The 57,671-nt window shown below is 44.3% G+C and carries 48 protein-coding genes and 2 pseudogenes (1 of these 50 running past the window's edge); 20 read left to right on the top strand and 30 right to left on the bottom strand.

Annotated features, from left to right (window positions below; genetic code table 11):
• The 8 genes and pseudogenes from A142_RS16685 to coxB all read right to left on the bottom strand — a co-directional run.
• A protein-coding gene (locus tag A142_RS16685; protein WP_019823449.1) for an AAA family ATPase crosses the window boundary here: on the bottom strand, positions 1–2,940 show its 5' portion. It extends 777 nt beyond the left edge of the window; the window shows 2,940 of its 3,717 coding nt (coding positions 1–2,940); its start codon is at positions 2,938–2,940; its stop codon lies beyond the left edge, outside the window.
• A 5-nt stretch (positions 2,941–2,945) separates the two neighbouring features.
• The gene (gene sbcD, locus A142_RS16680) at positions 2,946–4,199 is read right to left on the bottom strand and encodes an exonuclease subunit SbcD (protein ID WP_019823448.1); all 1,254 of its coding nucleotides are present in this window, start codon (positions 4,197–4,199) and stop codon (positions 2,946–2,948) included.
• A 213-nt stretch (positions 4,200–4,412) separates the two neighbouring features.
• Positions 4,413–4,586, bottom strand: a pseudogene (locus A142_RS25455) (porin family protein); the annotation flags it as partial.
• A 13-nt stretch (positions 4,587–4,599) separates the two neighbouring features.
• A complete protein-coding gene (locus A142_RS16675) occupies positions 4,600–5,196 on the bottom strand; it encodes a LysE/ArgO family amino acid transporter (protein ID WP_019823447.1) in 597 nt (198 codons plus the stop codon).
• A gap of 14 nt (positions 5,197–5,210) precedes the next feature.
• Positions 5,211–5,735 (bottom strand): GNAT family N-acetyltransferase, encoded by a 525-nt coding sequence (locus A142_RS16670; protein WP_019823446.1) that lies wholly within the window; start codon positions 5,733–5,735, stop codon positions 5,211–5,213.
• 323 nt (positions 5,736–6,058) lie between these two features.
• Entirely contained in the window at positions 6,059–6,688 is a 630-nt protein-coding gene (locus A142_RS16665) for a cytochrome c oxidase assembly protein (protein WP_019823445.1), read from the bottom strand.
• An 11-nt stretch (positions 6,689–6,699) separates the two neighbouring features.
• A pseudogene (gene ctaD / locus A142_RS16660) lies at positions 6,700–8,360 on the bottom strand (cytochrome c oxidase subunit I).
• The gene (gene coxB, locus A142_RS16655) at positions 8,357–9,559 is read right to left on the bottom strand and encodes a cytochrome c oxidase subunit II (protein WP_019823444.1); all 1,203 of its coding nucleotides are present in this window, start codon (positions 9,557–9,559) and stop codon (positions 8,357–8,359) included. Before coxB ends, ctaD begins: the two are co-directional and overlap by 4 nt.
• Before the next feature lie 453 nt (positions 9,560–10,012).
• Between coxB and A142_RS16650 the strand changes: the two genes are divergently transcribed.
• Positions 10,013–11,719 carry a phospho-sugar mutase gene (locus A142_RS16650; RefSeq protein ID WP_029405527.1) on the top strand — a complete coding sequence of 569 codons (1,707 nt, stop codon included), beginning with the start codon at positions 10,013–10,015 and terminating at the stop codon, positions 11,717–11,719.
• Between the two features lie 105 nt (positions 11,720–11,824).
• Here A142_RS16650 and A142_RS16645 read toward each other — a convergent pair whose 3' ends face one another.
• From A142_RS16645 to yegD, 4 genes are all read right to left on the bottom strand, one after another.
• Positions 11,825–12,457: a LysE family translocator gene (locus A142_RS16645; protein ID WP_019823442.1), complete on the bottom strand. Its 633-nt coding sequence runs from the start codon at positions 12,455–12,457 to the stop codon at positions 11,825–11,827.
• A 150-nt stretch (positions 12,458–12,607) separates the two neighbouring features.
• Complete coding sequence (locus A142_RS16640; RefSeq protein WP_019823440.1) at positions 12,608–13,240, bottom strand: fumarylacetoacetate hydrolase family protein; 633 nt, start codon at positions 13,238–13,240, stop codon at positions 12,608–12,610.
• Between the two features lie 360 nt (positions 13,241–13,600).
• Entirely contained in the window at positions 13,601–14,638 is a 1,038-nt protein-coding gene (locus A142_RS16635; protein ID WP_019823438.1) for a porin, read from the bottom strand.
• Positions 14,639–15,129: 491 nt separating this feature from the next.
• The gene (yegD, locus tag A142_RS16630) at positions 15,130–16,482 is read right to left on the bottom strand and encodes a molecular chaperone (RefSeq protein WP_029405526.1); all 1,353 of its coding nucleotides are present in this window, start codon (positions 16,480–16,482) and stop codon (positions 15,130–15,132) included.
• A 159-nt stretch (positions 16,483–16,641) separates the two neighbouring features.
• Between yegD and A142_RS24475 the strand changes: the two genes are divergently transcribed.
• Positions 16,642–16,950 carry a DUF1289 domain-containing protein gene (locus A142_RS24475; protein WP_019823434.1) on the top strand — a complete coding sequence of 103 codons (309 nt, stop codon included), beginning with the start codon at positions 16,642–16,644 and terminating at the stop codon, positions 16,948–16,950.
• 133 nt (positions 16,951–17,083) lie between these two features.
• Here the strand turns inward: A142_RS24475 and A142_RS16625 are convergent, their stop codons facing one another.
• Entirely contained in the window at positions 17,084–17,434 is a 351-nt protein-coding gene (locus A142_RS16625; protein WP_019823432.1) for a HopJ type III effector protein, read from the bottom strand.
• Positions 17,435–17,627: 193 nt separating this feature from the next.
• Here A142_RS16625 and A142_RS16620 point away from each other — a divergent pair, with 193 nt between their 5' ends.
• Complete coding sequence (locus tag A142_RS16620; protein WP_019823430.1) at positions 17,628–18,287, top strand: PilZ domain-containing protein; 660 nt, start codon at positions 17,628–17,630, stop codon at positions 18,285–18,287.
• Positions 18,288–18,406: 119 nt separating this feature from the next.
• On the opposite strand, the gene luxQ is transcribed toward A142_RS16620, so the two are convergent.
• The 5 genes from luxQ to A142_RS16595 form a co-directional block, all read right to left on the bottom strand.
• Entirely contained in the window at positions 18,407–20,980 is a 2,574-nt protein-coding gene (gene luxQ / locus A142_RS16615) for a quorum-sensing autoinducer 2 sensor kinase/phosphatase LuxQ (RefSeq protein ID WP_019823427.1), read from the bottom strand.
• Complete coding sequence (locus A142_RS16610) at positions 20,980–22,074, bottom strand: substrate-binding domain-containing protein (RefSeq protein ID WP_019823426.1); 1,095 nt, start codon at positions 22,072–22,074, stop codon at positions 20,980–20,982. The genes luxQ and A142_RS16610 overlap by 1 nt, the downstream gene beginning before the upstream one ends.
• Before the next feature lie 308 nt (positions 22,075–22,382).
• Entirely contained in the window at positions 22,383–22,697 is a 315-nt protein-coding gene (locus A142_RS16605) for a GIY-YIG nuclease family protein (protein WP_019823424.1), read from the bottom strand.
• Positions 22,698–23,354, bottom strand: a complete 657-nt coding sequence (locus A142_RS16600; RefSeq protein WP_019823422.1) for a YceH family protein — start codon at positions 23,352–23,354, stop codon at positions 22,698–22,700.
• A gap of 56 nt (positions 23,355–23,410) precedes the next feature.
• The gene (locus A142_RS16595; RefSeq protein WP_017068647.1) at positions 23,411–23,611 is read right to left on the bottom strand and encodes a hypothetical protein; all 201 of its coding nucleotides are present in this window, start codon (positions 23,609–23,611) and stop codon (positions 23,411–23,413) included.
• A 195-nt stretch (positions 23,612–23,806) separates the two neighbouring features.
• Here A142_RS16595 and A142_RS16590 point away from each other — a divergent pair, with 195 nt between their 5' ends.
• From A142_RS16590 to A142_RS16580, 3 genes are all read left to right on the top strand, one after another.
• Positions 23,807–24,121: a DUF496 family protein gene (locus tag A142_RS16590; protein ID WP_004730049.1), complete on the top strand. Its 315-nt coding sequence runs from the start codon at positions 23,807–23,809 to the stop codon at positions 24,119–24,121.
• Between the two features lie 198 nt (positions 24,122–24,319).
• Complete coding sequence (locus A142_RS16585) at positions 24,320–24,946, top strand: D-Ala-D-Ala carboxypeptidase family metallohydrolase (protein WP_019823420.1); 627 nt, start codon at positions 24,320–24,322, stop codon at positions 24,944–24,946.
• Positions 24,947–25,110: 164 nt separating this feature from the next.
• Positions 25,111–25,347: a hypothetical protein gene (locus tag A142_RS16580; protein WP_019823418.1), complete on the top strand. Its 237-nt coding sequence runs from the start codon at positions 25,111–25,113 to the stop codon at positions 25,345–25,347.
• Positions 25,348–25,379: 32 nt separating this feature from the next.
• On the opposite strand, the gene A142_RS16575 is transcribed toward A142_RS16580, so the two are convergent.
• Complete coding sequence (locus A142_RS16575) at positions 25,380–27,944, bottom strand: ATP-binding protein (protein WP_019823416.1); 2,565 nt, start codon at positions 27,942–27,944, stop codon at positions 25,380–25,382.
• A gap of 893 nt (positions 27,945–28,837) precedes the next feature.
• Between A142_RS16575 and A142_RS16570 the strand changes: the two genes are divergently transcribed.
• Complete coding sequence (locus A142_RS16570; RefSeq protein ID WP_019823413.1) at positions 28,838–30,274, top strand: glyceraldehyde-3-phosphate dehydrogenase; 1,437 nt, start codon at positions 28,838–28,840, stop codon at positions 30,272–30,274.
• A gap of 239 nt (positions 30,275–30,513) precedes the next feature.
• On the opposite strand, the gene A142_RS16565 is transcribed toward A142_RS16570, so the two are convergent.
• Positions 30,514–31,587 (bottom strand): hybrid-cluster NAD(P)-dependent oxidoreductase, encoded by a 1,074-nt coding sequence (locus A142_RS16565; RefSeq protein ID WP_019823411.1) that lies wholly within the window; start codon positions 31,585–31,587, stop codon positions 30,514–30,516.
• A gap of 102 nt (positions 31,588–31,689) precedes the next feature.
• Positions 31,690–33,351: a hydroxylamine reductase gene (gene hcp, locus A142_RS16560; protein WP_019823409.1), complete on the bottom strand. Its 1,662-nt coding sequence runs from the start codon at positions 33,349–33,351 to the stop codon at positions 31,690–31,692.
• A gap of 272 nt (positions 33,352–33,623) precedes the next feature.
• Here hcp and A142_RS16555 point away from each other — a divergent pair, with 272 nt between their 5' ends.
• Entirely contained in the window at positions 33,624–33,854 is a 231-nt protein-coding gene (locus tag A142_RS16555) for a hypothetical protein (RefSeq protein WP_017061777.1), read from the top strand.
• Between the two features lie 53 nt (positions 33,855–33,907).
• Entirely contained in the window at positions 33,908–35,071 is a 1,164-nt protein-coding gene (locus A142_RS16550) for an alpha/beta hydrolase (protein ID WP_019823407.1), read from the top strand.
• Positions 35,072–35,180: 109 nt separating this feature from the next.
• On the opposite strand, the gene A142_RS16545 is transcribed toward A142_RS16550, so the two are convergent.
• The 3 genes from A142_RS16545 to A142_RS16535 form a co-directional block, all read right to left on the bottom strand.
• Positions 35,181–35,795 carry a LysE family translocator gene (locus tag A142_RS16545; RefSeq protein WP_017061779.1) on the bottom strand — a complete coding sequence of 205 codons (615 nt, stop codon included), beginning with the start codon at positions 35,793–35,795 and terminating at the stop codon, positions 35,181–35,183.
• Between the two features lie 126 nt (positions 35,796–35,921).
• Positions 35,922–36,842 (bottom strand): LysR family transcriptional regulator, encoded by a 921-nt coding sequence (locus tag A142_RS16540; RefSeq protein WP_017070979.1) that lies wholly within the window; start codon positions 36,840–36,842, stop codon positions 35,922–35,924.
• Positions 36,836–37,297, bottom strand: coding sequence for an Lrp/AsnC family transcriptional regulator (locus tag A142_RS16535; protein ID WP_019823402.1), 462 nt, complete (start codon positions 37,295–37,297; stop codon positions 36,836–36,838). Before A142_RS16535 ends, A142_RS16540 begins: the two co-directional genes overlap by 7 nt.
• A 254-nt stretch (positions 37,298–37,551) precedes the next feature.
• On the opposite strand from A142_RS16535, the gene yjeH reads away from it, so the two are divergent.
• Positions 37,552–38,817 (top strand): L-methionine/branched-chain amino acid transporter, encoded by a 1,266-nt coding sequence (gene yjeH / locus A142_RS16530; RefSeq protein WP_019823400.1) that lies wholly within the window; start codon positions 37,552–37,554, stop codon positions 38,815–38,817.
• Between the two features lie 16 nt (positions 38,818–38,833).
• Here the strand turns inward: yjeH and A142_RS16525 are convergent, their stop codons facing one another.
• Positions 38,834–40,294: a PLP-dependent aminotransferase family protein gene (locus tag A142_RS16525; protein WP_019823399.1), complete on the bottom strand. Its 1,461-nt coding sequence runs from the start codon at positions 40,292–40,294 to the stop codon at positions 38,834–38,836.
• 90 nt (positions 40,295–40,384) lie between these two features.
• Here A142_RS16525 and A142_RS16520 point away from each other — a divergent pair, with 90 nt between their 5' ends.
• A complete protein-coding gene (locus A142_RS16520) occupies positions 40,385–41,044 on the top strand; it encodes a pyridoxamine 5'-phosphate oxidase family protein (protein WP_019823398.1) in 660 nt (219 codons plus the stop codon).
• Positions 41,045–41,124: 80 nt separating this feature from the next.
• Positions 41,125–42,069 carry an urea transporter gene (locus tag A142_RS16515; protein WP_029405525.1) on the top strand — a complete coding sequence of 315 codons (945 nt, stop codon included), beginning with the start codon at positions 41,125–41,127 and terminating at the stop codon, positions 42,067–42,069.
• Between the two features lie 6 nt (positions 42,070–42,075).
• On the opposite strand, the gene A142_RS16510 is transcribed toward A142_RS16515, so the two are convergent.
• Positions 42,076–43,083, bottom strand: coding sequence for an AraC family transcriptional regulator (locus tag A142_RS16510; RefSeq protein WP_019823394.1), 1,008 nt, complete (start codon positions 43,081–43,083; stop codon positions 42,076–42,078).
• Between the two features lie 133 nt (positions 43,084–43,216).
• On the opposite strand from A142_RS16510, the gene A142_RS16505 reads away from it, so the two are divergent.
• The 6 genes from A142_RS16505 to A142_RS16480 all read left to right on the top strand — a co-directional run bounded on the left by A142_RS16505 (position 43,217) and on the right by A142_RS16480 (position 49,931).
• Positions 43,217–43,567, top strand: a complete 351-nt coding sequence (locus tag A142_RS16505) for a hypothetical protein (RefSeq protein WP_019823392.1) — start codon at positions 43,217–43,219, stop codon at positions 43,565–43,567.
• The gene (locus A142_RS16500; protein WP_019823390.1) at positions 43,561–44,784 is read left to right on the top strand and encodes an HlyD family secretion protein; all 1,224 of its coding nucleotides are present in this window, start codon (positions 43,561–43,563) and stop codon (positions 44,782–44,784) included. Before A142_RS16505 ends, A142_RS16500 begins: the two co-directional genes overlap by 7 nt.
• 679 nt (positions 44,785–45,463) lie before the next feature.
• Positions 45,464–46,702, top strand: a complete 1,239-nt coding sequence (gene codB / locus A142_RS16495; RefSeq protein ID WP_032545479.1) for a cytosine permease — start codon at positions 45,464–45,466, stop codon at positions 46,700–46,702.
• Positions 46,703–46,711: 9 nt separating this feature from the next.
• The gene (locus A142_RS16490) at positions 46,712–47,989 is read left to right on the top strand and encodes a cytosine deaminase (protein ID WP_019823386.1); all 1,278 of its coding nucleotides are present in this window, start codon (positions 46,712–46,714) and stop codon (positions 47,987–47,989) included.
• A gap of 358 nt (positions 47,990–48,347) precedes the next feature.
• On the top strand, positions 48,348–48,560 hold the full coding sequence (gene cspE / locus A142_RS16485) for a transcription antiterminator/RNA stability regulator CspE (RefSeq protein ID WP_004740083.1): 213 nt from the start codon (positions 48,348–48,350) through the stop codon (positions 48,558–48,560).
• A gap of 354 nt (positions 48,561–48,914) precedes the next feature.
• Positions 48,915–49,931 carry a GGDEF domain-containing protein gene (locus A142_RS16480; RefSeq protein WP_029405524.1) on the top strand — a complete coding sequence of 339 codons (1,017 nt, stop codon included), beginning with the start codon at positions 48,915–48,917 and terminating at the stop codon, positions 49,929–49,931.
• 135 nt (positions 49,932–50,066) lie between these two features.
• On the opposite strand, the gene A142_RS16475 is transcribed toward A142_RS16480, so the two are convergent.
• Positions 50,067–50,666, bottom strand: a complete 600-nt coding sequence (locus A142_RS16475; RefSeq protein WP_019823382.1) for a malate synthase — start codon at positions 50,664–50,666, stop codon at positions 50,067–50,069.
• Positions 50,667–50,835: 169 nt separating this feature from the next.
• Here A142_RS16475 and A142_RS16470 point away from each other — a divergent pair, with 169 nt between their 5' ends.
• Positions 50,836–52,365 carry a DUF3612 domain-containing protein gene (locus A142_RS16470; protein ID WP_019823380.1) on the top strand — a complete coding sequence of 510 codons (1,530 nt, stop codon included), beginning with the start codon at positions 50,836–50,838 and terminating at the stop codon, positions 52,363–52,365.
• Between the two features lie 532 nt (positions 52,366–52,897).
• On the opposite strand, the gene A142_RS16465 is transcribed toward A142_RS16470, so the two are convergent.
• Together A142_RS16465 and A142_RS16460 are read right to left on the bottom strand one after the other, a co-directional pair.
• A complete protein-coding gene (locus tag A142_RS16465) occupies positions 52,898–54,526 on the bottom strand; it encodes a DEAD/DEAH box helicase (protein WP_019823379.1) in 1,629 nt (542 codons plus the stop codon).
• 163 nt (positions 54,527–54,689) lie between these two features.
• Entirely contained in the window at positions 54,690–56,045 is a 1,356-nt protein-coding gene (locus A142_RS16460; protein WP_019823377.1) for a diguanylate cyclase domain-containing protein, read from the bottom strand.
• A 283-nt stretch (positions 56,046–56,328) separates the two neighbouring features.
• Here A142_RS16460 and A142_RS16455 point away from each other — a divergent pair, with 283 nt between their 5' ends.
• On the top strand, positions 56,329–57,477 hold the full coding sequence (locus tag A142_RS16455) for a DUF3541 domain-containing protein (RefSeq protein WP_019823374.1): 1,149 nt from the start codon (positions 56,329–56,331) through the stop codon (positions 57,475–57,477).
• Here the strand turns inward: A142_RS16455 and A142_RS25315 are convergent.
• Positions 57,452–57,671: hypothetical protein (locus tag A142_RS25315; RefSeq protein WP_032545477.1), on the bottom strand; the 220-nt coding region annotated here is incomplete at its 5' end. The two genes, A142_RS16455 and A142_RS25315, sit on opposite strands and share 26 nt — an antisense overlap.

The following is a 57,671-nucleotide window of genomic DNA, read 5'->3' as shown; positions in this document are numbered from 1 at the left end:
ATCTAAAGACTTCTTCAGGCTTTTAAGTTGAGTTCTAACCTCTTCATCTAACAACGCTGCTTCAAAATCAACCTCACCTTCAAATGGGCTAGCTTTCAGCGCTTCTAACCAAGCATTCGACGCTTGTGTGTAGCTCGATTGCTTACTGCCCAACTCGTCCGAGAAACCAGTGTGTTTGGTTTGCTCGGTTCGGTGTTCCAGTTCGCAGCGGTTAAGCACTAACTGAGCGGCATCAAATGCATTAACCGCTTCAGTGACTTTTTGCTTCATCGCATTGCTGGTGGCTTGAATGTCTTTGTCACCAAACAATTCTGTTCTTTCAGCCGTTAGACGAGTCAGTTCTAGCACTAGAGACTCACTCTCTTGCGACAGTGTCGCAAGCTCTTTCTCAACACTGCTTAGCTTGTCGTCTAAGGTTTTCAGTTCAGCATTTTGAGTAATCAGTTGCTTCTCAATGTCGGCCTGTTGCTGTTTGGTTTGCTGCCATGTGCTTGATGCCTGTGATTTCGCAGTAAACCAATCATCGATATGTTCAAGTTCAGGCGCTTCGATAGAAGTTTGAACAATGCTCTCTTTCAAAGCGATCCATTGCTGCTCTTTCGCTTGAATGATCTGAGTCACTTGCTCGTTTGCGACTTGGTTTTGCTTATTCAGATCCGCTAAGCGTTGCTCGGCCAACTCGAGATTAGACTGCGCCTTGTCAGCCATAACACTTACAGACAGGCGTTGTTTCTCAGCTTCGGCATAATGCGCTTTAGCATCACTCAACGCTTTGAGTTGCTGTGCGCTCTGACTTAGTTGAAGTTCACACTGCTGAGCAAAGGTTGCAACCGTAGCTTCATTGCCTAAATCGTTAATCGTTAGCAGCGCCAGTTCAGGAGCCGTGCCAACGAAATCCGATAAGCTCTGCTGAAGCTTGCCGACAACGCCTTGCCAATTCATTTGAGCCTGCTGAATATCCGCTTGCGCTCGCTGAATGTCATCGTTCAGCGCGGCAATCATAGGGGCAAGAGAATCTAACTGCTGACGATGCTCTTGGCCTTCTTTTTTGATAGCCGTTAGCTCTAGGTTTTCCGTTTCTTTTTGAGCAACCAAATTTGCAATATCTTGCGACTGTTCAATCGAATGCTCTGTTGAACCACACAATGGGCATTCAGATCCAGATTCTAGAGCTGCACGGTATTTTGCTAATTCGCCTTCTTGATCAATCAATCGCGTTAATCGCTCAAGCGAAGTCTCTTTCTCTTTATATCGCTCCACCAACACTTCACGTTCTTTCGAAAGCTTGTCGACCAACTGGGTGTTGGTTTGATGTGCCTGTGTTTTCGCGTGCAGCTGTTGCTGCGCATTTAGGAAGCCACGATTGATCTCAAGTAATGAGTGGGTATTGCGATTCCAAAACTCCAATAGATCTTTTTGCGCATTCAGCACCTGTTCACTGGTATCGCCTTGCAATGCTTCCCACTGTTGCTTCGCACTACTCTCTAGCACAACCAATTCAGCTAAAGTTTTGTCTTGCGTTGCTTTCGCGTCTTGCGCAGATTTGATGGTCTTTTGCTGAGCATCAACCGCAGACAAAGTTTGCTTCGCTGAGTTTAACTGTTCTGCATGCTGACGCTCTAGAGTACGAACTTGCTCAACTTTGGCTTGCCATTGACCTAGGTATTTTTCCAGATGTTGGTCAGCTTGATGTGTATTTAAATACTCAGTGCTGAGTTGATTTTGTTGCTTTAGTGCATCTATTTTTTGGGCTAACACGATCTGTTGATTACGCTGCTGCGTGTGTTGCTCGTTTAGCGTATTCGCTGCATTAACGGCCGCAGTTTGCTTATCTTTGAGTACGGCAATTTGGTTATCGAGCGGGCGCACGAGATCGATGATCTTCTCTTGATCTTGTTGCTCGTTTTTCGCCTGTTGGACAATCGCACTGCTTTGAGTCAATTTAGTTTGCGCGTCTTGCTTCTCTGCATCACGAACGGCAAGTAACTTGGTGCTGTTATCTAAGTGAGCTTGAGTGGTGTTTACCTCTTGTTCGCAACGCTTTAAATCTTTGTGCATTGGGCGCAGTTTTTCAGCCGGCTCACTGTTTGCCAAGCGCTCTAGTGAAGGTTGATTACGGTCTAATTCATCTAGAGCTGTTTTAAGATCACGCTCACTGGTCGCGATAGTTTGCTCAGCTTTAGTCACGTCTTTCCACCAGCTTAGATGCGCTTGCCACTCTTTTAACTGCTCCGCTAAACGCTTCTGCTCAACTTCTAGCATTTCACGCTCTGCGGTCAGCGCGTGTATTTGCTCTTCAGACAGTAAGCTCACACCTTCCGCTTTCGCTTTAAGGTGATTAAGCGACTCTTGACTCGATTTGAAATGATCGTAGATACGCTCTGAAATCAGGCTATAGACTTCGGTTCCCGTCAGCTCTTCAAGTAGCTCGGCACGGTCGTTAGCATTGGCATTTAAGAACGCCGCAAACTCACCCTGAGACAACATGATGGATTTGGTGAAGCGTGAAAAATCGAGACCGGTTACCTGCTCCACCAACTTGGTCTTCTTGGTCAGCATAGTCTCTAAGACTTTGTCGGTGTCCGCATCGGCAAATTCACACGTTGGCGTTTGTAATGCGCCATCGTGTTTTCCACGCGCTCGCTTTTGATGGAAGTTAGAACGGTACGTTTTGCCCTGCACTTCAAATTCCAGTTCAGCAAAACACTCACCCGTGCCACGTGTCATTAATTCATTGTTGCCTTTGGCAATGCTCTTCAAACGCGGTGTACGGTGGAACAATGCCAAACAAATCGCATCAAGAATGGTGGTTTTGCCCGCACCGGTTGGGCCAGTAATCGCAAACAGACCATTTTCTGCAAACGGTGATTGGGTAAAATCGAGCTTCCAACGCCCTTTCAAAGAGTTCAGGTTTTCAAATTCTAGGCTTAAAATCTTCATACTCGTTACTCTTCTACTTTGTTTGGTGCTTGAGCGCTTTCAGACACTTCGATCATTACTTGCTTAAACTTTACCGTCATTCTCTCTAAACGCGCTTTTTCAGAATCGGTTTCAAACTCTTCTAAGGCAATACGCTTGCTAAATACGTCCATCGGGCTCAGTTCAGATAAGGTTTCTGCCGACTCTTGCTCTAATGCTTGATTGCGACGTTCTCTTGCTCGGCGTAATTGAAGTACTTCCACATTCAAACCTTCGGTTAATGCGCGCACACGCTCTTGTAGATCCGACAAGTAATCTTGCGCTTGCACTTCTATCGATAACCACACGTTTTGTTCGCTATCTAAACCCATGTATTGGTTCAGCTGAGATTCAACCTCGCTCAAGTCACCTTTGATTTCGGCTAGGGGTTGGAACGTTGGAACTGGCAATTGAGAAATCGTGCGCTCACCTTCAACAAACTCAACTAGACATACCTGCTTTTGAGATTTAAGTTCATCAAAGCTTAATGGGATTGGAGAGCCTGAATAACGAATGTATTCACGCTTTGCCACCACTTGTGGGCGGTGGATATGACCAAGTGCAATATAATCGGCATCTGGGAAGCCATCAGCGGCGAAACCATCAAGGTTGCCGACATAGATGTCGCGTACCGAGTCCGATTGTTGAACCCCCATCGCCGTTAAATGACCAGTAGCGATGATCGGCATGTGCTCGCTGTTTGCAAACGTCGCGCGTTTAGCAACCGCCGCATCATAAACACTTTGGTAGTGCTGTTTGATTGCATCACCAAGTTGCTTCTGACGCTCAACGCCTGTGACACCTGCCTGACTGGTCAACACATCGCGTGGGCGAATAAAAGGAATGGCGCAAACCAGCGCTTCTACATCGCCATTTTTACCTTTTAGTTCGACAACCTGAGTCGCATGATCTTGGTTGGTATTAGGAATCACGTCTGCGCCCATGTATTTGAGCAGCTGTTGTGTCTCTTTAAGCACAGACACCGAATCGTGATTTCCACCTAACAACACCAATTGACAGCCGATCTTGTTCGAATCGACCACGAACTTGTTATACATCTCACGAGCGTAACTCGGCGGTGTGCTGGTATCAAAAATATCGCCAGCAACAATGATCGCGTCGATGTCGTTCTCTGTAACTTGCTCAAGTAACCATTGTAAAAACCGTTCATGTTCATTCTTACGGCTTTTATTGTAGAAGTTTTGGCCAAGGTGCCAATCGGACGTGTGAAGAATCTTCATTGCTGCTCACTGGAAGTCTGTAATACCTTTAATCTACCAAAATAGTCGAGATAATTCCCTTTTATAAGCTTGTGAAAACCAACTAATTTCAGGCTTTGGAGCAACTCCGCCCATAGCGTGACCAATCGTTATTTTTGACATAAAAAAACCGCTCAACGTTAGAGCGGTTATAGGTGTCCATGACATTAGCTGTAAGTTATTTCACAGGGGTCATTAAAAATTGTACGAAGCACCCAGAGTTACAGTGCTAAACGCGACATCACGACTTGCCAGTCTATTACCATTAGGGCCGAAGAATTCGATATTTACAGCGTCTGCTTGTGAGATCAAACGTAATGTTAGGTTTTCTACCGGCGTGTATTCAACACCAATACCGAAATGAAAGCCTAATTACGCGCAGCTAGACGATCAAAGATATTGCAATAGATGCCATGATCACGCCAACGACAAATTCCAACACCTTCCACGCTCTCGGGTTTTTAAACATTGGAGCCAAGAAGCGAGCGCCATATCCAAGTGAAAAGAAGAAAACGAATGACGCCGATACCGCCCCAGCGCCAAACAACATTTGATTCGGTTGATATTGGGTTGAGATAGAACCTAGCAGTACCACAGTATCCAAATACACATGCGGATTAAGCCAAGTGAACGCCAAACACATCGCAATCGCTTTGGTAAACGAGTCTTTGGTTTCAGCAGTGGCTTCTAAGGCGTGGTTTTCAGTAAATGCTGAACGGAAGCTTAAGAATGAATAGACACCCAAAAAGATAGCGCCACCATAACGGGCGAACTGCTCAATTTGTGGGAACTGCTTAACGATTGCGCCAAAGCCCGTCACGCCAAAGCTAATCAGTAAGGCGTCAGAAATGGCACATACAGCACAAACTGCCAATACGTGTTGGTTCTTAAGCCCTTGCTTTAAAACAAACGCATTTTGAGAGCCAATCGCAAGAATCAACGAAAGGCCAAGGGAGAAACCTGCAAAGTAAGTCGACACCTAAAGCTAGCCTCTTAACGCAATTCAATACGTATAAACTGGCTGTGCGGGTCCAACACATAATCAGCAAAGGGTTCACAGTAGCCGAAGCCAAACTTTTCATACAGGTTACGCGCAGCCTTAAAGTAGTCTTCTGAGCCGGTCTCTAAACTGATTGTTTGATACTGGCGGGCGGTTGCTGTGTCCAATACGTGCTGTAAAAGTTGGCTCGCAACACCTGACTTTCGAGCAAACTGTGAGGTTCTCATCGATTTGAGTTCAGCGTGTTGGGTATTCAACTCTTTAATGGCGACACACCCAAGCAGTTGGCTGCCTTTCCAAGCACTGAAAAAGGTAATTCCTGGTGACTTGAGCCCATCTCGATCCAGTGCATGGACACTTTCGGCTGGCGAAGTTGCGTACATATCAGCAAGATGCTCTTCAAGCAATTCAATGACTTCCCCACCCGACAAGTCATCCAGCTTAATTTCTATTGAAGCACTGCTTTCCAATGTTGTTCCATTTTCCATTGAATCCTGTGCATTTGTTTCTGGCTTCATTGTCTCACTCTCCTTGTTTAGTTCGCTTATTTTGCTTGAGTGATTTGGCTTTAATTACTAGGGCGTGTTGACCTTTCGAGGTTAAATTTTGTTCGAGATAAAAGCGTTTTAATCGCGGCGAGGGGGAAGTCGCCTAGTCATTCTAAGCAAATCTCCCTCAACAAAGAGTAAAGCGCTTTTAGCCGAACCCTTCGGGCAGCGTTTGCTGGTCATTTCTACTACGTTATCGACTTCTCATGTAGGCTAGCTACACATCAAAGCCTCTGCCTTGTATAAATACCCAGCAACTCGCTGCAAAAATCAGCTCGAAAGATCAACACGCCCTAATTACTTGCGAGTACGTTAGACTCAGGTTTATTGGCCGCTGCACCCACCTCATTCGTGATATTGAATAACGTGTAAGAGAGCGTAAGCGTATGTATCGATTCTGGAATATCTGGCTCAATGTAAAATATCAAACCCATTTCGACGCTCTTGTGCCCGTCCAATGGTTGCTGATTAAAGCAAAAGCATTCCATCTTGTTAAAATAGGTCGCTCCCATTCCCGGAGAAACCGATGGTACGGCTTGGCCAACCAGTGAAGCTCCAGAAAGGTTTCTGGCAATGTAGTTAGTTTGAACCACCTCGCCAGGATGAACCTCTAACACTCGAACCTCAGGCGAAAACTGCCATGGCATATCTGGCTTGATGTGGGACATGAATTCGACTCGAACCGTACGAGAGTAGTCTGGCTGCATTCCCTGAGGTTGCACCGCTGAAACAGTATTAGTTTTACCATTGATGCCTAAGGCCTCACACATCACATCGTAGAGCGGCACCAAAGCGAAACCGAAGCCAAACATCGCAACCACACTCAACACCAAGTAGCCCGTCAGCTTTTTGGTCGATCGCTTATTAGACAGGCGCTTAGGTTTCTTTTTATCTTGATTGGGATCGCTTTGCTTATCACTCATGGTTCTGCCCTCTAATCCACTTTCGGCGGATGAGTAAAGGTGTGGTGAGGCGCAGGGCTTGGTACTGTCCATTCAAGACCTTCAGCTCTATCCCAAGGCTTACTTGGCGCAGGCTCTCCCCCTCTTACGCACTTAATCGCTAGCCATAAGAAAATTAGCTGAGACAACCCAAACGCAAAACCACCAATCGACACGACTTGGTTAACGTCAGCAAACTGAATCGCATAATCAGGAATACGACGCGGCATACCCGCTAACCCTAAAAAGTGCATCGGGAAGAACAGTACATTGACTGAAATCACCGACGTCCAGAAATGCCACAGGCTGAGCTTGTGGTCGTACATATGTCCGGTCCACTTAGGCAGCCAATAATAGGCAGCAGCCATAATCGAGAACACGGCACCGGTTACCAGAACATAATGGAAGTGAGCCACCACAAAATAAGTATCGTGGTATTGGAAATCAGCTGGCACGATAGCGAGCATCAATCCAGATAACCCGCCAATCGTAAACAAAACAATGAAGGCAATCGCAAACGCATTGGTGTTTCAAAGGTCAAAGCACCCCGCCACATGGTCGCCACCCAGTTGAAGACTTTCACACCGGTCGGCACCGCTATCAACATGGTGCAATACATGAAGAACAGTTCGGCAAATACTGGCATACCCGTGGTGAACATGTGGTGTGCCCACACTAAGAAAGACAAGATGGCGATACTACAGGTCGCGTACACCATAGAGTGGTAACCAAACAAACACTTGCCACTAAAGGCTGGGATGATTGCCGAGACAATACCAAAAGACGGTAAGATCATGATGTACACTTCGGGGTGTCCAAAGAACCAGAATATGTGCTGGAACATAACGGGATCACCACCACCAGCCGCATCAAAGAAGCTTGTCCCAAAATATTTATCGGTCAATACCATGGTCACCGCCCCGGCGAGAACCGGCATCACGGCTATCAGCAAGAAAGCAGTAATTAACCAAGTCCACACGAACATAGGCAATTTGAACCATGTCATACCCGGTGCTCTCATGTTCACGATGGTCACGATGACGTTGATCGCCCCCATGATCGAACTGATCCCCATAATATGAACAGAGAACACAAACAGTGCCGTACTATCTGGGCCGTAAGTCGTTGAGAGCGGCGCGTAGAATGTCCAACCAAAACTCGGGCCGCCTCCCTCAGTAAACAGAGAACCAATTAGGATTAAGAAAGCAAAAGGCAAAATCCAGAAGCTGAGGTTGTTCATTCGTGGCAGCGCCATATCGGGAGCCCCGATCATCATAGGGATCATCCAGTTGGCGAGCCCCGTGAATGCAGGCATTACGGCACCGAACACCATGATCAAGCCGTGTACTGTGGTCATCTGATTAAAGAAATCAGGCTCAACAAGCTGCAGACCCGGTTGGAACAACTCAGCACGGATCACCATTGCCATCGCACCACCGGTTAAGAACATGGCAAAACTGAACCACAGATATAGCGTACCGATGTCTTTGTGATTGGTTGAATACAGCCAACGCGCCCACCCTTTTGGAGCGGCGTGAGAATCGTGATCATCCAGAGGTAAGTCATTGCTGTCCAATGTGCCTTCCACAGAATGACTTAAGGCCTGATCTTCTGCAGGCGCCGATTTCACCGGCTTATTAATTGGTGAACTCATAGCTGCTCCTTAGCATCATTTTGTGCATCATCCGTTGAGCTTTCAGAACTGCCTTCTTGCTTGGCCTTATAAGCGTTCACATCTGAAGCCTGAACAATATCGCCGGTGTCATTACCCCAAGCGTTTCGTTGATAAGTCACTACCGCTGCGATCTCTTTCTCAGTTAACTGATTATCGAACGCTTGCATCGCCGTACCGCCACGACCATAAACAATGGTGTCGATGTGAACATCCACATCACCAAGGGCAATAGGACTTCCTTTGATGGCAGGGAATGCTCCGGGAATGCCCTCACCGTTTGCTTGGTGACAAACCGCACATCGAGTTTTGTAAACCTCTTCACCGATGGTATTCAACTCCGCCAAGGAAAGTGACGCATCTAATGCATCTTTCGCGGCTTGTTGTTCAGCTATCGCTAATTCTTTCTGCTCCGCTAGCCATGCGTCAAACTCATCTTCTTCCATGGCGTGCACCACGATTGGCATGAAGCCATGGGCACGACCACACAACTCTGCACACTGCCCTCGGTAGACACCAGGCTCATCTATCTTAGTCCAAGCCTCATTGATAAAACCCGGAATGGTATCTTTCTTAACGGCGAATGCTGGCACCCACCATGAATGAATCACATCATCGGAAGTCATCAAGAAACGAACTTTACGGTCAACAGGCAGTACAAGCGGCTTATCAACTTCTAGCAAGTAATGCGCGCCTTTCACTTCGAGGCCTTCAATCTCTTTGTCACTGGTCGCTAGAAGGCTGAAAAATTCGACGTCTTCACCAAAATAGCTGTAATGCCATTTCCATTGTGAACCAGTGATTTTAACGGTCAGATCTGATTGGGAGGTATCTTCCATCGCGATCAAGGTTTTGGTGGCGGGTATCGCCATAGCGATGAGGATGATGATAGGGATGATGGTCCAAACAATTTCGACTTTCGTGCTTTCATGAAAATGGGCAGCAACTGCGCCCTTCGATTTCCTGTGCCTCAAAATCGAATAAAACATCACACCAAAAACAACAAAGGCAATCGCACAACAGATGTAGAAGATCAGCATATGAAGTTCATACACCTTACCACTGATCTCAGTGACGCCTTGAGTCATGTTGTAATCACTGCTTGCGTGCACTAAAGGCGATACTAAAAGCACAACAAAACTCTTCAAAAGCCACGCTAGCCTAACCAGTAATCTTTTCAAAAGAGCTCTCCTTATCCTTCCTAATTGGATACTTGCGACCTAAATGTCGTTGCGAGCTGGACAACATTCATTGTTATTCCGGCTACACATGAAAAGGCTGAATCTCAATCTACAACTCACATGGAAATGGCCTGTAAGCGGACTGCTGACCTCACATCACCTAAGAACTAATACAGTTCAAAAGCGTTGGAGGTTTCCATGAAAGATTCAAAAACGGCGAATTTGTTAAATTTTGTTATATTTATGTAAAAGGCTAGTTAGTGATATCCAATTGTTCAAGGTAAGTTTACTTACTAAACAGTCAATTATTTGAAGTGGCTTAATCTACGTGCCCTCTTGCCGTTGGAATTTATTTTATATCGAGTTTTACGATTGCTTTCATGGAAATGATAATCAATATCACTTAAATTAAATCAACAGTAAGTCATACAGACATTAAAAGGTTTAGTGATTATGCAAGATGCAATGAATTGGTTAGCGAGAGACCCAGACCCAAGAACTCGTGAAGAACTTCAACACCTCATCGATGAGGGAATGCACGACGAACTTGAAGACCGCTTTACCCAACGATTAGAGTTCGGAACAGCAGGGCTTAGAGGAAAAGTTGGATGCGGCCCAAATCGAATGAACCGTTTAGTCATACAGGAAACAGCAACCGGGCTCGGCCACTACTTAATCGAACATGTCGCCAATGCGACCATCCGCGGTGTGGTCGTCGGTTATGACGGCCGTTTAGATTCCAAGCAGTTCGCGATTGATACCGCTTCCGTGCTCACGGCTTTAGGCATTAAGGTTTACCTAACCTCGAATGTCGCAGCGACCCCTATCGTTGCCTTTGGTATTGAACACTTCAACGCCGCCGCTGCCGTTGTGGTGACGGCCAGCCACAACCCACCGGAATACAATGGTTTCAAAGTGTACTGGGAGAATGGCGCTCAAATCATTCCTCCTCACGATGCAGGTATTGCCGCTGAAATCGATATCGCATCAACCAAGCCGCTCCCTTTAATGAGCCTAAGTGACGCTGAAACGCAAGGAAAGTTGGTGTGGTTAACTGAAGGCTATTATCAAACCTACCGCGCTGCGATCAATCAGAGCCCATACGTGAGTAAAGAGATCGAATCGGCGAACACCACTATCACCTATACCGCAATGCATGGTGTGGGCGCACAAATGGCTGAGGATCTACTTCATGATTCTGGTTTCCATAAGGTATTCAGCGTTGCCGAACAAAGAGAGCCCGATGGTCATTTCCCGACGGTCAACTTCCCGAATCCGGAAGAAAAAGGCGCAATGGATCTGGTGGTTAACTTAGCAAAAAGTGTCGATGCCGACATTGCTTGTGCCAATGACCCAGATGCAGACCGATTTGCGGTTGCAGTGAGAACAGATGATGGCTCATACAAAATGCTAACAGGTGACCAAGTCGGCGTGCTATTCGCTCATTATCTAATCTCAAAGCCGCATACCAAAAACCAATTAGTTGGTAACAGTATCGTATCTTCAACTTTGCTTGAAAAAGTGGCTCAATCTCATGGCGCGACTTATTTCCAAACGCTGACAGGTTTTAAATGGTTAGCGAATATTGGCATGCAATTAGAAGATGAGCAGAACGAGTTCTTGTTCGCCTATGAAGAAGCGTTAGGCTACACAATTGGTACTCAGGTACGAGACAAAGATGGGCTATCGGCTATTGTCGTGTTTGCTCAATTGGTTGAGGAGTTAAGATCTCAAGGCCGAACGGTTTGGGATCTTCTCGCTCAGATTTCATTTGAACATGGTGTTCATACCAACGCTCAACGAAGTATTGCCCTGGACCCAGATTCACCATCGATTGGTTCTAAGCTCCGCTCGGCACAGCCTAAAGCAATCAACGGTGTCGCTATCTCTGTGATTGAAGATCTGCAGTCTTCTTTACGCTTCGTCATTGGAGGCAATACGGAAGCCATTAACCTGCCTGCAAGTGACGTACTCATCTATCACCTCGAGGATGATTCACGCATTATCGTAAGACCTTCAGGCACAGAGCCAAAAGTGAAAGTCTATTATGAAACGGTGACAAAGTTTGAAGGGACAGAAACCTATGACGACACTCGCCTACGCGGTGAGCAGTACATGGAGAAGCTGATTGAACAGCATCAACAAGAGTTAAATTCATAGCAGTTAGCGCGTTCAACATGTAACGGTTAAATATAAAAATGGACGCTCGAAGCGTCCATTTTTGTCTCAGCGGCTAACCACGAGAAGATGTTTGATTTGATTCGTCTACGAAGTAAAGAAAGACGACAACATCCAGATAGCCAATACGATGAAGACTCCACCCATCACTTTCTGTTGATAGGTTCGAAACTTTGCGTTTTCTACGAGAGACTTACCAATCGTACCCACTAAAGCCACCAGCAAAAAGTTGAACGTTAAGCCAAGAACATTCAGTAATAAACCCAGAACCAGCATCTGCTGACCGGAAGTCGCTTCAATATTCGTCGACACAAACTGTGGTAAGAACATCACAAAGAAAACCAAGGCTTTAGGGTTAAGCAGGTTACTGATTAACGCTCTCTGATAGTACGCTTTTGCTGCAAAGTTATCGCTTAACTCAGGCGCGCTACCTTGTTCTGTTCGAAGGCAATCCCAGCCCATTTTCAATAAATAGGTTCCACCTAACAGATGAAGAGCTTTTAGAGCCACTGGGCTCATCGCAATCAATGCCGAAACACCCATCGCCGCCAATACTGTCAGAATGATTCCAGAAGTCGCATTACCTAAACTTGCAAACACACCAACCTTGCGGCCATAACTCATACTTGAGCTCGCGATGAGTAACATATCAGGGCCAGGCAAAAGGAGAAGTGCAACAACGGCTGTCAGGTAAACAGGTAAGATGGCTAAGTCGATCATGGGTTTCAGTATTGATAAAAACGGAGGCGGATTTTATATCAATTACCAACACCCTTCCAGATGCAATCAGTTGCTTGGCGTTTATTTATTCGAATTAAAAACCAACTTTAATCACTAAAACCAATTTATTAACTAAACATAGCGTATTAATTAACTCGCTACCCACTCAATCTCAATCAATGTCGTGTCACCACACTTTAGGCGACCAAGAAAGATATCACCTCGATGCACCTCGCCAACACCTTTGGGTGTGCCTGTCATGACAACATCACCATCAAGCAAGGTCGTGTAAGAAGATAACTCTTCGAGGATAGTTTGTGGGGAATATAGCATCTGCTGAACGTGGCCTTTTTGAACGCGAACACAGTTAATAAACAGCTCCAGATTTAAGTCTGTGAGATCTAGATTATCTGTTGGAACAAAGCGACTAAACACGGCTGAACCATCAAACGCTTTAGCGCGTTCCCAAGGTAGGCCTTTCGCTTTTAAGCTACTTTGCAATTCACGTTTGGTAAGATCTAATCCTAAACCTACCGCTGAGTATTGACCGTTTTCAACGATGAAACAGATTTCGGCTTCGTAGTGCAGCGCTTCTTGATGAAAAGAAGACAGAGATGACGTAACACTGGTACTCGGTTTATTGAAAACCACCATAGAGTCTGGGATTGCGTTATTGAGTTCTTCGATGTGATCGACATAGTTACGCCCAACACACAGCACCTTAGTTGGGGTTGCTGTTCGTCTCGAATTCATCAGCTGTTCCTGATCGACAACACTGCTCATAGTTTATCCCTGAACTATCTTTTTGGAGTGGAGAGTTTAACGCATCATAAAATGAGAGTCTTCGACAAGATGGTCACCAATATCTAAATTCTGATCTTTAGCTCAATTAAATGATTTAAATACTTTTATCCGAAGATCGCGACATATAAGAACTGATGACAAGAGCCATAGCTTCGTAGATCATAGTTACGTAGACAAAATGAATAGCAGGGAAACATGAAGGAAAAGCTAAAACAATACGTATAGAACGAAAGAAGCCCTCTCAAACCAAAAGGCTGGAGAGGGCTTAGCATGGTGTCTAGGACAGTATCCGAAAAGGTAAATTTAAGGAGTAAACACTATGCTAAATAAGTCCGCGACTTATAGGTAGTAACGAGCACCAAGTAGCCATTGGTCGTCAGCTTTTTCTTTGTACACGCCAGAACCTTGTAGGTCGAACTGGTAACCAGCAAAGCCTACGAACTGAGATGTGAAGTTGTATTCAGCTTGTAGAGCAGTCGTGCTGTAGACAGTTTCGCTCATCTTGTCGTCTTCTACAGCTTCGTAGTTAACGCTTAGGTTAAGGCTATTTGAAAGTGCGTAAGAAGCTAGTAATTCAATAGCAACTGACTCTTCAAGAATCTGGTTATTACCAGAGTTCATGTAGTTGTTCATTGCGTAAACACCAGCAAGGTAAAGACCTTCAGCGCCGTATGAACCGTAAGTAGCACTTACTACGTGTGAATCAGCAGTTTGTGAACCAGCAAGTGCGTAGTCTACGTCACCTGTGTTGTACGCGTAGTTTGCAGTGAAATCAGCAATTGCGTAGTTCAATGCAACTTGACCACGGTTACCGTATGTAGTTGCGCCATCAATCTTACGACCTTGCCATGCAACTGCAGCGCTTAGAGAACCTGCGTTGCCGAAATCGATAGCGTTACCGTAGCTCACCATCTCTTCACCACGACCAGTACCTAGGTTACCGTGGTCTTCGTAGATGAAGTCATTCGCGAATGCGATTGGCATATCTGCTACGCCAGCAACGTTGTAGTAAGGTGCCCATTGAGTACCTACTGCTGCACGACCGTAATCGTCGTGAGAAAGACCAACGTAGCCAAGACGAGTTGTGAATGACTCTTCACCACCGTCAAGCATGTTTAGCGCCCATTCACCTTTAGCGTCAGCAGTAAAGCCGTTGCCAAGCTCGTGAGTTGCACCGAAGTTGATACGTGGAGAAACAGACTCTACACCGATGTCATCGCTGTTTTGACGGTCATCACTGTTTACGTCACCAACTGCAACTGAAACGTGGCCGCCAACTGAGAATGTTGTGCCGTCTTCGTTGTAAAGTTCTACTGCAACTGCCTGTGTACCAAATACTGCACCAGAAATTGCTAGCGCTAAAAGTTTCTTATTCATTGTCATATCCATTATGTAACTGGGTGAGTTATTCACTAACAACCTCGTGCTTACGGAGAAGTTGTTACCTGCATTTAACAAGTAGCGAAACCCTAATATACGAATGACAAGAAAGTTGCATTAAAATATATAAAATAAAAAAAATTGCACCATAAAAAACAAAAAATCATTTAAAAACAAGTAGATAACCCGAAAATAACTGGTAATTCTTTTCATTCTTTGAGATAATCATTTTGATTGTTTTTGATTTTATAATCACTAAAAACGCATTAAAAATCCAAATCCAAGATAACTCATCAGACCATCTAGAGGTGAACCTTTAACCTTGAAATATTTTGTAACACATAGAACTCAACTGAAATATTTAGTTTTGCGAAACAAATCCCAATTTGAGCTAGGAAAATCGCTCAATAGAAAGTTCATTAGAGAAAAAACAAAAAAAGGGCAACCAATCAGCGACTGGTTGCCCTTCATAACTCATCATTGGACTCTTATTTGAAGCAAACCTCAGCCCAACGAGCTAAACCTGCGGTTACTGAACCGAAGTAATTACCACTCACAATAGGCACATTCGGTACAGCTTGTTGTACCGCTTCTCGAAGGATAGGCGAACGTGCAGAACCACCCGTCATGTAGATGACATCTGGCTTTTTCTGGCCTTGTTGAATCGCTTCTTTAACCAACTCAATCATTTTAGACTTTGGTGTTTCAATCGCTTCAACCATCTGTTCGATTGAGATATCCACCTCGACCAGTTCGGAGGCAACATTAATCGCAGCACGATATTGAGAGGATTCTGCTAGCGCAATCTTGGCTTCTTCCGCTCTACGCACAATACCGTAGCCCAAAGTGTCATGATAAACCTTCATCAAACGTTCTAGCTTTTGAGGCTCTGACGCTTCTTTGCGAAGTAATTTCAATGCTGTTAGGTTTTCTCTTGAATAGAAATTCTTTTGAGCTTCAACATTATTAATCGCAATTGGATTCCAGAATTGAGTCAGTGGCATATCGATACCCGAAATGCCTTTGCTGCCCATACCAAAAGGCGACATCAGTTGTTTAAAAGCAAGGTAGATATCGAGGTCATTTCCTCCTACCCTTTGCCCGCTGTGCGCAAGTAAACTCTGAGTACGATCTGCCTTCCCAGACCAACTTGGTCCCATTTCTAATAATGAGCAATCGGTGGTACCACCGCCGATATCCACAACCAATACCGTTTGGTTTTCAGTTAAGGTGCTTTCATAATCAAGACCTGCGGCTACTGGCTCAAATTGAAACGCAATATCAAGAAAGCCTGCACGCTTAGCTGCACGAGTGAGGATGTCTTCAGCTTGTCTGTTCGCCTCTTCACCACCTCGACCGTGGAAGTTAATTGGGCGACCGATGACAGCTTGCTTGATCTGCTCTTGAGTCGTGCGCTCAGCTTGGTGTTTAATATTTGCCATCATGGCGCACACTAAATCTTCGAAGAAACTCACCTGAACATCATGCAACCCACTTGCGCCAAGGAAAGACTTAGGAGACTTAACATAATAAACATCACGAGGGTCTTCTAAGTATAAGTCCAATGCAGCCTGACCAAATGCCATGTCTTCTGGTACTAGGTCGATGCTCTCTTCTCTGTTCTGCGCAATAGCACGTCGTAGTACTTGCTCACCGATCGCATCACTCGGCTTGATATTCAAGTGGCGGAAGAGGTGTTCAGAAACACTCTCACGGGTAGGCGCAAACACGGTTGAGGGAATATAGTGGTTGTTACCTTCGAGCGGTAACAGGCTTGGCTCTCCATTAACCATCGCCGCGACAGAACAGTTCGCTGTTCCATAATCAAATCCAATAAACATAATATCCCCCACTCAACAAAAGGGGCGAGATGCTACATGAAAAGCCTAAAAATTACGAGGTCATTTCTAAATTTAACTGAGTAATTTCTTAGCCTAACGGCTCTTCAAGAAGAAACAAATATGCTACATTTCAGCCCAAATGAATCACAGGTTAGATAAATGAAAACACCTTGCCGAGCGGCTTGTAAAAATAATGGCGGAATGTGTAGTGGCTGCTTTCGAACAATGGATGAGATTATAGGCTGGAAAGGCTTATCTGAAAACGAACGAACGTCAGTCATGGATAACCTTAGTGGCGAGAGTTCGACTCACCAATGTCCACAGTGTAATGAGCTAGCTCAATGCGATATCAGTGCGGGCAAAGAGACGTGTTGGTGTTTTGACCTAGAAAAACGAGATACTAGCGATATTCCAAAGGCTGGAGCATGTCTATGCCGCAAGTGCTTGTCTGCCCTGCCTGTTCAGTAGTTTAGAACCTATTCAGCTCGTTACTAGTTAACAAGTTACAAGCTGGTTCAACGCAGACAAAAAAGCGAGAGGTTATTTTCTCGCTTCAAAATACTGAGATTAAGTTTCGACCTGATAGCTACCTGGTTAGTGTCTACTTCGCTTTTGCAACCAGCGCAGGCTGAGAAAACTGGATACCATTCCAGCCATGAACCATAAAGTTACGAATATTTTGATGGTCGCTGTTCTCAGGAAAACCTAGCACGTCGTTACGATAAAATTGACCAAAACAAGCAAGAGTTTGCTCTGCTGATAGGCCTTGCTCTAATCCAAAAGCAAAAATCTTACACGAACCATTATTCTGCCCTGCTGCATTCACGACCTCACCATTGCGAAATTCGCGCTCACAAAAATCATAGTGAGCTTCGATCACTTGCATTGTATCTTCAAATTGCACGGCTTCTGGCGTTTCAGCCAGAGTATTCAATAAGGTTTCCAGTTCCATTTACTATTTCTCCATCAAGTATATATCTGTCAGCAGTGTATCTTGTTTTACGACAAGAGTAAGCCGTTGTTTACTTGAGATAACGATTCATTTTTTGTTGTACGCTGCTAATTACTTCAATGAAACTAATGACATAGTTTTATCAGGACGTTATATTATTTTATCAAACGATTAACATTGTTCAGTAACGAATATGCATAAAGATAAAAACTTAGAACTGTTCAGATACCTAAAGCCAGGTACAAAAACAGCAGGTGTATTGGAATTTGGCCCAGACGACTCAATCCAGATCAGTACACTTTATATCGGACACAAAGAAGATCAGTACCTTATCCTTGAGCTTTCACAAAAAGCGACAGAAGCACTGACGCTGAGAAAGCTAACAAACATTGATATTATTGTTCGTGCGATTACCGACACCGAACTTGGGCACATTGTGGCGTTCAAAACCAATATACTGGCTCATATCATCTCACCGGCCCACCTTATCTTCCTTCGCCCACCCTCAAACTTTGCAACCAAGCCTATTCGTGAGCACGAAAGGTATAAAGTACGTCTCAGCTGTGAAGTCACTTTTGATACCTTGTCGCTGGATGCCACACTGGTCGACTTTTCAGCGTCAGGGTGCGGTATCTATCTTACCCAGCAATCAGATATTGATGTCGGCTGGAAGATAAAAGTTAATTCTGACTTAAATGAGTACTTAGATGACGATCTTGTCTACAAGGTGGTAAGTAAGAAAAGGCAAAGACAAGGCTGGCTGCTAGGTATCCAATTTCCTGAACACCTAGATATGAGTGATGAGTTGAAAACGTTGTTATTGGAACAAGCCTTTGTCTCAGGATCTATATAAAGACAGACTCGATATAAAAACAGGTTCTATATAAATATATACTCATCAGGATTTGTGTGGCGACAACAAGTTAGCCACGCCTCTTCAATAGAGTCCGTTTAAGAGCGCTAAGTTAAAACCTAGTGCTCTGTGTCATTCCAGTATGAGTTTTTAAAATGAACAAACGCTTGGTGCAGCGACTCTTCTTTAATCGGTTTTACAATCACGTAATTCGCCCCTGCGGCCATAAAGCTGTCTCTAGTTGACTCTTGAGCATCTGCGGTACACGCATAAATAGGGGCAGACACACCAATTTCACCTCTTAGTTGCTGAGTGGTTTCAACACCACCAAGATTAGGGAGCTGGTTATCCATCAAGATCAAGTCATAGGTAATCGTCTTAGCCATCTCTATCGCTTCTAAGCCATCTTTTGCCCAAGTGACGACCATGCCATATTTCTTACAGAAAGCCTGAGCAATAAAGGCATTGGTGTGATTGTCTTCCACCAGCAACACATTCAAAGGTCGACTAAACAACGCCTCTGGCTCAACTTCAGCTTGTTGCTTAGCATCGACTAATAGCGGCTTGGCGTGTACGACCACTGGAATTTCTATCGTGAACTCTGAGCCTTGACCTATCACGCTGCGGACTTGAATGTCCCCTTCTAGCATATCGACCAGATTTTTTACAATTGTAAGTCCTAAACCAGTGCCACCATATTCACGAGTGGTGGTCTCTTCGGCTTGAACAAAGGGTTCAAAAACAGCATCAATTTTACTTTCATCAATACCAATTCCGGAATCTTGCACTCGCACGATTAAGCTGGCGTGATCGGAGTTAAAGATGCTCTCGAGCTCAAAGCTGACGGAGATACCGCCTTGATGAGTGAATTTAAAAGCATTACTCAACAGATTAAACATGATCTGATTGAGGCGTACTTGGTCGGTATTGATTTCAATGTCATCAACCAAGTGATTCACAATGGTAAATTCGACGGATTTATCTTCACACAGCGGTCGATAGATGCTGTCTAAAGTATTAACTAACTCCCCTAAACGGAAGTCTTTCTTTTGAATATTAAACTGCCCTTGCTCAATTTTTGAGAAGTCCAAGATATCGTTAAGTACCGCCAGTAAATGTTCCGCACTATTACACAGTACATCCACCTGCTCGCGATTATCTTCATTGTGCATAGAGCGCTTCAGCAGCTGAGACACACCGAGAATACCGTTGAGCGGCGTGCGAATCTCGTGACTCATCTTAGCTAGGAAGTCTGCTCGCACATTCGCAAGATGCTCAGCTTCTTCTCTTGCTCGATCAGCCTGTCTTTCCGCCTCGATAAGCTTAGTAATATCTTGCCCTTGTACCACCACTCCTGTGATGCCGTGTTCCACGCGAATAGCAGACATGTTCCAACGAAACACCTTTTCACCAATGGGTACGTTAATACCCGTCAGTTTAGAACCCTGAACCACCATTTGAATATTAGGCAGCATTCGATGCTCAAACTCTTGGGCAATTGGACCATAATTGTCATCAGCATCGAACAACGCCATGCGAGCGGCGGGGTTCATCTGAATCAAATCGCCTTTTTCAGACCAAACTAAGATAGGCGAATGAGCAAAGTTAAAGAGATCTTGGAATTTTTGATTCTGTTCAGATAAGCGCTCAAAGGTGTCTTCAAGAGTACAACCAATATGATGAAATTCGAAAATGTTAGAGCCATCGAACTTGTTGTACTCTTCGCTAGCACTTGCCGAACGAGTAAAGTCCATTAGCTTATCAAGCTCGGCTGAGACTCTCTTTTGAATCCAAGTTCGAGCAAAAAAAGACATCAATATGATCACCACAATCACCACGATGATCGCACGCTGATAATTCTCTTCTAACGCAATGAAATTATTATTTTTTTGAACAGCTCGAATGATTAAAGGAGTTTCAACAGCATTAATCTTAATGGTTGCGATGGTAACGAAATGACGCGGCAACTGTTCGTACATTTGGTAATTGAGGATGTCAGTAATGGTGTAGCTTTCATCACCACTGAATGTCGATGTCACCGGTGTACCGTGCGCTTCAATCACGATATTTTCGCTATTACTGCCCTGTTGGATTGACTCAGCCAAAGAGAAGTTGTTATCAAGCACAATGGCGATATAGAGTTGACCAAGGACTTCCCCAGTAGCGTTATCAACAATAGGGGTACGGCGAGCCAACAAGTGACGCTTACCTATATCTGTCCTCAGTTTAATAAAATGCCAATTACTGCTGAACGAAACCTCATCAGAAATATGCTTTAAGTTGGACTCATCCAAACCATAAAATTGACTGTTGCCGTCTTCCCAAGCCAAACCATCGTGGGTTGAGACAAAGCGTAAATCTGGTGCATGATCCGGTTCACGTTGGTCAACACCAAAGAAAAAGTAGCTCAGAGTCTCGTCATTGCCCGTATCAAAATACTCTCTGAGAGTTTCACTGTGTGAGCTACTGTCTTGATGGATTTGCAGCACCGACAAACGATAATCAAACATGTTTTGGATCAGGCTTGAGGTTTGCTGAACCGTTCGATTCGTCTCTTGCTGTACGATATTACTGCTGGTTTCATAATTATGAATAAGCACGCCAAGTGCCATCACGCCTATCACCAAAATAACGATACGCGTAATGAGTCTAGCTAAAGTGTTTCTAGGTGTACTGGCATAGCTTTTCTTCATTAGTGACCTGAGTACCTAAATGCTCGCTGTTTAAGTTCTGAAATACGTTCTGGGGAATCTTCCTTGGTGACAATTTCAAATTCACCAGAGTAAACGGTAGGCACTTCCAAACCGGCTAGATCCCACTTGATCGCCTCTGCCATTGCAATGCCTGTATCGTCGTTCATACGCATGACAGTAACATTTAGGTCGCCCCTTGCAATGGCTTCAAGTTCAGCAGAGCCGCCTCCCCAGCCATTCACTAAGATGTCTTGGCCCGATTCACGAATCGCTTCCATTGCACCGAGAGCGACATCCGTTGAACATGCATAGATAAAGTCTAGATCCTTATCGTTCTCTATGCTGATTTTAGCCGCTTGGTAACCACTGTCTTTGTTTGATTTTGTGTAAAACGAAGACTTAAGGGTAAAGTTCGTATCCGTATTCACTTCATGGATAAAAGTATCTCCACGCGCATCACTGATATAACCTTGTGAGTAATATAAAACAGAATACTTACTGTCTGGTTGGCTTACTTGTTTAAAATAGTCCGCCAGTTTTAAGCTGCCTGTCGCATGATCAAAACCCACGTACATAAGTGGCTGTCTATCCGCCCAGGCACGAACTGGCGTTGTGATGTTTTGAAGAATCAGCTTGGTGTCTGTAGAGGTCAATACATGCTCAATAAACTTGCGGTGGCGTGTGGTGTCTAGCGTGAAAATCAAATAATCCGTCTTATTCTCAATGGCTTCTTGCAGTGAAATGCTCTGCTGCGTGAGGTCGGCATTAATACGGGTAAATACTTGATTTATTTGATAGCGAATTTTCAGCCTATCGAGACGCTTCTCAAAAGCTTGAATATTACGAACCCAGTAATCCGAGATCTGTTGACCCGGATACACCACGGAAATCGTGATCGGCTCATCTTGCATTCTTCTTAATGGCACAGGGTGATTTTGTACAGCCTCGACCATTTTATCAGTCAATGCTTTTTGTTCTGGAAAAGTGGAAAGATAATCTTGGTATTCCCAGTATCCATTAAGGACATGGGTACCATGGGAGAGAGCGGACGCAGAAAATACGGCAAGTCCAAACAACATCAGTAAACGTTTCATATTTTTCTCGTTTTGTATGAGCTACTTTGGCTCATTTTTTAACCTAGCATGACACCATCTCTTTGTATGGCTAATGGATATTATGTAGGACAACGATGATAAATGATAGCGTCTAACACTAATTGGAACGACATTCTAAATGAGCAATATATTAATTTGGAATGGAGATTAAGAACGACCAGTTCAATCATGATTTCAGCCCATTCACATTAGAATCAATTAACCTTTAAATTCAAAAGCTTAGATTGATTTATTATAGTCCTTTACATTATTAAGATTTAATCAATAACAAACATTTTGGCTATGAATTATGAGACTTCGATATATTGAATTTTGTCTTTTTGCCACTCAATAATCAGTTTGAGTGATACCAGTTTTTCTTTGCGGGATTTGGGCAATTGCTTAATCGCATATTCGGTTTTCAATGCTTCACTTTTTGAGCCAACATCAAAACTCCAAACCAGCTTTAGCGGGCCTTTACCTTTTAAAGCTTTGGCGCCTTTACCGGTTTGATGTTGTTCAAATCGACGTTCTAGATTGTTCGTCACGCCACAATAAAGGGCATTGTGACGATTGCGGATCAAGTACACGACCCAATCCGCATTTTTATCAGCATCTGACATTTAAAGCAGTGATTCAACCAGAGCCTTAAGCTCTGCCACTTCTGCTCGTAGGCTTGCAACTTCAGACTCAAGCTCTTCAAACTTTTCACTCGTTGCAGAGGGGGCAGCCGCACTTACTGATGCCGTCGCAAACGCTTCAACATCCACTTCACCGCTCAACAAGTGCTGGTAGCGTGATTCACGTTTACCCGCTTCGCGTGGCAGCTTCACAACCAAGGCACCTGCTTCTCTTGCAGCGAGTTTGTCTAATGTTGCTTCGACTTCTTTCACATCACTAAAGTTTGCAAGGCGACCCGTTCGAGTACGAAGTTCACCAGGCGTTTGCGCGCCGCGCAGTAACATACAGCAAATGATTGCACGCTCTTGCTCTGTAAATTGCAGATCACCGAACTCAGTGTTGCAGAAACGATGCTGATACTTATTAACACGGCTATTGAAGCTGCTCTCATCACTCACCATGCGACGTCCGATTAAACCATCAACCGCATCTAAAACATCTGACTCAGAAAGAGAGAGAACAGGTTCACGGTTACTCTTTTGATTACATGCCGTGGTTAAACTGTTCAGTGTCAGTGGGTAATGATCGGGAGTAGTGACTTCTTTTTCGATCAAACAACCGATAATTCTCGCTTCAATTGGGGAAAGTACTGTGTTCATCGTTTTTCCTTTTTATTATTTTGATAATTCCATCTCAACACCTAACAATGCAGTAACTAGTGTTCAGACAAAATTGGTACTCGTTTCTTTCTGCCCTGTTCATCAATCATTATGATCTTAGAACGGTTTAGCTCTATTTCCACGACTTCCAAATAAGTACGCTCTTGTACATACGCATCACGAAGCTTGTTTTGTTCTGCTGAAGATTCAGTGACATTGTCGTCCAATTCTTCGTTTTCCAATTGTTGTTGATTCATTTCACATTTCGTATCAATGCAGTATCTACATGGGATACTAACTTGAACGGTAAGATAAAAACAATCACACATCAGCGAGAGTGACGAATAATTAAACAACCTTACTTTTGCTTTGATCTAAAGACTGTTACATCATCAATTGATGTGCTTTAATCAGAACCAGACAACGTATTTGACGAATAGGAAAAGGAATCTATGAGCAGCGTATTTGAAATTGTTAACCAAGCACGACGTAAGAACAAACTTAAGCGTGAACTTTTAGACAACGAAAAGAAAGTTCGTGACAACCGCAAGCGTGTCGACCTTCTTGATAACCTACTTGATTACATCAAGCCAGAGATGACTCACGACGAAATCCTAGGCATTATCAAAAATATGAAAGCTGACTACGAAGACCGTGTTGATGACCACATCATCAAGAGCGCTGAGATTTCTAAAGCTCGCCGTGACATCAGCCGTCGCATTCGTGAACTGACAGAAGAAGACAAGCAAACTCAAGGTAAGAAGTAATCTAACCTCGCTAATTTACTTGTAACAATGTTAGTAACCCACTCTTAGTAGTGGGTTTTTTTGTACCTAAACTCCAGCGTCTATACTTAAGCGTCTAAACCTAACCATCTAGACTTAAGCGTACCTAAGCAAAATGAATGAAACTCAACAGCAGTATCAAACTAAATAACGAGTGTACACTAGCGATGGAGAGACTTTATGTACGGAAGTATTCTGATTACCTTGGCGTTATCAACGACACAACCTTACCCTGAAAAATTTGAGAAACTTTATACCGAAGAAACCGAAATCACTTATGACGATCTCGTGGTCGATGTTCATGGCTACAAGGTTCCGACCCGATCAGCATTTCGAGGTTGGATGCTCCTCAATCACGCTCAAGACCAAGTGAGAGCGATCGGACAACAACTCAAGGACAATGGCGTCACTCAGAGCATGCCTCTGCATCTCGTTCTATTGCAAGGGACGGATTGGGCAATGAGTAATACAACCTTGTTTACCCTCCCAAATAAGAAACATGTGCCAAACATGATCAATACCCTGAAGTACATACAACAATATATTGAGCCTGAAATCGGTGTTGTTATCCCTGTGTCCGGAGAGCGAACCAATATCTACAATCAACAAGCTGGTGGTGCACTGCGAAGTAAACACTTGGAATTCTGCGCCTTAGACTTAGTTCCTGCGAATAATATTACTCGCGAAGATCTACACGTGAAACTTAAAAAGGTTCATGCTGAATTTGGGCAAAAAAATAACGTTGGGCTGGGGTTGTATTCTGGTGTTCGATTCCACATCGATACTTGCGGATTTAGACAGTGGTAACTACACCACAGAGTCATAAAGACATGACAGCTAATAAAGTCATTATGACTCACACAGTTAACAGAAAACTTTAACCATTTGATTTAATGATTAAATTAAAACTGGAACGCTAATTGCTATTAATAACAAGTATCATAATTATTAATAGCAATTAGGAATTCAATATGAAGATGATGACTCAACGCTTTCAAACTCTGCTTTCTGTTTCAAACTTCAGTCTAGCTATCACAACCTTGTTTATGCTTCTCAGTATTATCGTTGCTTATCCAATGGCCGATCACTTCTCACTGCCAATTCAAATCGTCGCCCACATCAGCACCATCTTAGTCGCAGCCTTGTTGAAAATCAGCTATGTCGGTCGTTGCCTTGCACAATACAACCTTGGATTGGAAGTTCGTTAAGTAGCGTCGCGCTAGCCTTGATAAGGGAGCCCTTAGACAATATCAAGGCTACTGAAAAGATCGTACAGCTGGTGAGATTTATAGGGTTTAGGTAAGTAGGCGTTCATACCGGCTTCAAAACAATCTTTGATGTCTTCTTCTAGAACACTGGCGGTTAAAGCTATGATGGGTAATGGTGTGACTTGTTGATCGGCTTCCCACTGACGAATCGCACGAGTCGCCGTTATACCATCCATAACAGGCATCATGCAGTCCATCAAAATGGCATCAAACTGAGCTCCCTGGGTAATGACATCCACCGCTTCTTGGCCATTACTGGCAATCAAATATTCATAACCCGCTTGCTCAAGGAAGAAGCTCGCTATTTTTTGATTCATCAGATTGTCTTCAACGATCAAAATTCGTCGATTCAGAGAGCGAACCTCTTCATCTTTTTCTTCCACTTGAGGCGTTTGCTCTTCGCCGACATCGAGAGATTGTAAGCTGGTTAAGAAACGTCGGCCCAAGAATGGCAAGGTATGAGTCGAGTGGACCGTTTCTCTGATTAGGTTGGTTTTAAATAGGTGATGCTGACAAACGATGACGCGAGCCAAAGGATATGTCGCCTTCAACGTCGCAAGATCTTTCTCCATAGAGTGATGCAAGGTATGACAATAAAGTATGAAGTCGCTTTCTTTGACACTTTCACTCAGGGCTGCAATGGATGACACCACATTAGCTCGAACATTCAAACGCTCACACTCTTTAACAAGTTGATCAAGGTAATTGAAAGAGTTCGATATGATGGTCGCTCGGCTCAGGTTATCAAAAGTTTGAACAGGCGCTTCTACAATATCGACATACAAACAAAACGTGAATGCAGAGCCCTCTCCTTTCACTGAACGCGCGGTAATGTAACCACCCATCAAATCAACAAGCTGTCGACAAATCGCAAGCCCTAGCCCCGTACCACCAAATTGGCGGGTAATGCTGCCATCTTCTTGAGTGAAAGGTTCAAATATGGACTCTAGCTTCTCTGGCTCAATCCCAATTCCAGTATCAGACACACTGCATTCAAGCTTGCCCCTGCCCATAGACATAGGTGTATAAGCAATGTCCGTAGTAATCGTGCCCTTAGACGTAAATTTGATGGCATTAGAAAGCAGATTGGTCAGCACCTGTCTCACGCGGTACTCATCGAAAAACAGTTGTGACGGCGTTTGATAATCGATATTGATGTCGAGCTCAATATCCTTACTTATCGCTTTCGACTGAATCACACTCACAGAGTCATAAACCGCTTCTCGCAAATCAGCATTGTGTGGTGACAACATCAAGTTACCCGACTCGATTTTAGACAGGTCGAGTATGTCATTCAGCAGCACCAGTAAAGAGTGAGAGGACGATTCGATATCCCCCAGTACTTCTTGTTGATTTGGGCTCAGTTGGCTTTGAGATAAGATCTCAGCCATGCCAATGATCCCGTTAAGTGGCGTGCGTATTTCATGTGACATATTGGCTAAGAATGCGCTTTTGGCTTTGTTAGCCGAAATCGCGTCTTCTTTTGCTGTTATCAACTCTTTGTTGTGCAGATAGTTGCGTTCCATCACTCGATTTAGGGTTTCAGTGAACTCGGCAAGCTCATCGTTCCCTTGGATACGAATCACCTTTGGCTGGCCGTAGCTATCAGCGCATTCCGACACACCTTTCAAGATAATCGACAGGTTTCTGTTTAAGCGCAGAGATGTCGCAACCCCAAGCCACATCAAAACACCAGAAGCGATGAGTATAAGCAACGTCATGACCAAGGTTTGCCTTTTCTGCAACGCGATATTCTTGGTCAGTTCAAACTGTATTTGATTGGTGTAAGCGCCAATCGCGTTTGAAATCGCCCGTTTTTTAACCTCTAAGCTTTTCAAGTGTTGATAGATTTCGGGTGATGAAAAGTCCCCTTTGAGGATTCGAGATGTAAATTTGTCTTGGAATTCATCTTTAGCAACAGCGTTTAACAACTGTCTAATGTTTGGAGAACGCGTATCCGAACGGAAAAAGGTATCTAATAGCTGTTGCTGCCTCTCTAGAGCACCGACATAGCTAAGCAAGTATTGGTTTTTAAACTCTGGGGAGCGATACAAACTGAAGCTTAACCACGCTTCTCTCTGAGTCCAAAACACATAATGCGTAAGATTGATAAACATCGCTTCCGCTTGACCGATATTTTCATCGACTAAGGCCATACGATATTCAGACAGCTCCATCAGCACGTCTTTTAACAAGTCGAAAGCGCGCTCTGTCAATTGTCTGTTGTCAGTGGTTTCAGGCGCACTCGCTAGGCTCATCAACAGCTTTTTCAATTCAGCTAACTGAGGATCAATGCTCCAATTGCTGTCAAACTGTTGAAGTCGCATTCCATACTGAGTCAGTCTATCCAGCGCTGATTGCAGTGTTAAAAGCAACTGACCTTTCTCAGGGGAATCATTAGACAGCATCAACCATCGATAAGCATCACTTGAAACCGTATTAAAAGATTGAAGCGCTTCAACCTTAATACGCGTTGTTTCAAGGTGATTCATCTTCTCATCGTTCTTAAGCACTTCATTCACTGTAAACCCGAACATAATGAGTACAGAAACCGTGGAAAGAAAAATAAGACGCCATCTAATTGACATGTTTATCATTTTTATAACGACTCCCTTCCCGAAAGTAATTTACCTAGCCCAAATTAAGAATAGGACATTAACAGAGGGTTATTGATCAAATTGGATATGAACAAACGATACTCTGAGCCCAGAACGAAAAATTAAAGCCAACTGGTATCCAGAAAAGTGCTTTAAAGCGGAAAGGCGTGCTTTTATTAAGACGGGTTTAAACAAGCGAGGTTTCAGTGAGCAAAATGTATACAAAAGACGTTTTCTCCAGTTATTATCACCCGCATAACAAGTGAACGGCCACATTTCGCGGCTCAACTAGACTGTGAATAATGACTCTGCGCGCTAACAAAGCGGATAGTTAGGTTAAAATTGTGACATCCAATCGTTTGCGTGATGCACTTTTCATGCTCAAACTAGACTTATTCAAAGGTCGAACAACAATACTGGTTAATTCCCTTATTTGTCGTTTACTGTTTACGTGTAACCTGAGTTAGCGATCACACCTTTAATGTTCAATATTACCCGTATTACATATTATCTTTTGATTTGAGTATTTTTTGGCGAAAATTAAGTGCTACAGATTGTTAAAGTCAATAGTCTTTCTCGACACTGAAATCTTGATTTGTGGCTATTATCACGCCAATTTTCAGATAATTTATCTGCATTTATTTTTCCTAGCAGAATAACCCGTCGTACCTTACAATCCTGCCACATAAAAATCACAAGTTACATACAAGGCATATCAGCACATTTAAGTGGCAATAAAGACCACAGCCTGATGCCTCAAATCCCCTATGCTGATTGGCTTCCCTACAACCGCCATGAATGCAGAAACTTAACGTGAAAGGTCCCGAGTAAAGATGAGTCCCGAAAAGCACCTCCTAGATTGGCAAACTAGTCAAACCATTGCTGAATCCATCGCTCCAACTTTAGGTCAGTTATACCGTCAAAAAGGCGTAGAAGTTATCCTCTTTGGTAAGACCTTAGTTAACGCGACAACTATCGACATCATCAAAGCTCACCGCATCGCAAAACGTTACACTGGTTCTCCTCTTACAGCAGAACAGACTCAACCTATCATTCAACACCTTCTCTCTATGGACTTGTCTCCATGTCGTATTGATGTTGGTCGCCTTGCGCATTCATTTTGGCAAGATCGCGAAGACACACACGGGTTGGATGATTTCCTACAAACTGCACTCATTGAATCGCTTGAAGGCGATGCGATGACAGAACCTCGTGACGTTGTATTGTACGGTTTTGGTCGTATTGGCCGACTGCTCACTCGTCTGTTGATCGAGAAAAGTGGCCCGGGTTACCCACTGCGTTTACGTGCAATCGTTGTACGTGGCGGCAAAGATGGCGACCTAGAAAAACGTGCAAGCCTGCTTCGTCGTGACTCTGTACACGGCCAATTCAACGGCAGCATTGTTGTAGACCAAGAACGCAAAGCGATCATCGTTAACGGCAACTTCATCCAAGTTATCTACGCAAACAAACCAGACGAAGTGGATTACACGACTTACGGTATTGAAAACGCACTTGTGGTTGATAACACAGGCGTATGGCGTGACGCGGAAGGCCTGAGCCAGCACGTTGCGTGTAACGGTGCGAAGAAAGTTCTACTGACTGCGCCCGGTAAAGGCGACATCAAGAACGTGGTATTTGGTGTAAATGAAAATGTTATTCAGCCAGAAGACACCATCATCTCTGCAGCAAGCTGTACTACTAACGCAATCACGCCAGTATTGAAAGCGGTTCACGACAAGTTTGGCGTGCTGTCTGGTCACATCGAAACGGTGCACTCATTTACCAATGATCAAAACCTAATCGATAACTTCCACTCGGGTGATCGTCGTGGTCGTGCTGCGTCACTGAACATGGTTTTGACATCGACTGGCGCTGCTAAAGCAGTATCAAAAGCGATGCCAGAAATGGAAGGTAAGTTAACAGGTAATGCGATTCGCGTACCAACGCCAAACGTTTCAATGGCGGTAGCAAACCTAAACCTTGAGAAAGGCACAAACAAAGAAGAGTTGAACGAGTACCTGCGTGAAATGGCGCTATCTTCGACTTTATCTGCACAGATTGATTACACCGACTCGACTGAGATTGTATCTACGGACTTGGTTGGCTCTCGTCACCCAGGCGTGGTTGACGGTGTGGCGACTATCGCACAAGACAACCGTGCCGTGCTGTACATTTGGTACGATAACGAGTTTGGCTACAGCTGCCAAGTTGTTCACTGTATGGAACAGATGATGGGTGTACGCTACAAGACATACCCAGAAGTTTAATAAACTTCGCTCTTGTAGATACGTCCATCGCGACAAGCTCCACAACATAATAACTATATCTGCGAAGTCTGTATGGGCTTCGCAACCCCTTTTGTTTTGCTCCCCCGTATAAACAAGAGGGTTGCCACTTAGATCTGCTCTCTCTAACTGATCTAGGTGGCCTTTTTACATCTAGCGCTCTAACTTTTATCGCTATGACAAGACCTTGTCTTCATCACTCTTGCACAGCTTCGCGTCTGTTATAACTCCACCTCAACATCTGACTGAATCGAACTTGAACATGCGAGCACGTAGCCCTGTTCAATCTGTTCTGGCGTCAATGTTTCTTGGCTGCTTGATTCCACAGATCCTTTGGTCACTTTGCACTTACACGAACCACAAATCCCACTACGACAAGCGATAATAATTGGAACCCCTGCTTTTTCTAGTGAATCAGCTAACGGGGTGCCCACATCAGCTTCCACTTCTTTACCAAATGCAGGAACAAACACCTTAACAGCACCATTTGAATCCGCAGATGCTTCTGGTTGTGGTTCTTCTGAGGCGCTATTGGCTAATGAATTATTGCTTTGAGCAGCGGGCGTGAAACTCTCTTGATAAAAGTTATCCATATTGAACTCTAGTTCTTTCAGGTAACTTTCTATGTCTTGCATAAACCCAACTGGGCCACAAAGATAAACGGTTCTGTCTAAGATATCAGGGCTCAGTTTCACCAACCAATTCTTATCCAATCGGCCTTGAGGCGCGGTTGTTCCTTCATTATCTTTCAGCAACAATTTTAGGTTGAAATTAGCGTGTGTTTCGTCGAGCTGATGAAGTTCTTGAAAGTAGATTGTCTCGAGCTTATTACGTGCCATATGAACGAAATCTATTTCCATCTCGCTATCTTGAGATAACCAATATTTCACCATCGCCATGACCGGCGTGATCCCACAGCCCGCACTGACTAATGTCACTTTTTTGCTAGTAGTAGGCATGCAATCAATGCAGTTAAAGCCACCAGCCGGTTTTAAAACAACAACCTCATCACCTTCATCAAGCTCATCGACAATGAAGTTAGAAACCAAACCACCTTCTAGACGCTTTACTGTCAGCTTTATGCGGTTGTCTTCAGGGCAAGAGGCTACAGAGTATGCGCGATAATCGGTTTTTGTCGGCATATCCAAACCCAGCGTAATGAACTGGCCGGGCTTAAAGTTGAAATGTAGGTCTTGTGGAATACTGCCAAGCTCAAAGCTGACCGTATCTGGCGTCTCGTGCCATTTCTTTAAACACACTAAATTGATTGAATCGCTATCCGACCATGCATACATAGTTCACACACCTTGCTGATGACTAAAGATTAAAATCTAAAAAGCCCCGACGTTACCAACTCTAAAAGAACAGCAACAAAGGGGCTTAGGAGTGGGCTTAAATTAAGCCGCTAAGATTGTTTTAAGATCTTGTTCTGGCGTTGAGATAGAACGCATATCGAACTCGTCTTGCATAATCTTAAGTAGGTTCTCAGTTAGGAACGCAGGTGATGTTGGGCCTGTGTAAATACCTTTCACACCTAGAGCGAACAGAGTAAGCAGGATAACGATCGCTTTTTGCTCGAACCAAGATAGAACCAGCGTTAACGGAAGTTCGTTGATGCCACAATCAAACTCTTGAGACAGTGCGATAGCAAGCTGAATAGCAGAGTAAGCATCATTACATTGGCCAACATCTAGTAGACGTGGGATACCGTTAATGTCACCAAATTGGTTCTTATTGAAACGGAATTTACCACAGGCAAGAGTCAGGATTACTGAATCTTCTGGCGCTTGAGCTGTGAAGTCTGTGTAGTAGCTACGCTCAGATTTGTCACCGTCACAACCACCGACTAGGAAGAAGTGCTTTATGTTGCCTTCTTTCACTTGTTCAACAACCGCAGGGGCCGCTTCCATCAGTGCGTTACGACCAAAGCCGACAGTGATCATTTGCTCGATCTCGTCGTGTTTGAAGCCTTCTTGCGCAAGAGCACAGTCGATTACTGCACTGAAATCGTCGCCTTCAAGGTGATCAACACTCGGCCAGCCTACGATGCTACGCGTAAATAGGCGGTCAGCGTACGAGCCCACATCAGGGTTAAGCAGACAGTTAGATGTCATTACGATCGCACCTGGGAAGTTCGCAAATTCTTTTTGCTGGTTCTGCCAAGCGCTGCCGTAGTTACCCGCAAGGTGCGGGTACTTGTTTAGTTCAGGGTAACCGTGTGCAGGTAGCATCTCACCGTTGGTGTAAACGTTAATGCCCTTGCCTTCCGTTTGTTGAAGGATCTTTTCTAGATCATGCAGGTCGTGACCAGAAACAAGGATACAGTGACCTTGCTTCGTCTTCACATTCACAGTTGTTGGTTGAGGGTGACCAAATGTATCTGTCTCGCCTTTATCCAGCATTTCCATGACTTTGTAGTTCATCAAGCCAATCTGCATAGACGTATCTAACAGTTGTTTTAGGTCTGATGGATCCGTACCTAGGAACGCCATGATTTCATGGTATTCAGCAAAGATAGCATTGTCAGTTTGACCTAGAACACGTGCGTGCTCCATGTATGCTGCCGCACCTTTTAAGCCGTATAGGCAAAGAAGGCGAAGACCAATCACATCTTCGTGTTGAGAATCGTAACCACGGTTAACCGCGGCTTGTGGTGCAAGTGCCAATAGCTCTGAAGAATCGGTTGGAAGATCGAATTGCGCAGCAGCCGAAAGTGCTGGGATTTCAAAGCCAATCAAAGTCGCTGCTGCGCGAACTTGTTGCTCTAAACGCTGTTTGAATTCGTGAGATTGCTGTGCAAATTCGATGATACGAGCAGGGTCGAAGTTAACGTTGGTCAGTGTTGCGAAAAACGCTTTTGGCGCCCACTCGTCGATTTCAGTATCAATAACATCACACGCACGGCCTAAATTGGCCCAAAAAGAAACACCTTGAAGAGAATGCACCAACACGTCTTGAAGGTCGGATACTTCCGAAGTTTTACCACACATACCTTGTGCGAAAGAACAGCCTTTTACGGTTGGGGTTTGAATTGTTTGTTCACATTGAATACAGAACATATAAGGGCTCCAGTAATTTTTATTAACTGTAAGTACTTTGCTTACAGTGACGTATTCCAAACCCTATAGAGCATCAAGCGTGCCAACTTTAAGCTATTGATTTTATTAAACTTAGTTTTATTCCATATTTTTAGTGCGTGATTATGACTACATATAAACTCCCTAACAGCACACATCCGTGTCATAGTGACTCTCAGAGATTTATTAACGGCGTTCATGTTTCGTTCAGAATAGAAGCGATAAAGTAACAACATAGAAAGAGAGGAATGAATATGAAAAATATATTAGTTACGATTGTTGCATTGTTTACTGGCCTTTTGGCGTTATTCACAAGCTTGATCCTTGCTATTCCTTTAGCTATTGCAGCTTTAATTACTGGCAAGCGCATTCAGAATCAAATGAAGAAACAAGGTTTCGCAGCTCACATGAACACTCGTCAGTCATCAACCAATGATGCCGGTGTTATTGAAGGTGAATACGAAGACCTTTCAAGCAAAAAGTAACCTAAACTTTAGTTTCAGATATAGTGAAAGCACAACAGAGACAAGATTACATAATGCAAAGAAAGCCCCTCCTAGCACTGCTGTCCTTAACGACTTTAAGTCTCGTTGGTTGTTCCAACGAGACAACTATACCCGCTTACGAAACATCTCCAGACTTGCCTGGCTATCAGCAAGACAGCTTTGACGCCTACGTGAACGATACTCAAGATTGGTTACTGAAAAACCGAGTGTTCATGACTGAAGATAAGCAACTAGAGATTCAACTCAATTCACCTACCGAATACCAACCTGCAACACCGAACGGTAAGGCTGTCCTACGGGTTCATGGATTGGGGGATTCACCCTACTCATTTAAAGACATCGCGACACATTTAGCCGAACAAGGTTATCTAGTGAGAACGGTATTACTACCCGGTCACGGCAGCCGTGTTGGTGACTTAATGCAGCCAAACTTAGAAGATTGGCAGGGCGTGGTGGCTCACCACACTAAGTTGCTAGAGCAAGAATATGATTCTGTGTGGCTTGGCGGTTATTCAACAGGCGCGAACCTAGTGACTTCACAGGCGATGAACGACCCTAAGATCTCTGGGTTACTGCTGTTCTCTCCTGCGTTCCAACCGAGTTCGTCTGCGGTTCAATATGCAGGGCTAGCAAGTTACTTCGTTACGTGGGCCGATCAAGATCCTGAAGACAATGTGCTTCGCTACAACTCACTACCAATGAATGGCGCCTCGGTTTACTACGAGACATCGGAAGTGGTTCGCGAAGACTTACAAGATAAACACTTCGATAAGCCGGTGTTTATTATGATGAGTGAAGGCGACAGTGTCATTGACACCAGCTTCGTGCAACAAGCGTTTACTGAGTCTATGCCAAACCCAAACAATGTGTTGGTTTGGCAAGGAGAGACCACACTCGACGATCCTCGCGCGGTTCAATACAGCATGAAGATTCCAGAGCAACGTATCTCGAACGGCTCTCACATGGGGTTATTGTTCTCGCCAAGCAACCCGTACTACGGGATCAATGGTAGCGAGAAGATCTGTTCTAATGGTCAGGCTGAAGGCTTTGAAGCCGAGTGTAACGCGACAAGTGAAGTTTGGTACTCAGCATGGGGATATCGTGAAGAAGGGAAGAACCATGCGCGTTTGACCTATAACCCCTACTTCTCAGACTCGATGGCGAAGTTAGATGCCGTGCTGAACTCTGAAGGCTAATAAGCTCAAGCCTTTCGAAACCAATCCATAGAACTCAAAAAGGCTCACTAGATAACGTCTAGTGAGCCTTTTTTATGTATATAGGATCTTGTCTTAGTATGAGCGACTGCTATATCGTCCACACCACACGAACAGCAAGCAAGATCAACACCACGCCAGATAGTCGATCAATCAACTGAGCTTTCGAGCGAATACGTTCAACAATCAACGGGCTAGACAGTACCAAGGTGATAAAGGTGTACCAAAGGCCGTCGACAATCAGTGGCGTTGAGACAATGATAACCTGATTGGTCAGCTCATTACCCAATGCGACAAATTGGCTGAACAGAGCGATGAAGAACAATGCGATCTTTGGGCTCAAGATAGAGATCAAGAAAGCCTCACGAGCAGACTGCATGTAACTCATCTTTTCACCCGCTTCTAATTTCGCAGCAACACCACCTTTCGAACGCAACGCATTTACGCCGAGATAAAGCAGATAAGCAGCACCCGCTAAGCTAATACCTTTAAACAACATTGGGGATTGCTCAAGCACAACAGCTAAACCAACAATGGTTGCGAACGCATAAATACCGATGCCAGCAGCGTGTGACCAAGCTGCGATAAGCCCGTTCATACGGCCACCAGCCAAACTGTGTTTAGCGATCATCGCCAAACTTGGGCCCGGAGACATTGCCCCCAACAAGCAAATCGCTAATAAAGAAAACCAAATTGTTACTGTCATCATTCCATTCCTAATAAATAAAGCGTTCCAGCTGAACGCTCTACGCTTAATACTCAATACTTGGCACTTACCATAATCCGCAGGAGGTATTATTTGAAATCAAAGATTATCATCATACTTATGATTTCAAGTCATACTGATATTGTAACTCGACTTTTGCATGGCTTGGAATGCTTTTTCTCGCGCCCATTTGTGGGCAGAGTCGTTGTCATATTTAGGGTGCCACATTAACCAATAGGTATGCATTTCCGTATCAAATGGCAACGAAAAGTAGGTAGTATCGAGGTGTCGACCTAGGTTGTAAGCGATATGTTCTGGCACGATCATCAAGTAGTCGTCTTGCATTAGCACAGTGCCAGCGGATGAAAAGAACGGGACCTGCAAAGCCACTCTTCGCTTCAGCCCTTGCTTCTTCAATGCTATGTCCGCGTAGCTGTCTTTATCTCCGCCACCCGTCACTTTGATGTGAGAATAGTGAACAATATCTTCTGCACTCAAAACCGCTTGTTGAGCCAATGGGTGCGACTTGCGCATCAAACACACCGACTTATCTTCGCCAAGTTTGATGCTTGAGACATGTTCAGGCTTTGTGGGAAACATACTGGAAGCCAAATGAATCCCCGACTCGTTCAGTGCTTCAAGGTAGTTGGGCTGCCACAATCGATAAGCCAAATTGATGTTCGGCGCTTCAGCGGACACCTCTGCAACAATCACAGGAAGAATATACTGAGCCACATAATCACTCGAAGACAACACCAATTCACCCTGCCAGTCTTGCGGTTCGAAGGGTTTATCATCTAACAGGTGGTCAAACTCGCCAAGCAAGTCGTCGAGTTTGCCTTTGAGTAGCAATGCACGGTTGGTCGGCACCAGTTTATTGCCGTCACGGACTAGTAAAGGGTCGCCACATAAATCTCGTAACTGACTGAGCTGGCGGCTCACTGCGGATTGTGTGATATGCAAACGTTGGGCGGCACGGCTCACATGACACTCTTCAAGAAGTACATGCAGTGAGCGCAGTAGATTTAAGTTGATATTGCCTAACATGAATGCACCGTCGCATTCTGTTTGTTGAAAAACTCGGCCAAAACCGTATGAGTCATTAAGTGGCGAAGATCTGGGTATCTTTGCAGCTGATCGCGAACTCGGTTCAAGCTCTCCATGCTTTCCACTTCAACATAAAGCATCATATCGGTCTCACCGCTAATCGAGTGGCACCATTGCACCTCATCAATACTCTGGATTTGTTTCGCATAAGACTCACAGCTATGGTCACTACTCGACATGTCGAACTTCAACAAGATATAAGCGCACACATTCTTCGTATGGTTAGGCTCTGCCACTTGAGCGCAGTAGCCCGTAATCACTTTGTCGCTTTCCAGTTTCTTGATTCTGGCGTTCACTGCCGAGCGCGAGAGGCTGACATCTCGGGCGATATCACTCACTGAGCATCGTGCATTGGTTTTTAGAATATCCAAAATCTGGCGATCAAATTTATCCATATTTCTGATTCTTTCCATTTATTGTTCTATTTATAACGCCTAATTTGACACAACTTTCCGACTTATAACAGCCATTCTAACAGCCGACACTTTCACGCTGAATCGGATTAATACCGTTAAAATGACGGTGTCTTAAGACGTTTCGCTAGCTGTATTATTGATGTCGACAATGTATGCTCTCATTCATAACTTCACACACACCAGAAGAAAGTTACTGGAAGACCGTGACCAGAATCAAATAGCTAGGAGAGCGAATGACACAACTCAAACAAGAAATCACGCTTATTTCAGGAATCGGACAACTCTCGACGACCTTGCTAGGCACGGGATTATTTATGATCCCTGCGATCGCAGCAGGTATTGCAGGTCAGCTGTCTCTACTCGCTTGGTTAATCTTGTTTATCGCTATTTGCCCGATTGCATTGACCTTCGCAGCATTAGGAAAACGCTACCCGAATGCAGGTGGTACTGCCTATTTTGTGCGTCAGGCGTTTAGCGAGCGATTAGAAACAAGCGTGGCTTGGTTGTTTGTGAGTGTTATTCCTGTCGGTATTCCAGCGGCCATTGCACTGGCTGGTGGTTTTGCACAACAATTGTTACCCGCACCTCTCGACACTCCTCTGGGTGCTCAATCCTTTACTGTCGCCCTGCTTATTGCCGTCAATTTGATGGGCAGTAAATCTTCTGGCCGACTGCAAACCGTGATCGCATTGTCGATTTTTGCCTTGGTTAGCGCTTTTGTTTGGAAAGCCGACATCACGGTAGCCGATGTTGCTCTTCCAGCCATCTCGTCCGATTCGATGTGGTCTATCGGCGCAGCTTTGGCTGTCATGTTTTGGTGCTTTGTCGGAATAGAAGCTTTTGCTCACATGGGAGAGGAGTTCAAAAATCCACAACGTGACTTCCCAATCGCCATCATTGCAGGCTGTTTTGTTGCGGGGTTAGTGTACTGGGCTTGTTCAGTGGTGATTCTTAAACTGGGTGCTTACGGTTCACCTGAATTCGACGCCACATCCATCCCTTGGGTAACAGAACAACTGTTTGGCAATGGCTTCAAAACTGTCATCAGCGTACTGGGGTTCTTTGCTTGCTTTGCCAGCCTAAACCTTTACACACAAAGCCTATCACGAATGATCTGGGCTCAAGCTCGCCAACACAGCCCTACAAGTCGAATGGCTCAACTGAACAGCCACGGCGTACCGCTTTACCCAACGTTAGCAATTGGCTTTGTCGTGCTTATTTCGTGTGTGATTGGTGAGCTGTCTAATTTAGACCTTGAGTTCTTTCTCAAGCTCGCCAACGGTATTTTTGTTCTGGTTTATCTGCTCGCAATGTTAGCCGCTTGCCGATTACTAACAGGCGCATCTAGATACACAGCCATGCTTTCATTGGTCATCTGTACCTTGGTGTTTATCTGTTTAAGTTGGTCGATGCTCTATGCCGTGACTATTTTTGTGACATTGTCACTCCCTTGGCGAAAGTGGTTGGGTAAACCCACCGTTTCTGTCGACAAGCTGTAAACGATACCTACCAATATCACTGATAAAAAAGCCGAGCGATCTGTTTGATCTTCGGCTTTATCTCAGCCAAACGGATATTTCCAAACCCTAGCACCGCCCCACTCCAATCACGAGCATCACTTGATCCATATTCATAAAAATCAAACGGACGAATGATGATATTTTCAAGCTCAGCTCTACGACTCCATTCAGTTTCAGATATTCCATTGGACCACTTCACGGTCACATGTAGCCCCGCCGCTTGGCTGATCACTTCAAGATCACCGTTAAACTCGCTTTCAATCGCTTCTATCATGGTTTCATACTTGAGTTTGTATGACCGACGCATCTTTCTAATATGACGCAGCAAATCGCCTTCTCGAACAAAATCCGCCAAAGCTTCCTGCGTGTGGGACGCCGTGTCTCCCGTTAACGCGTCTTTGATCTCAAGACACTTCGCCACCAGACTTTCTGGCACCACTAAGTACCCTAATCGAAGGCCATTGAACATAACCTTACTCAGAGAGCCTACATAGATGATGCGATCATCGAACCCCAACTTTCCCGCTAACCCTTGCATGCTGGTATAAGGGCGATGAGCAAACTGGAACTCACTGTCATAGTCATCTTCAATGATCCATGACTGATGTTGATTGGCCCAGTCGATCAGTTTAAGGCGTTGTTCAGTATTTAAAGTCGTGCCCATTGGGTATTGGTTACTCGGTGTGACATACAGAGCCTTAGCATTACTGGCCAACACTTTCTCAATATCTAGCCCCACCTTTTCACGCACACTTACACCGTCTAACTCTAGTCTCAACAGATCGATAATTTTATGTACTTGTCGATAACCGGGTTCCTCTACAAGGATTTTGTCGCCCATCGTTAACGTTGCCATTAATCCGATTGAGATGGCTTGCTGCGCACCTGCGGTGATGATGATTCGGTCGGCACAACAATGAACTGAACGACTGCTTGCAAGATACCCGCTCAATGCTTCCCTCAAGGCCAAGCTTCCCTGAACCTCTTGATTACCCGCAATGTTCTGACGTGTAGAATGGCGTTGCAGCAGCCTCTGCCATTTCGCAAACGGGAATGCATCCAGATCAGGGACACCCGGCGCAAAACTTCGGTTAATGTCATTTGGGGTCACTCTTGCGCCACTTGGTGTATCAGCCTCTGTACTCAAGTCATGTGAACTCTGAATATGGCTCGACTGAGACAAACTGAGAAAATGCTCCGGCTGTTCAACCGACACGTAAAAGCCTGAGCCTTGTCTGCTCTCGATGTAGCCTTCCGTGACCAACTGTTCGTACGCATAAATCACCGTATTTCGACTCACCGATAACTCGACGGCCAACTTACGTGTTGAAGGTAACTTACTGCCCTTACTCCATAAATCTTGAACAATCTTCTCTCTTATCGCGTGGAACAAGGCGGTTTGACGCGTGTCGTGTTGTTCGTCTAACTGTAGGTCACCGACATCGATAGGCTGCATAACTGGATCCAAATAGTGTTTAAAAGTGGCTCTATTTAATAGACCAGTTAATCGCTACATTAATCAAAAGGCAATGATTAAGGAGCGATTATGTTATCTAACACGAAAAGAACCACGATTAAGAAAGGGGCTCACAAAGCCGTATTTGAACAAGAGAAACTGCATCAGATCATTGATGAAAGCTTAATCGCACACATCGCATTGCAAGGCGAACACGGCCCGATGGTTATCCCTATGCTTGCTTGGCGAGTGGATGACATGGTCTATATTCATGGCGCCAAAAACAGCCGCTTGCTGAAGGGCTTAAAGAAAGGAGAACCAACCTGTTTAACGTTCACTCTGTTCGATGGTTGGGTGTTGGCTCGTTCTGCATTCCATCACAGTGCTCACTATCGTTCTGCAGTGGTACTCGGCTCTTTTTCAGTCATTGATGACAACCAAGAAAAGGATCGCTTGTTGAACATCTTCATTGAGCAGATAGCACCGGGAAGAACCGATGAGGTTAGGCTGAGTAACGAAAAAGAGCTCACCGCCACCGAGTTATTGGCGATTCCACTAACCGAAGCATCGGTAAAAATTGGAAAGCATGGTGTGAATGATGACAAAGCTGATATGGACGTTCCCGTTTGGGCAGGCGTATTGCCTTACCGAACCGTTGTTGGGCCACTAGAAACAGTACCAGAACAGGAAGGAATCATTGAAAAGCCAGATTACCAACAAGCCTATGGTGAACGTTGGTATCAGAATTAACACACGAAGATGGTCAACCAAGAATAGTTGTATACAATCTGGCGTATCAAAAATTTAACATAATGAAATTCTGTCGCCAGATGATGAACACAAATAAGGACACTCTTCCACTTCAAGGCTTGCTCAATGGTATTGGGCAAGTCTATTTCACACCATCTGTCGTAACATCCCTTCTGTTATTGTTAGCTATCTCTATTGAATCCATTCCACTGGCTTGTCTTACTTTACTTGGTGCCAGTTGCAGTTACACATTAGCTCGCTTTATCCATAACAGTGTTAACACCAACAGCATTAACACCAACAGAAAAACAACTCATGATCTTAATAGTGGTATGTATGCCTTAAATGGCGCACTGATCGGGTTGTTCATTGGTAACTTCTTTGGAGTCACCCCAATACTAGCTGTTGTGACGGTCTTCGGTGCCCTACTCACCGTTCCAATCGCTAAGATAGTGTTTAGCTTTAAAAAGTACCGCGGTTACACCAGTGCCTTTGTTATCACCTCTTGGGGAATTTATGTTGTCCAGTCAACCTTCGAGCTTTCTGCATTTTCAACATCCAGCATTGCGTTAATGCCACTCATTGATATCGGTACAGATGCAGAAACCGACTTACCAACGTTTGTGGTGACCATGCTAAAAGGGATCAGCCAAGTCAGCTTTATCAATAATGAATTGTCCGGATTGGTTATCTTGGTCGCAATCGCACTGTACAGCATAAAGCACGCTGTTTGGATGCTGCTTGCGGTGTTGATCAGTACCCTATTTAGCTCTCTGATTAGTGCTGACAACGAACTGATCAAGCAAGGTCTTTATGGTTACAACGCGATTCTTGCAACCTTAGCTTTGGTGCTTTGCCCAAGAATAGCTTGGCCATTCGTCATCTTAGGTATTCTGTTGAGTTGCCTTATTACTCTAGGCTTTCACACCTTGGCACTGCTGCCATTAACAGCACCTTTCATTCTAAGCACTTGGGCTGCGGTTTACTTATCAGGCTTATTACAAAAGCGAAGCTTGGCCTATTAACATAACCTATAGATCCGTCCAAAATCGTTCAACATATTGCTTAGGCGTTAAGCCACGGTGCTTTTTAAACATTCGATTAAAGCTTGCCACATTGGTGTAGCCTAAACGTTTCGCGACCTCTTCGACCGGGAGTTTATAGCTCAACAGTTCCACTGCCACATTGCTCAGTGCATAACCCATGATGGTTGAAAAGTTGACGCCCAACTTATGCAAACGGCGTTGAAACTGCTGCTCAGAAAGCCCTAATAAACTGGATACTTTATGTAACGTAGGAAGGCCAAAATGACGACTATAGTTGATCATCTCATAGGTCACCTTATGTTCATCACCTGCATCTGGCATGTTGAGGTAATTGTCTAAATCATGAAAATTCATCGCCAAACCCATTTTACCGACGCTTGGTGATTGATTAATCGATAACCTCGACTTACTAGGAATCCAAACCTCTGTACGTGGTTGTCCCCACTGGATATTGCACCCAAAGTACTCGTGATAAAGCTCAGTATTCTCACGATAGCCTGCAATGGATACGGCTGCTGGCTTGAAGTCGGGCCCTAGGTAACGCCTTAGGATCTTCATCATAAAAATCGCGATACGCACGGAATCGTGTACTTTTCCAACCTCAGAATATTCAGGGTTGTCATAACACCATTTAATGAGTGTCCCGACTTGCGCGCCATATAAGAAAGCCCCCGACTGTAAACAGTGCAACCCGATATTGACTCGACGAATCGTAGAAGCAAGGTCATGACCAGAGAAAAACCAGTTCGCAAGTGGCCCTAACTTTTCAATATCCACCCTATCAGCCAGCTTCAAAATAATGTCGGGATCGCGGGTTTTCTGTTCGAGTAAGCCATACCATTGGTCCACTTCATTCACTGGAATCAGGTTCATCGCGTTAGCAAATACTGACTTTGGAATGCCCAAAGAGTCCATATCTAAGTCACGATTGGCCGCTGCATACTGATATACACCTAAAATTCCTAATGCTCTTAGGAAGTTACAATTGTTCATTTGCGACTACGCCTCGAAATCCAAATTATAGATCAAATCATATAAAACTCATTATTAAAGTAATTAGTAAATTTGCAACCTATAAATCTGATATCAATCACACTCGGTGCTCAATTTAACCTAGGGTTTATCAATGAGTTTACTTAGTGTCCCATTTGTCGGAACAGGCGCAGATACTGCACTACACGTAGTGGCTGGCGTAGTTTTGGTCGCAACCATCGCGGCAGCATGTTACGGGTTCTGGCGTGTGCATGAATTACCAATCAATAAAGCTCACAGTAAAGATCATCACCAGCTCGGTTTGATTACCGCATTAACATGGATTGGCTTCGTATGGCACTGGGTATGGGTACTCGCAGTAATCTTGGCATTTGTTGATATGGAAAAAGCCATCATCAACCTAAGAGATACATGGAAATCTCCAGCTGCACCGAAGGAACAGTCGACGACCGACAAGCAAGATGAGGAGAGCCAAGCATGTTAGAAGGCTTAGCCATTTGGGCACTGTTCATTTATTTACTCAGACTGGTTGGTATGCCTTGGAATAAAGGCACCAAAGCGTTTGCGTACCTCGGTGGTACATCTTGGTTGTTGTTTGTGTGGGTAGGCCTACTCAACTTTACTCCGATGGATTTATCGGGCGGTTCGGTTGTTCAGTCTCCGCACATTCAATTGCGTCCAGACTCAACCAATGTGTCGGGTAAAACAACGAAAGTCCATATCCATCCCAACCAAGATGTGGCTGAAGGACAACTGATTTATGAGATTGACGACACCAAATATGTGATTGCAAGAGACAAAGCAAGTGTTCAACTTGAGTCAACTGAGGTCGCGTTAGACACAGCTCGTCAAGAAGTCAGCATTGCTAAAGTAAGCTATCGCTCAGCGCTAGAGGACATCAAAGCTTCAATTGCACAAATAGAGTCAGCGAAAACCGACTTAGTACTGCAATCTAAAACGCTTGATCGTTACCAGAAACAAAACAGTGTCGTACAACACACGATCACCGAAACTGACATCGACCAACAAACAGCAAAGGTAGATTTAGCGACTCACAATGTGACTACGCTGGAATCTCAACTGAGCAAGAAAGAAGTCGATGCAGAAAATGCGAAGCTCGACATTCACAAAGCCGAAACTAACGTTAGTAAAAAGCAAACAGAGGTGGATTCAGCGAAGGCAACATTGGCTCAAGCACAATGGGATCTTAACAGCACTAAAGTCACCGCTCCTACAGATGGCTTTGTGACTAACTTTATTCTTCGTGAAGGTCAGCGCGTTTCAATGATGCCTCGTATTCAAATGTACACTGAAGAGAAGTACGTGTTGATGCGAGTAAACCACCAAGCGATTCGTAACATCAAAGTAGGTCAACCTGCAGAATTTGCGACGGCGGTTTACCCTGGCAAGATATTCTCGGCAACCGTAGAAGGCATTGTCGAGGCGACGGGTGAGGCACAGGCGAGCTTACTCGGTATCGATGAACAGGTGCGTGTCACCACAGGTCGAAACCTTCAGAACAAGCACCACTTTGTTCGTTTAAAAATTGATGAGGCAGAGGGTTACGATATTCCTGTTGGCTCTGTCGGATTAGCGTGGGTAAGCGGTGAGAAGCCTATCAGCTTTATGGCGTTCCTAGACGTAATACGCGGGATCATCATTAGAATGAAGTCTCAACTGTACTTCTTCTACTCCATCTAATACCCCCCACTGGTGAAGCTATACCCAAGCCCGTGCGCTCTTAGATCGCACGGGCTTTTTGTTTATTTCACCATTCGTGCCAGAAAGAACACAAACCCGAAAAACGAATAAACACTCTAAAGTTGCAAATCGCAATTGCATTTTGCAATCTGGCACTACCAAAACGCAAATTAAGCGCTCAAATACGCACCAGATTGCTATAAAACTGCCGTTTTACGTGGTTTTAAAAGTTGGCACACTAACTGCAATGTATATATTGACCCTTCTTAAGCCGAGGGTCACCTAGCCAACTGACGTTGTTAGTGAACCTATTCTTGTTCACAAAATATATAGGCCAATTGCGATTATTGCGATTGGCTATTTTTTTGCCTGCAGTTTGGCCAACCGCCCTCTTTTTCGATACAGACACCCATTCAGACGTATAATAATAAGCATTCATAGCCAACCAAGAACAGCAGATAACTAACCCGTTATAGAAAACGTTTTCTATTTATTTTTTTAAAATAAAGACAGAAAATAACCCTATGTTTTACAATATAATTACTGCAATAACTGGTTTTTAGGGGCCCTTATTGACAAAATTAGCATTGACTATGTGCTTTATATCACCATAATGCGCACGTTTGCCTGCAATACGGCGACCGTTAATTTTAATTTTGATCATTTGCGGAGGTAAAAAATGGCTGCTGATAATAACTACAGTCTAGGGCCGGTTCCTACATCGGCTAGGAAAGGAGTCGCTTCACTCACCATGGTAATGCTTGGACTCACTTTCTTCTCTGCAAGTATGTGGACAGGTGGTTCACTCGGGACAGGTCTTTCATTCAACGATTTCTTCCTCGCCGTTCTCATCGGTAACCTAATCCTCGGTATTTACACTTCTTTTCTTGGCTACATCGGCTCATCTACTGGCCTCTCTACCCACCTTCTTGCTCGTTTCTCTTTCGGCACTAAAGGCTCATGGCTTCCTTCTGCTTTACTTGGTGGTACACAAGTCGGTTGGTTTGGTGTGGGTGTTGCGATGTTTGCTATTCCAGTACAAAAAGCAACGGGCATTGATACCAACACTTTGATTATTGTGTCAGGCCTGTTGATGACAGGTACGGTGTACTTCGGCATTAAAGCGCTAATGGTGCTTTCAGCGATTGCGGTTCCAGCGATTGCAATTCTAGGTGGTTACTCAGTATTGACTGCGGTAGACAGCGTTGGCGGACTAGAACAGCTACAACTGATTAAGCCAGAAACTCCAATGGACTTTTCAATGGCCTTAGCAATGGTTGTAGGTTCATTTGTTAGTGCAGGTACGCTAACGGCCGATTTTGTTCGCTTTGGTAAAAAGCCAGCGAGCGCAGTATTAATCACAATGGTTGCATTCTTCATCGGTAACTCGCTGATGTTTATCTTTGGCGCAGCCGGTGCAGCAGCAACAGGCCAATCAGACATTTCAGATGTGATGATTGCACAAGGACTACTGCTTCCAGCAATCATCGTTCTTGGCTTGAACATCTGGACAACCAATGAAAACGCACTTTATGCATCTGGCCTTGGTTTATCTAACATCACTGGTCGCTCAAGTACTACAATGTCTATCATTAACGGCATTATCGGTACGATTTTCGCACTTTGGTTATACAACAACTTCGTTGGTTGGTTAACCTTCCTTTCGCTGGCGATTCCACCAATTGGTGGCGTAATCATCGCCGACTTCTTCGCGAACCGTAAACGTTACAAAGATTTTGCAAATGCAGAGTTCCAAACAGTTAACTGGGCTGGCATTATCGCGGTAGCAACAGGCGTAGCCGCTGGTCACTTCCTACCTGGCGTTGTTCCTTTGAACGCAGTGTTAGGTGGTGTAATCAGTTACCTCGTGCTTAATCCTCTATTGAACAAAAAAGCTCTGAAATCTCAGGCCGCTTAAGGACACACTATGACAACCTTATTAATCAAGAACGCGAAACTTCAAGACCAAGAGGGCTTGAAACAGATTCTGATTGAAAATGGTCAATTTTCTCGCATTCTCGATAATGACGCGCAAATCAATCATCAAGGCGACATCCTTGATGCTGAAGGTGGCATTGCAGTTACTCCTTTCTGTGAACCGCACATCCACCTTGATACTACTCAAACTGCTGGTGAGCCTAACTGGAACATCTCTGGCACTTTGTTTGAAGGTATTGAGCGTTGGGCTGAGCGTAAAGAACTGCTATCAATCGAAGACGTAAAGTCTCGTGCCAAGCAAACATTGAAATGGCAGATAGCTAACGGTGTTCAACACGTTCGTACACACGTTGATGTGTCTGACCCAACACTCGTTGCGTTAAGAGCGATGGTTGAAGTTCGTGAAGAGATGAAAGAGTGGGTCGACATCCAGATCGTTGCATTCCCTCAAGAAGGCATTCTTTCATACCCTAACGGTAAAGAGTTGCTTGAAGAAGCAGTGAAGATCGGCGCTGACGTTATCGGTGCTATCCCTCACTTCGAATTCACTCGTGAATACGGTGTTGAATCTCTGCATTACGTGTTCGAGCTTGCACGCAAGTACGACTGTCTGATCGACGTTCACTGTGATGAAATCGACGACGAACAATCTCGCTTTGTGGAAACATTAGCAGCCCTTGCTCATAAGTTTGAAATGGGCGAGAAAGTAACTGCTAGCCACACCACTGCAATGGGTTCGTACAACGGTGCTTACGCATCTCGCCTGTTCCGTCTATTGAAGATGTCAGGTATCAACTTCGTGGCAAACCCGCTAGTGAACATTCACTTACAGGGCCGTTTCGACGATTACCCGAAACGCCGCGGTGTAACGCGCGTTAAAGAGATGCTAGCAGCAGACATCAACGTTTGTTTTGGCCACGATGATGTGTTTGACCCATGGTACCCACTGGGCACAGCGAACATGCTTCAAGTTCTGCACATGGGACTCCATGTGACACAGGTGATGGGCTACGACCAAATCAACAACTCACTTGCTTTAATCAGCAAGAACTCTGCTCGCACATTGAACATCCAAGACAACTTCGGCATCGAAGAAGGTAAGCCAGGTAGCTTGCTGATTCTTCCTGCTGACAATGGCTTTGATGCAGTGCGCCGCCAAGTACCAGTGCAGTACTCAATACGCCACGGTAAGGTGATTGCAGAGACTCAACCAGCGAAAACAAAAATAAATTTAGATCAAACTGAAGATATCAACTTTAAGCGTTAATATCGTCTATACTAATGATCAAAAGGAAGCTGAGATGCTTCCTTTTGTTGTGTTGGACGAAGCGACAAAACTATCACTAAATCAGTGTAAATCTTGTACATTCGCACGGTATGACAAAAAAAGCACAAATTTCTAAAGCAATGCGTGTACATCTCAAAAGACTGTGTTACCATGCTCTCGCTCTGTTAGCCGGAGTTATTTAAGTTAGATGAATAGTAAAAAATTGACATGTAAAATCGTTACCCGTTTTTGTAAGTAGTTTTTCCTTATTTCTTAGCAATATTAAATAATTCAATTATCAGCGCATTGCATTAAATGCAATCAACAACTTAGAAAATTTATGAATAAGGGACAAATTATGTCTAACACAAATACTGGCACTGTAAAATGGTTTAACGAAGAGAAAGGTTTCGGCTTCATTTCTCAAGACAACGGCGGCGCTGACGTATTCGTACACTTCCGTGCAATCGTTTCTGAAGGCTTCAAAACTCTGAAAGAAGGCCAAAAGGTTTCTTTCGAAGTTGAAAACGGTCAAAAAGGCCTACAAGCAGCAAACGTTGTTGCTCAATAATTAGCTCTTATAGCTAAAAAGAATTTTAAAGCGCTGATTTTTATCGGCGCTTTTTTATGCCTGCTTATAAACATTTCCCCTCTCGATACAAGCTTCCCCTAGACAACAACAGTCATTTCTCAGCAATGTTTTGATACGAACCCACTCTATTTCGAAAGTTTGATAAGCCCAAATATGGTTAAAGAACAATCCATTAGATTACACTTATGAATACGCAATCGATATTCATAATAAAAATGAGTCATTTATCCAATCCTCATCCACTAATCATATAATTTTTAAAGCAAAGACGTTCGAAATCCGCTAACCTTGTTCGCAAGTGGCTTAGTTGTTTTGGTATCTGCAGTAAAAATAATGAACAAAGACGAATTTCAGAAATCCACCGCAAATCTAAAAAAAGCGGTGCCTCTTATGATGAAGAACAGGGTGTCAACGACACCTGCAAATTACGCACTTTGGTACACCTATGTCGATAACGCTATTCCCCAGCTGACTCAAGACATGGATGGTGTTTTAGAACACTATGGTATTTGTCCTCCTGCCGTTGGTGAGCAGCTATACAACAATTATGTTGCCAGCAAATCCGAAACCAATATCAATGACCTTCGCGCTAATTTGGAACTGTTAGTTTCTGAAGTTTCCAATTCAATGAATGACACCCTGACCGACACCTCCGCTTTTTCTGACATGATCGATAAAAGCTTCGAGGACTTGGCTCGTGTTGATAATGAAAGGCTATCTATTGATGAAGTCATGTCCTTAGTTCGACAGCTGGTGTCTGAATCCCGTCATATTCGTCACTCTACTCAGTTTTTAAACTCTCAGCTAAACTCTGCAACCTCAGAGATCACCAAGCTGAAAACTCAATTGGTAGAAGTGCAGAAAGATGCGCTCTTCGATAGTACAACCACACTCTATAACCGTCGCTCTTTCGACCGTGACATAGAAACCCTGTGTGAAGCACAACAATCTTTGTGTCTGATTCTTCTCGATATCGACCACTTTAAAAATTTCAACGACACCTATGGCCACTTGTTTGGCGATATGGTGCTTAAAGGGATCGCTCGCAAGCTGAAGTTAAGTTGCCGTGAAGGTATTTCTGCCTATCGATTTGGTGGTGAAGAGTTCGCGCTGATTGTGCCTAACAAGTCTTTGCGTATTGCTCGTCAACTCGCTGATACCAATCGTCGCTCTCTAGAAAAGCTGTCGATCAAAGATCGCCGCAGTGGTCAACAAGTCGGCAGTATCACTGCATCGTTTGGTGTCGCTGAACTTGAACCCGGTGAATCAGCTCAATCGCTGATCGAACGCGCCGATAGGCTGCTTTACGAAGCCAAAACACTTGGCCGTAATCGAGTTATGCCTCTATAAGGACCATCATTGGTCTGGGCTATTTAAGCGGATTATGAGTGGTTCACCTTTATTGAAATTAGAAAGCCCCAAAGGCATTACCTTTGGGGCTTTTAGTTTATTGTGCCCTTGATTCAGAGCGCTGAAGACTCGGCTTTAAATTTGGAAACAGTAATTAAGGCAGTAGTCCTCACCACTTTTTGCTCTAAATTCTTTATCTTCACTACACGCCTTTGGTTTACCCTTTTCATCACCTTTAACTAGGCTGATCCAGTGTCGCATCGCAGCAATAGTTTCTTGGTGTAAGGTAGTATTTGTTGATTCAGCTGGAGATTGACCAAAGGTCGTGCACGACTCCAGTTGGATATCATCAATCTCTACTAGCTCAATGCATCCCGTCCCTTTATGGCAACCAAACATCACCTCTAGGTGACTGCCGCTACCATCGCGGAACAGGATTGAATCAGGGTCACTTTTCTCTCCCATAAAAGCCACGAAGTGCTTAGGGTGCTTAAGACCGCTGTGCTGGCCATCTTTAAAGTAAGCCATGATATGGCGGTAATCGACTACGTAGCTCGTCACATCTTGATGCGAGCCATGCTCTAGAGGAAACAGGCGGTCAAGCAGTTGCTTCGCTTTCACTTGTTTCTCATTTTGTTGGTTTGCACTGATTGTCTCCACGGCAAAGACAGCTTCAGCGATAAATGGCTTTGATTGTTTTTGGATTTCTGTTTTATCGAATGTAAGCATATTCATAGTCTTTCCCTCTTGACCAGTCCGGTGATAACCACCGATTTCTACAGCAAAAATGTGTCCTAGAGCAATTATTCCAAACTAACGTTTAATTTATTTGTCATTTTGTGAATTGCTTAGTTTGTAGATTAGCGCTTTTTTACATACAATTTCACAACAAAAATTTTACAATGTGAATTTTACAAATATGGCCTTGTCAAAAAGTTTAGTTCGTCAGTCACATTTCCTAGGTACGAAAATACGTAACCTAAGAAAACGTAACCATTTAACGATGGAAGATCTGTCTGCGCGTTGTATTAGGATCAACCCAGAATATGCACCTTCCGTTTCTTACCTTTCAATGATTGAACGGGGAAAGCGAGTTCCAAGTATCGATATGCTGGAAGTGATTGCACAGGTCTTTCAGAAGAATCCGACGTGGTTCCTCGATGACGAATCTGAACAACAAGCCATTGCTCCTGATAAAGGGAATCGTGGTGGGATAAGTGGCATGGCACTCGAGCCAAGCTTCCTTTTCTCCAACGACATCCTGCAAATTGCGATTCCTGAGATGCTGTCACAAACGGGCATTTCAGGCCGCCAGTTTGCTCACCTCTTGATTCGAGCACACCAAGAGAGCAATCAGAACCACTTCCCTGACCTTGAGCGCGCTGCGGAGGAAGTCGGCTTAAAACGTCTTAACCTCAGCGTCGAAGACCTGATAGACATCGCTAGAAGCCTAGGAATCAACATCCGCTGGGTAACGCGAACGCCGCAAGACGTCGTCGATGAGCTCGGAATTAACGCTAAGCAGTTAGTGACCTCCTTCTTTGAGCCTCCCGGTACAATCTTCTTAAACGAGATTCTTAAAGAGTATCCAACTCGTCTGAAATACGACCTTTCGGTTTATATCGGTCATTGCATTCTGCACAGCAAAGAAGGTCTAAAGAGTGTGTTGTCGGTCGGTAACAACAACACGTGGGACGACAACCAGGTATCGGGATCTTCACAGCTCAACTCCCAAGATATTCTTCAAGCATGGCGAGACTTTGAATCTAGCTTCTTTGCTGGCGCACTTCTGTGTCCGAAAGTTCCGTTTAGACAGCTACTCGACCGCACTGGTTACGAAATCGACGTTCACAAAAGAGCAGGGGTTTCCCCCTCTGTTGCGATGCGTCGAATGACTGTAGTATCGCCCTACCCTCACTGGCACTACTTTGATGCTTATGGGCCGGGGAAACTCAAGGCGGTATATCGCGGAAACGGGATTCCACTGCCTTGGGGAAATATGAGAACGGTCGCTGACCCATGTCAACATTGGGCTGTGTTCCGTCGATTATCAGAACCTCGAGCGGGAAGCTCGGCTCAAATCTCCATTTTGAACGTGGGTGATGAGCCAAGAATCTACTGCTGTGAATCCATCAATATGACAGATCCTGCGGGTAACAATCGTGTGCTGTGTGCTGGTATAGATCTCAACCCTGCGATTGATGCTCAAGGCGGTAATTCAAGAGACATAGCAGAGCAGCTTAAAGCGTCATGCGTTAACAATGGTGGCTCTGTGGCAATTCCGCGCAACATCAAGAAAGATCTCACGACAATAGCCAAGATTCTAAATATAAATTGGATTGAACGTGGGATAGAGACAGAGGCAAGGCTTATCTGCTCCAGAGGTGGAGAATGCCCTCGCCAACCAAGCTGTTATTCGAAGTGTGGTGAGTAAAGAAGTAATAACAAAAAATAGAACCTAAAATTCAGGCAAAAAAAAACCAATCACAATAAGGGTGATTGGTCATATATTTTGTGTGAACAAAAAAGGTTCACTAACAACGTCAGTTGGCTAGGTGACCCTCGGCTTAAGAAGGGTCACCATTACTAATGCAGTATGCGTGCCAACTTTTAAAACACGTATTTACTACGCATCTGGACACGTATTGTTCGTAAATGCTTATTTGTTTTGCAAACTGAAATTGCAAATTGCAAAATTCAACAAAAACGCTAGTGATTATGTTGTTATTAATAAATCCTTAAAGATTCATTTCTCTTTCCCAAAATGCCGTACTTCCCTTAGGTTCAATCACTTTAAACAGCAATAAACCTCTCCTGAGTTACAAATCAACGCCCATAAAAAAACGCGAACATTGAAATTCAATATTCGCGCTTATTTGAGTTAGATAGCAGAAAGTCCCGAATCAACGAGAACTCTCCTAAAAAGTACTCTCGTTATTGGACCTTTATGATCTATCTAAGAGACTCTACTTCTGAGGAGCTGGCTTAGAGCGGCTTCTAGACGGTGACGGTTTGTTGCCTGTCGGCTTATTTGACGACTTGCTCGGACCGTAGCTACCACCGTAACCAGACTTCTTAGGCTTACCTGCGTTGTTTGGCTTACCTGTACCGTTGGATTTACCCGCACCGCTTGGCTTGCTCAGAGTGTTCTGAGAACCCGCGTTATTTGCAGCAGGTTTATTGCCCGCATTACCGCGTTTAAAGTTACTACCGTTGTTTCTTACTGATTTATCTTCACCAGTCGCGGCTGAATTGTTTTCAGTAGGCTTCTTTCCAGACGTTGGCTTACGTTTTGGCGCTGAGCCATTACCTGCTACATGGCGCTTATTCTTACCTGCTGGCTTGTGTCCACGAGCGTTATCACCAGAGCGTTGACCATCAGCATGCTCACGTGGCTGTTTTGCTTTTTTCGGCTTCTTAGGCTTGATTGGACGTGTATCTAAACGAGATTCTAGTAGCTTGTTTACTGGCGAGAAGCCTTCAAGCTCGCGACGCTCTAGTACTTGTTGAATAAGACGTTCAATACCGAACAACTCGCCCACTTCATCAGCACAAACCAGTGAAATCGCTTTACCTACTTCACCAGCGCGGCCAGTACGACCGATACGGTGTACATAGTCTTCTGATACATGCGGAAGATCGAAGTTAACTACTTGGGGCAGTTGTGGGATATCGATACCACGAGCAGCGATATCAGTTGCAACAAGTACTCGTACCTTACCCGTTTTAAAGTTCTCTAAGGCTTTAGTACGTGCACCTTGGCTCTTGTTACCATGAATAGGAGCAGCAGTGATGTCTTGTTCTTCAAGGAAGCGAGCAAGCTTATTCGCGCCGTGTTTCGTCTTGCTGAACACCAACACTTGTCGCCAATCGTTATCTTTGATTAGCTTCGCTAGCATTGCGCTCTTTTTCTTTTTGTCTACTGGGTAGATGCTTTGCTCAACGGTTTTTGCCGTTGAGTTTGCAGGGCTTACTGAAATCTCAACAGGATTGTTAACTAAGCCTTTCGCTAAGCTGCGAATATCATCAGAGAACGTCGCTGAGAACAGTAGGTTCTGACGCTTCTTAGGTAAGAAAGCCAAGATCTTACGGATGTCACGGATGAAGCCCATGTCTAGCATGCGGTCAGCTTCATCTAGCACTAGGATTTCTAGTTGGTCAAAACGCACGGCATTTTGGTTATATAGGTCAAGTAGACGACCCGGTGTCGCCACCAGTACATCACTACCTTTACGCAGTTTTTGCATCTGAGGGTTAATCTTCACACCACCAAACACAACCGTAGAGGTAAGCGGTAAGTTAATACCGTACTTCACTACGCTGCCATTTACTTGCGCAGCAAGCTCACGAGTTGGCGTTAACACTAGCGCACGAACTTGGTTCTGACGTACACGAGGGCCTTTTGATAACATTTCAAGAATAGGTAGCGTGAAGCCTGCAGTTTTACCTGTACCTGTTTGAGCAGCGGCCATCACATCTTTGCCCGTTAGGACAGCTGGTACGGCTTTCTCTTGTATTGGTGATGGCTTATCGTAACCTTGTGCTTCAATAGCTTTAAGGATCGGTTCAGAAAGGCCAAGGGAGGTAAAACTCATAGATTATTTTCTCAGTTGAATAACATTTAGTATGAGCAACGCGTTAAAAAATGCGTTGCTTCAGCTTTTGCTCATCAAATACATTGATACGGAGCAAAGCGCGGTATTCTGAGGCTTTTCCCCACATTCAGCAACTAAATTCTAATCGCAGCTCAAATTCAACCTAGATAACTTGACGCTTCTGTTCGTACATTTTTTCATCAGCCGCTTTCAAGAGCGCATCGACATCATTGTAGTTGTTATTATGAATAACCCAACCAACACTAATTCGAAGATAAATAGAGTGCGCCTCGTAAACAACTGGCGCCGCGCACATCGCCTTTCGTAGTTTAGTCACGATCGACGATACGTGTTGATCATCAATGATGCGTGGCAATAAAACTAAGAACTCATCACCGCCTATCCTTGCGACGATATCTGAAACTCGTAGTTCACTCCTAATTCGGTTTGCACACTCGATCAATACCTGATCGCCAGCTGCATGACCATAAGTGTCATTGATCGCTTTAAACCCATCGAGGTCGATATTTACAACGGCAAACGTTCTCGATCGCTGTTTTTGAGTAGTTTTAAAGGCCTGCTTGAGGCTATACATGAAGTATCGACGATTCGGTAACATCGTTAGCTCATCATGCATTGAGCGGCTATCTGCAATGCGGTACAGGCGATAAATAGTAAAGAAGGCAAACGCCAGCACTATCATTATGGAATAACCTACTAGCCTTACCGCTTGGATTCGGTACCAAGGTTCATCCATTAATACATGTTCGTTACCAGAAAGAGCAAGGTACCAACCACCATATGGGAAACTTACCTGTTCGGTGGCAAACGCATTATCGAACACATCCTGAGTACCATAAAAGACAGCGCCATCTTTACCTGAACTGTTTTTACCACGTATCGCAAGTTGATACTTGTTCTCGATCTTCCCGATTCCGACATCTTCAAACAGCTCGTCTAAGCCAATAGCAGCGCTGGATACACCCCAGTAATCTTGATTGAAAGGCGGATCTCGGAAGATCGGAGTACGTGTAATAAGAGCTTGCCCTCCTTGAAACAGCTCAAAGGGACCCGCAATAAACGTATTGCCAAGATTACGAGCTATCTCTACAGACTCCCATTGGTTTGGGTGATCGCGATAATTAATACCTAGGACCTGCTCATTACCTTCCAGAGGGTAAACAAAATTTAGAATGTCGTCTTTGGCGAGTGCGATAAGTCGAATATGGAAGCCATCTTGAATGATATTCTCAGCAATCTTGTCCCAGTTTTTCACTTCACCATCAGGGTTAATGGTCACTAAAGTCGAGAAATTATTGAGGATATACATATCCGACACGATCGCGACTTCAATCCGAGAACGAATAATGGATAGTTGCTTTTTTGCCTCTGAATACGATTCGTTTTTAAGAAAAGTTAATTGCTTGGCGTGAAAAAACTCAATCGCGCCTACTATCGTAAGGAAAAAAAGAACAGATACTATTTTGGCAGACCACTGCTTGCTAGAACCACTTGGCATTTACGAACCTCTAACACTTTTGTTCTATATACTGCCTTATAACGGCTCATTTCTGGCGTATTGCTCCAGTATGCCGCTAAGTCACTAAAAATCTATACTAACGTCTACTATCTATCAAATATTGTGCCATTCATCACTTCAGGCCTGTTAACTATACTAATTACTTAATCAAAAAGGGTTAGTAAACCCTATAAAGCTTACATTGTATTGACTCAAACCTTACATTAAAGGATTCATCGATGTTATTTTACATAGACTATTAATCAGCTTGGTACCTCACGACATGAAGCTAAAAACGATTACACTGTGCACATTACTATCGGCCTCAATTACGGTCGCTGTTCACGCACAAGAGAACGCTCTGGCGACAAATGTATCGAGTATTCAATCCCAAGCCGATTCGCTCAATTCTCAAGAACAATCTTTCAAGCAATCAGCTGACCTCATTCGCGCTACCTACGAAAGCCAACTTTACACCCTGCCTGCATTCAAAGAGGGTCACTACGGACTACGCATGTATCGCCAGACATTAGATGATAAGTATTCTGCTGCGGTATGGAGTGACATGGCACGAGTGGCGAGCAAGCTCAACACCCTGTCGAATGACGTTCAAACCATGGAACAAATCGTGCTCTACTCAGAAAAGCGCGTTGCATCTTATGTTGGCGATAGCGATGAGCGCAGTGTTCGACGCTACAACATCACCAAGCACATGCCAGAATACCTCTACCTTGGCGTTGATCTTCTTGGCTCTATGGCGCGTGCCAATGAGTACGGTTTAGAGCACAAAAACGATGCCAAGCTGCGCGAAATCATTCGTCGCTATGATTTCTCACGATACGTGACTAATGAAGACATGGTGAAAGCGTGGGCGGCTCAATTAGCTAATCAGGTATATTGGCTGCGCCAGCTAGGTGAACAGGATGTCGTTGATGAGTTCGTCGATACCTTCAAGAAAGCGTACCCAGACGATAAAGATAAAAAGCTCTCAAGCCAGCAATTCGGCAACAAGATCTATGGTATGACACACGTCATCTTTGGCGATTCCGAATACTATCAGCATCAAGTAAGCGAACAAGATCATCAATGGATCTACGATTACTTCAGAGAAAATATCGATACGATTCTGCTTCGAGCGAAAGAAGATGTGATCGCCGAGGTTGGATTAACCTTCTTATTGGCAGGTTTAGAAGATGAGCCAGTAGTAAAGAAAACTCGACTCGCGATTCAAGCATCTATCGATGAGAAACAAGGCATGATCCCTTCAATTGCTGGCGATTTTGATCTTGAGTACGGTGAACACCGCAACGTGTTAGCAATCATGCTACTCGATTGGCAGCAAGTGAATGAAGCGCCGACCTATGAAGGCAACCCTAAGGTGTTTACTAACATCCCTTACGGACTTATTAAAAACCAACCACCGAAGAACTAGCTGCATACCTAGGTTGGTCATAGAACCCAAAAAGCCGCATACCTTTCAAGGCCTGCGGCTTTTTGCTGTTTGCTACGTCAGTACTCGTATCAAAAGTTGTTAATATCAAAACCTGCGTAGAGATAAAAACAAAGACGACATCAAGCTCCTGACACGGCTTTGTTCGTGCGACCTGAAGTCGTATGAAGTGCTGT

Source organism: Vibrio splendidus 12E03 (assembly GCF_000272105.2).
GTDB lineage: Bacteria > Pseudomonadota > Gammaproteobacteria > Enterobacterales > Vibrionaceae > Vibrio > Vibrio splendidus_I.
This window is presented reverse-complemented; position numbering and strand designations above follow the sequence as displayed.

Coding starts and splice junctions, on each gene's coding strand:
- sbcD (WP_019823448.1), bottom strand. CDS start 4,199: ATGAAGATTCTTCACACGTCCGATTGGCACCTTGGCCAAAACTTCTAC.
- A142_RS16670 (WP_019823446.1), bottom strand. CDS start 5,735: ATGAAGCCAGAAACAAATGCACAGGATTCAATGGAAAATGGAACAACA.
- A142_RS16665 (WP_019823445.1), bottom strand. CDS start 6,688: ATGAGTGATAAGCAAAGCGATCCCAATCAAGATAAAAAGAAACCTAAG.
- A142_RS16650 (WP_029405527.1), top strand. CDS start 10,013: ATGCAAGATGCAATGAATTGGTTAGCGAGAGACCCAGACCCAAGAACT.
- A142_RS16645 (WP_019823442.1), bottom strand. CDS start 12,457: ATGATCGACTTAGCCATCTTACCTGTTTACCTGACAGCCGTTGTTGCA.
- A142_RS16640 (WP_019823440.1), bottom strand. CDS start 13,240: ATGAGCAGTGTTGTCGATCAGGAACAGCTGATGAATTCGAGACGAACA.
- A142_RS16635 (WP_019823438.1), bottom strand. CDS start 14,638: ATGAATAAGAAACTTTTAGCGCTAGCAATTTCTGGTGCAGTATTTGGT.
- yegD (WP_029405526.1), bottom strand. CDS start 16,482: ATGTTTATTGGATTTGATTATGGAACAGCGAACTGTTCTGTCGCGGCG.
- A142_RS24475 (WP_019823434.1), top strand. CDS start 16,642: ATGAAAACACCTTGCCGAGCGGCTTGTAAAAATAATGGCGGAATGTGT.
- A142_RS16625 (WP_019823432.1), bottom strand. CDS start 17,434: ATGGAACTGGAAACCTTATTGAATACTCTGGCTGAAACGCCAGAAGCC.
- A142_RS16620 (WP_019823430.1), top strand. CDS start 17,628: ATGCATAAAGATAAAAACTTAGAACTGTTCAGATACCTAAAGCCAGGT.
- luxQ (WP_019823427.1), bottom strand. CDS start 20,980: ATGAAGAAAAGCTATGCCAGTACACCTAGAAACACTTTAGCTAGACTC.
- A142_RS16610 (WP_019823426.1), bottom strand. CDS start 22,074: ATGAAACGTTTACTGATGTTGTTTGGACTTGCCGTATTTTCTGCGTCC.
- A142_RS16605 (WP_019823424.1), bottom strand. CDS start 22,697: ATGTCAGATGCTGATAAAAATGCGGATTGGGTCGTGTACTTGATCCGC.
- A142_RS16600 (WP_019823422.1), bottom strand. CDS start 23,354: ATGAACACAGTACTTTCCCCAATTGAAGCGAGAATTATCGGTTGTTTG.
- A142_RS16595 (WP_017068647.1), bottom strand. CDS start 23,611: ATGAATCAACAACAATTGGAAAACGAAGAATTGGACGACAATGTCACT.
- A142_RS16590 (WP_004730049.1), top strand. CDS start 23,807: ATGAGCAGCGTATTTGAAATTGTTAACCAAGCACGACGTAAGAACAAA.
- A142_RS16585 (WP_019823420.1), top strand. CDS start 24,320: ATGTACGGAAGTATTCTGATTACCTTGGCGTTATCAACGACACAACCT.
- A142_RS16580 (WP_019823418.1), top strand. CDS start 25,111: ATGAAGATGATGACTCAACGCTTTCAAACTCTGCTTTCTGTTTCAAAC.
- A142_RS16575 (WP_019823416.1), bottom strand. CDS start 27,944: ATGTTCGGGTTTACAGTGAATGAAGTGCTTAAGAACGATGAGAAGATG.
- A142_RS16570 (WP_019823413.1), top strand. CDS start 28,838: ATGAGTCCCGAAAAGCACCTCCTAGATTGGCAAACTAGTCAAACCATT.
- A142_RS16565 (WP_019823411.1), bottom strand. CDS start 31,587: ATGTATGCATGGTCGGATAGCGATTCAATCAATTTAGTGTGTTTAAAG.
- hcp (WP_019823409.1), bottom strand. CDS start 33,351: ATGTTCTGTATTCAATGTGAACAAACAATTCAAACCCCAACCGTAAAA.
- A142_RS16555 (WP_017061777.1), top strand. CDS start 33,624: ATGAAAAATATATTAGTTACGATTGTTGCATTGTTTACTGGCCTTTTG.
- A142_RS16550 (WP_019823407.1), top strand. CDS start 33,908: ATGCAAAGAAAGCCCCTCCTAGCACTGCTGTCCTTAACGACTTTAAGT.
- A142_RS16545 (WP_017061779.1), bottom strand. CDS start 35,795: ATGACAGTAACAATTTGGTTTTCTTTATTAGCGATTTGCTTGTTGGGG.
- A142_RS16540 (WP_017070979.1), bottom strand. CDS start 36,842: ATGTTAGGCAATATCAACTTAAATCTACTGCGCTCACTGCATGTACTT.
- A142_RS16535 (WP_019823402.1), bottom strand. CDS start 37,297: ATGGATAAATTTGATCGCCAGATTTTGGATATTCTAAAAACCAATGCA.
- yjeH (WP_019823400.1), top strand. CDS start 37,552: ATGACACAACTCAAACAAGAAATCACGCTTATTTCAGGAATCGGACAA.
- A142_RS16525 (WP_019823399.1), bottom strand. CDS start 40,294: ATGCAGCCTATCGATGTCGGTGACCTACAGTTAGACGAACAACACGAC.
- A142_RS16520 (WP_019823398.1), top strand. CDS start 40,385: ATGTTATCTAACACGAAAAGAACCACGATTAAGAAAGGGGCTCACAAA.
- A142_RS16515 (WP_029405525.1), top strand. CDS start 41,125: ATGATGAACACAAATAAGGACACTCTTCCACTTCAAGGCTTGCTCAAT.
- A142_RS16510 (WP_019823394.1), bottom strand. CDS start 43,083: ATGAACAATTGTAACTTCCTAAGAGCATTAGGAATTTTAGGTGTATAT.
- A142_RS16505 (WP_019823392.1), top strand. CDS start 43,217: ATGAGTTTACTTAGTGTCCCATTTGTCGGAACAGGCGCAGATACTGCA.
- A142_RS16500 (WP_019823390.1), top strand. CDS start 43,561: ATGTTAGAAGGCTTAGCCATTTGGGCACTGTTCATTTATTTACTCAGA.
- codB (WP_032545479.1), top strand. CDS start 45,464: ATGGCTGCTGATAATAACTACAGTCTAGGGCCGGTTCCTACATCGGCT.
- A142_RS16490 (WP_019823386.1), top strand. CDS start 46,712: ATGACAACCTTATTAATCAAGAACGCGAAACTTCAAGACCAAGAGGGC.
- cspE (WP_004740083.1), top strand. CDS start 48,348: ATGTCTAACACAAATACTGGCACTGTAAAATGGTTTAACGAAGAGAAA.
- A142_RS16480 (WP_029405524.1), top strand. CDS start 48,915: ATGAACAAAGACGAATTTCAGAAATCCACCGCAAATCTAAAAAAAGCG.
- A142_RS16475 (WP_019823382.1), bottom strand. CDS start 50,666: ATGAATATGCTTACATTCGATAAAACAGAAATCCAAAAACAATCAAAG.
- A142_RS16465 (WP_019823379.1), bottom strand. CDS start 54,526: ATGAGTTTTACCTCCCTTGGCCTTTCTGAACCGATCCTTAAAGCTATT.
- A142_RS16460 (WP_019823377.1), bottom strand. CDS start 56,045: ATGCCAAGTGGTTCTAGCAAGCAGTGGTCTGCCAAAATAGTATCTGTT.
- A142_RS16455 (WP_019823374.1), top strand. CDS start 56,329: ATGAAGCTAAAAACGATTACACTGTGCACATTACTATCGGCCTCAATT.